Annotated in this window: 60 protein-coding genes, 1 tRNA gene and 1 pseudogene (1 of these 62 only partly in view); 24 read left to right on the forward strand and 38 right to left on the reverse strand. The window is 63.8% G+C overall.

The genetic code is table 11. From position 1 onward, the window contains the following. From KYK29_RS14060 to KYK29_RS14100, 9 genes and pseudogenes are all read left to right on the forward strand, one after another. Positions 1-445: pseudogene (locus KYK29_RS14060) on the forward strand (P-type conjugative transfer protein TrbL); the annotation flags it as partial. After that, positions 442-1131: a conjugal transfer protein TrbF gene (trbF, locus tag KYK29_RS14065; protein WP_176074434.1), complete on the forward strand. Its 690-nt coding sequence runs from the start codon at positions 442-444 to the stop codon at positions 1129-1131. The pseudogene KYK29_RS14060 and the gene trbF, both read left to right, overlap by 4 nt. Then, entirely contained in the window at positions 1128-2129 is a 1002-nt protein-coding gene (gene trbG / locus KYK29_RS14070) for a P-type conjugative transfer protein TrbG (protein ID WP_254691542.1), read from the forward strand. Before trbF ends, trbG begins: the two co-directional genes overlap by 4 nt. Further along, complete coding sequence (locus KYK29_RS14075) at positions 2126-3262, forward strand: TraB/TrbI/VirB10 family type IV secretion system protein (protein ID WP_254691543.1); 1137 nt, start codon at positions 2126-2128, stop codon at positions 3260-3262. The genes trbG and KYK29_RS14075 overlap by 4 nt, the downstream gene beginning before the upstream one ends. A gap of 2 nt (positions 3263-3264) precedes the next feature. Continuing rightward, a complete protein-coding gene (locus tag KYK29_RS14080) occupies positions 3265-3486 on the forward strand; it encodes a DUF2274 domain-containing protein (RefSeq protein ID WP_254691544.1) in 222 nt (73 codons plus the stop codon). Between the two features lie 135 nt (positions 3487-3621). Then, entirely contained in the window at positions 3622-3939 is a 318-nt protein-coding gene (locus KYK29_RS14085) for a hypothetical protein (protein ID WP_157969943.1), read from the forward strand. Continuing rightward, positions 3936-4289: a toxin-antitoxin system TumE family protein gene (locus KYK29_RS14090; RefSeq protein WP_116652206.1), complete on the forward strand. Its 354-nt coding sequence runs from the start codon at positions 3936-3938 to the stop codon at positions 4287-4289. The genes KYK29_RS14085 and KYK29_RS14090 overlap by 4 nt, the downstream gene beginning before the upstream one ends. Continuing rightward, entirely contained in the window at positions 4286-4684 is a 399-nt protein-coding gene (locus KYK29_RS14095; protein WP_116652207.1) for an HVO_A0114 family putative DNA-binding protein, read from the forward strand. Before KYK29_RS14090 ends, KYK29_RS14095 begins: the two co-directional genes overlap by 4 nt. Continuing rightward, complete coding sequence (locus KYK29_RS14100; protein WP_254691545.1) at positions 4681-6339, forward strand: recombinase family protein; 1659 nt, start codon at positions 4681-4683, stop codon at positions 6337-6339. The genes KYK29_RS14095 and KYK29_RS14100 overlap by 4 nt, the downstream gene beginning before the upstream one ends. Here the strand turns inward: KYK29_RS14100 and KYK29_RS14105 are convergent. Beyond that, positions 6310-6386, reverse strand: a tRNA-Arg gene (locus KYK29_RS14105). The genes KYK29_RS14100 and KYK29_RS14105 overlap by 30 nt on opposite strands. Positions 6387-7112: 726 nt before the next feature. Between KYK29_RS14105 and KYK29_RS14110 the strand changes: the two genes are divergently transcribed. The 3 genes from KYK29_RS14110 to KYK29_RS14120 are packed head-to-tail and all read left to right on the forward strand — an operon-like array spanning position 7113 to position 9800. Next, complete coding sequence (locus KYK29_RS14110) at positions 7113-7733, forward strand: TetR/AcrR family transcriptional regulator (RefSeq protein WP_254691546.1); 621 nt, start codon at positions 7113-7115, stop codon at positions 7731-7733. Continuing rightward, complete coding sequence (locus KYK29_RS14115) at positions 7726-8820, forward strand: Gfo/Idh/MocA family protein (RefSeq protein WP_254691547.1); 1095 nt, start codon at positions 7726-7728, stop codon at positions 8818-8820. The genes KYK29_RS14110 and KYK29_RS14115 overlap by 8 nt, the downstream gene beginning before the upstream one ends. Continuing rightward, positions 8817-9800: an LLM class flavin-dependent oxidoreductase gene (locus KYK29_RS14120; protein WP_254691548.1), complete on the forward strand. Its 984-nt coding sequence runs from the start codon at positions 8817-8819 to the stop codon at positions 9798-9800. The genes KYK29_RS14115 and KYK29_RS14120 overlap by 4 nt, the downstream gene beginning before the upstream one ends. Positions 9801-9873: 73 nt before the next feature. On the opposite strand, the gene KYK29_RS14125 is transcribed toward KYK29_RS14120, so the two are convergent. From KYK29_RS14125 to KYK29_RS14155, 7 genes are all read right to left on the reverse strand, one after another. Next, on the reverse strand, positions 9874-10239 hold the full coding sequence (locus KYK29_RS14125; protein ID WP_254691549.1) for a hypothetical protein: 366 nt from the start codon (positions 10237-10239) through the stop codon (positions 9874-9876). 30 nt (positions 10240-10269) lie between these two features. Then, the gene (locus KYK29_RS14130; protein WP_254691550.1) at positions 10270-10425 is read right to left on the reverse strand and encodes a lysozyme inhibitor LprI family protein; all 156 of its coding nucleotides are present in this window, start codon (positions 10423-10425) and stop codon (positions 10270-10272) included. A gap of 2 nt (positions 10426-10427) precedes the next feature. After that, positions 10428-11420 (reverse strand): DUF4424 family protein, encoded by a 993-nt coding sequence (locus tag KYK29_RS14135; protein ID WP_254691551.1) that lies wholly within the window; start codon positions 11418-11420, stop codon positions 10428-10430. Positions 11421-11590: 170 nt separating this feature from the next. Continuing rightward, positions 11591-12403 (reverse strand): hypothetical protein, encoded by an 813-nt coding sequence (locus tag KYK29_RS14140; protein ID WP_254691552.1) that lies wholly within the window; start codon positions 12401-12403, stop codon positions 11591-11593. 278 nt (positions 12404-12681) lie between these two features. Continuing rightward, a complete protein-coding gene (locus tag KYK29_RS14145) occupies positions 12682-13473 on the reverse strand; it encodes a hypothetical protein (RefSeq protein WP_254691553.1) in 792 nt (263 codons plus the stop codon). 86 nt (positions 13474-13559) lie between these two features. Next, positions 13560-13838, reverse strand: a complete 279-nt coding sequence (locus KYK29_RS14150) for an acyl carrier protein (RefSeq protein ID WP_254691554.1) — start codon at positions 13836-13838, stop codon at positions 13560-13562. Next, a complete protein-coding gene (locus KYK29_RS14155) occupies positions 13839-15455 on the reverse strand; it encodes an AMP-binding protein (protein ID WP_254691555.1) in 1617 nt (538 codons plus the stop codon). It lies immediately after the preceding gene. 277 nt (positions 15456-15732) lie between these two features. Here KYK29_RS14155 and KYK29_RS14160 point away from each other — a divergent pair, with 277 nt between their 5' ends. Next, on the forward strand, positions 15733-16086 hold the full coding sequence (locus tag KYK29_RS14160) for a DUF488 domain-containing protein (RefSeq protein WP_254691556.1): 354 nt from the start codon (positions 15733-15735) through the stop codon (positions 16084-16086). A gap of 60 nt (positions 16087-16146) precedes the next feature. On the opposite strand, the gene KYK29_RS14165 is transcribed toward KYK29_RS14160, so the two are convergent. The 8 genes from KYK29_RS14165 to nirK all read right to left on the reverse strand — a co-directional run bounded on the left by KYK29_RS14165 (position 16147) and on the right by nirK (position 23217). Next, entirely contained in the window at positions 16147-16845 is a 699-nt protein-coding gene (locus KYK29_RS14165; RefSeq protein WP_254691557.1) for a cytochrome c3 family protein, read from the reverse strand. After that, complete coding sequence (locus KYK29_RS14170) at positions 16842-17333, reverse strand: nitrate reductase cytochrome c-type subunit (RefSeq protein ID WP_254691558.1); 492 nt, start codon at positions 17331-17333, stop codon at positions 16842-16844. The genes KYK29_RS14165 and KYK29_RS14170 overlap by 4 nt, the downstream gene beginning before the upstream one ends. Then, positions 17303-19807 carry a periplasmic nitrate reductase subunit alpha gene (napA, locus tag KYK29_RS14175; protein WP_254691559.1) on the reverse strand — a complete coding sequence of 835 codons (2505 nt, stop codon included), beginning with the start codon at positions 19805-19807 and terminating at the stop codon, positions 17303-17305. The genes KYK29_RS14170 and napA overlap by 31 nt, the downstream gene beginning before the upstream one ends. Next, positions 19782-20069 (reverse strand): chaperone NapD, encoded by a 288-nt coding sequence (locus KYK29_RS14180; RefSeq protein ID WP_254691560.1) that lies wholly within the window; start codon positions 20067-20069, stop codon positions 19782-19784. The genes napA and KYK29_RS14180 overlap by 26 nt, the downstream gene beginning before the upstream one ends. Beyond that, the gene (gene napF, locus KYK29_RS14185) at positions 20062-20562 is read right to left on the reverse strand and encodes a ferredoxin-type protein NapF (protein ID WP_254691561.1); all 501 of its coding nucleotides are present in this window, start codon (positions 20560-20562) and stop codon (positions 20062-20064) included. Before napF ends, KYK29_RS14180 begins: the two co-directional genes overlap by 8 nt. Before the next feature lie 10 nt (positions 20563-20572). Continuing rightward, positions 20573-20764 (reverse strand): periplasmic nitrate reductase, NapE protein, encoded by a 192-nt coding sequence (gene napE, locus KYK29_RS14190; RefSeq protein ID WP_254691562.1) that lies wholly within the window; start codon positions 20762-20764, stop codon positions 20573-20575. Between the two features lie 262 nt (positions 20765-21026). Beyond that, complete coding sequence (locus tag KYK29_RS14195; protein WP_254691563.1) at positions 21027-21941, reverse strand: SUMF1/EgtB/PvdO family nonheme iron enzyme; 915 nt, start codon at positions 21939-21941, stop codon at positions 21027-21029. A gap of 133 nt (positions 21942-22074) precedes the next feature. Next, complete coding sequence (gene nirK / locus KYK29_RS14200) at positions 22075-23217, reverse strand: copper-containing nitrite reductase (protein WP_254691564.1); 1143 nt, start codon at positions 23215-23217, stop codon at positions 22075-22077. Between the two features lie 213 nt (positions 23218-23430). On the opposite strand from nirK, the gene KYK29_RS14205 reads away from it, so the two are divergent. Together KYK29_RS14205 and hemN are read left to right on the forward strand one after the other, a co-directional pair. After that, complete coding sequence (locus KYK29_RS14205) at positions 23431-24645, forward strand: NnrS family protein (RefSeq protein ID WP_254691565.1); 1215 nt, start codon at positions 23431-23433, stop codon at positions 24643-24645. 145 nt (positions 24646-24790) lie between these two features. Then, the gene (gene hemN / locus KYK29_RS14210; RefSeq protein ID WP_254691566.1) at positions 24791-26143 is read left to right on the forward strand and encodes an oxygen-independent coproporphyrinogen III oxidase; all 1353 of its coding nucleotides are present in this window, start codon (positions 24791-24793) and stop codon (positions 26141-26143) included. Positions 26144-26210: 67 nt separating this feature from the next. On the opposite strand, the gene KYK29_RS14215 is transcribed toward hemN, so the two are convergent. The 6 genes from KYK29_RS14215 to KYK29_RS14240 form a co-directional block, all read right to left on the reverse strand. Continuing rightward, a complete protein-coding gene (locus KYK29_RS14215) occupies positions 26211-28109 on the reverse strand; it encodes a nitric oxide reductase activation protein NorD (protein ID WP_254691567.1) in 1899 nt (632 codons plus the stop codon). Positions 28110-28116: 7 nt separating this feature from the next. Further along, positions 28117-28929, reverse strand: a complete 813-nt coding sequence (locus KYK29_RS14220; RefSeq protein ID WP_254691568.1) for a CbbQ/NirQ/NorQ/GpvN family protein — start codon at positions 28927-28929, stop codon at positions 28117-28119. Positions 28930-28993: 64 nt separating this feature from the next. Next, a complete protein-coding gene (locus tag KYK29_RS14225; RefSeq protein WP_254691569.1) occupies positions 28994-30340 on the reverse strand; it encodes a nitric-oxide reductase large subunit in 1347 nt (448 codons plus the stop codon). Positions 30341-30364: 24 nt separating this feature from the next. Beyond that, complete coding sequence (locus tag KYK29_RS14230) at positions 30365-30817, reverse strand: c-type cytochrome (RefSeq protein WP_254691570.1); 453 nt, start codon at positions 30815-30817, stop codon at positions 30365-30367. Between the two features lie 132 nt (positions 30818-30949). Then, the gene (locus KYK29_RS14235; RefSeq protein WP_254691571.1) at positions 30950-31225 is read right to left on the reverse strand and encodes a cytochrome C oxidase subunit IV family protein; all 276 of its coding nucleotides are present in this window, start codon (positions 31223-31225) and stop codon (positions 30950-30952) included. 7 nt (positions 31226-31232) lie between these two features. Beyond that, entirely contained in the window at positions 31233-31790 is a 558-nt protein-coding gene (locus KYK29_RS14240; protein ID WP_254691572.1) for a cytochrome c oxidase subunit 3, read from the reverse strand. A gap of 101 nt (positions 31791-31891) precedes the next feature. Between KYK29_RS14240 and KYK29_RS14245 the strand changes: the two genes are divergently transcribed. Together KYK29_RS14245 and KYK29_RS14250 are read left to right on the forward strand one after the other, a co-directional pair. Next, positions 31892-32047: a hypothetical protein gene (locus KYK29_RS14245; RefSeq protein ID WP_254691573.1), complete on the forward strand. Its 156-nt coding sequence runs from the start codon at positions 31892-31894 to the stop codon at positions 32045-32047. Positions 32048-32058: 11 nt separating this feature from the next. Further along, the gene (locus tag KYK29_RS14250; RefSeq protein WP_254691574.1) at positions 32059-32520 is read left to right on the forward strand and encodes a hemerythrin domain-containing protein; all 462 of its coding nucleotides are present in this window, start codon (positions 32059-32061) and stop codon (positions 32518-32520) included. Between the two features lie 9 nt (positions 32521-32529). Here KYK29_RS14250 and ubiV read toward each other — a convergent pair whose 3' ends face one another. From ubiV to ubiT, 3 genes are all read right to left on the reverse strand, one after another. After that, a complete protein-coding gene (ubiV, locus tag KYK29_RS14255; protein WP_254691575.1) occupies positions 32530-33465 on the reverse strand; it encodes a ubiquinone anaerobic biosynthesis protein UbiV in 936 nt (311 codons plus the stop codon). A gap of 123 nt (positions 33466-33588) precedes the next feature. Next, complete coding sequence (gene ubiU / locus KYK29_RS14260) at positions 33589-34566, reverse strand: ubiquinone anaerobic biosynthesis protein UbiU (protein WP_254691576.1); 978 nt, start codon at positions 34564-34566, stop codon at positions 33589-33591. Beyond that, positions 34557-35066 carry a ubiquinone anaerobic biosynthesis accessory factor UbiT gene (ubiT, locus tag KYK29_RS14265; RefSeq protein WP_254691577.1) on the reverse strand — a complete coding sequence of 170 codons (510 nt, stop codon included), beginning with the start codon at positions 35064-35066 and terminating at the stop codon, positions 34557-34559. The genes ubiU and ubiT overlap by 10 nt, the downstream gene beginning before the upstream one ends. A gap of 108 nt (positions 35067-35174) precedes the next feature. On the opposite strand from ubiT, the gene KYK29_RS14270 reads away from it, so the two are divergent. Together KYK29_RS14270 and KYK29_RS14275 are read left to right on the forward strand one after the other, a co-directional pair. Beyond that, on the forward strand, positions 35175-36686 hold the full coding sequence (locus KYK29_RS14270) for a UbiD family decarboxylase (RefSeq protein ID WP_254691578.1): 1512 nt from the start codon (positions 35175-35177) through the stop codon (positions 36684-36686). Next, entirely contained in the window at positions 36683-37306 is a 624-nt protein-coding gene (locus tag KYK29_RS14275) for a UbiX family flavin prenyltransferase (protein WP_254691579.1), read from the forward strand. Before KYK29_RS14270 ends, KYK29_RS14275 begins: the two co-directional genes overlap by 4 nt. Here the strand turns inward: KYK29_RS14275 and KYK29_RS14280 are convergent. From KYK29_RS14280 to KYK29_RS14305, 6 genes are all read right to left on the reverse strand, one after another. Next, positions 37287-38684: an NAD(P)(+) transhydrogenase (Re/Si-specific) subunit beta gene (locus KYK29_RS14280; RefSeq protein ID WP_254691580.1), complete on the reverse strand. Its 1398-nt coding sequence runs from the start codon at positions 38682-38684 to the stop codon at positions 37287-37289. The genes KYK29_RS14275 and KYK29_RS14280 overlap by 20 nt on opposite strands. A gap of 9 nt (positions 38685-38693) precedes the next feature. Beyond that, positions 38694-39104: a proton-translocating transhydrogenase family protein gene (locus tag KYK29_RS14285; RefSeq protein WP_254691716.1), complete on the reverse strand. Its 411-nt coding sequence runs from the start codon at positions 39102-39104 to the stop codon at positions 38694-38696. Beyond that, positions 39104-40252 carry a Re/Si-specific NAD(P)(+) transhydrogenase subunit alpha gene (locus KYK29_RS14290; RefSeq protein WP_254691581.1) on the reverse strand — a complete coding sequence of 383 codons (1149 nt, stop codon included), beginning with the start codon at positions 40250-40252 and terminating at the stop codon, positions 39104-39106. Before KYK29_RS14290 ends, KYK29_RS14285 begins: the two co-directional genes overlap by 1 nt. Positions 40253-40334: 82 nt before the next feature. Then, positions 40335-40559 carry an aa3-type cytochrome c oxidase subunit IV gene (locus KYK29_RS14295; protein ID WP_254691582.1) on the reverse strand — a complete coding sequence of 75 codons (225 nt, stop codon included), beginning with the start codon at positions 40557-40559 and terminating at the stop codon, positions 40335-40337. Between the two features lie 229 nt (positions 40560-40788). Next, positions 40789-41541, reverse strand: a complete 753-nt coding sequence (locus KYK29_RS14300; RefSeq protein ID WP_254691583.1) for an N-acyl amino acid synthase FeeM domain-containing protein — start codon at positions 41539-41541, stop codon at positions 40789-40791. A 178-nt stretch (positions 41542-41719) separates the two neighbouring features. Then, the gene (locus KYK29_RS14305) at positions 41720-44029 is read right to left on the reverse strand and encodes a putative bifunctional diguanylate cyclase/phosphodiesterase (protein ID WP_254691584.1); all 2310 of its coding nucleotides are present in this window, start codon (positions 44027-44029) and stop codon (positions 41720-41722) included. A gap of 452 nt (positions 44030-44481) precedes the next feature. Between KYK29_RS14305 and KYK29_RS14310 the strand changes: the two genes are divergently transcribed. After that, the gene (locus tag KYK29_RS14310) at positions 44482-45261 is read left to right on the forward strand and encodes a gamma-glutamyl-gamma-aminobutyrate hydrolase family protein (protein WP_254691585.1); all 780 of its coding nucleotides are present in this window, start codon (positions 44482-44484) and stop codon (positions 45259-45261) included. A gap of 29 nt (positions 45262-45290) precedes the next feature. On the opposite strand, the gene KYK29_RS14315 is transcribed toward KYK29_RS14310, so the two are convergent. The 4 genes from KYK29_RS14315 to KYK29_RS14330 all read right to left on the reverse strand — a co-directional run bounded on the left by KYK29_RS14315 (position 45291) and on the right by KYK29_RS14330 (position 48400). Further along, the gene (locus KYK29_RS14315) at positions 45291-45698 is read right to left on the reverse strand and encodes a hypothetical protein (protein WP_254691586.1); all 408 of its coding nucleotides are present in this window, start codon (positions 45696-45698) and stop codon (positions 45291-45293) included. An 84-nt stretch (positions 45699-45782) separates the two neighbouring features. Continuing rightward, positions 45783-46748 carry a 2-hydroxyacid dehydrogenase gene (locus tag KYK29_RS14320; protein WP_254691587.1) on the reverse strand — a complete coding sequence of 322 codons (966 nt, stop codon included), beginning with the start codon at positions 46746-46748 and terminating at the stop codon, positions 45783-45785. A gap of 25 nt (positions 46749-46773) precedes the next feature. Continuing rightward, a complete protein-coding gene (locus tag KYK29_RS14325) occupies positions 46774-47802 on the reverse strand; it encodes a LacI family DNA-binding transcriptional regulator (RefSeq protein WP_254691588.1) in 1029 nt (342 codons plus the stop codon). Between the two features lie 49 nt (positions 47803-47851). After that, positions 47852-48400, reverse strand: a complete 549-nt coding sequence (locus tag KYK29_RS14330) for a MarR family winged helix-turn-helix transcriptional regulator (RefSeq protein ID WP_254691589.1) — start codon at positions 48398-48400, stop codon at positions 47852-47854. 104 nt (positions 48401-48504) lie between these two features. Between KYK29_RS14330 and KYK29_RS14335 the strand changes: the two genes are divergently transcribed. From KYK29_RS14335 to KYK29_RS14345, 3 genes are all read left to right on the forward strand, one after another. Then, positions 48505-49296, forward strand: coding sequence for a creatininase family protein (locus tag KYK29_RS14335; RefSeq protein ID WP_254691717.1), 792 nt, complete (start codon positions 48505-48507; stop codon positions 49294-49296). Between the two features lie 119 nt (positions 49297-49415). Then, positions 49416-50528, forward strand: a complete 1113-nt coding sequence (locus KYK29_RS14340; RefSeq protein ID WP_254691590.1) for a CobW family GTP-binding protein — start codon at positions 49416-49418, stop codon at positions 50526-50528. Beyond that, positions 50528-51517 (forward strand): WD40 repeat domain-containing protein, encoded by a 990-nt coding sequence (locus KYK29_RS14345; protein WP_254691591.1) that lies wholly within the window; start codon positions 50528-50530, stop codon positions 51515-51517. The genes KYK29_RS14340 and KYK29_RS14345 overlap by 1 nt, the downstream gene beginning before the upstream one ends. A 103-nt stretch (positions 51518-51620) precedes the next feature. Here the strand turns inward: KYK29_RS14345 and KYK29_RS14350 are convergent, their stop codons facing one another. After that, positions 51621-51920, reverse strand: a complete 300-nt coding sequence (locus KYK29_RS14350; RefSeq protein WP_254691592.1) for a hypothetical protein — start codon at positions 51918-51920, stop codon at positions 51621-51623. A 248-nt stretch (positions 51921-52168) separates the two neighbouring features. On the opposite strand from KYK29_RS14350, the gene KYK29_RS14355 reads away from it, so the two are divergent. Then, a complete protein-coding gene (locus tag KYK29_RS14355; protein ID WP_254691593.1) occupies positions 52169-53341 on the forward strand; it encodes a hypothetical protein in 1173 nt (390 codons plus the stop codon). An 82-nt stretch (positions 53342-53423) separates the two neighbouring features. Here the strand turns inward: KYK29_RS14355 and KYK29_RS14360 are convergent, their stop codons facing one another. Beyond that, the gene (locus tag KYK29_RS14360) at positions 53424-54017 is read right to left on the reverse strand and encodes a GNAT family N-acetyltransferase (protein WP_254691594.1); all 594 of its coding nucleotides are present in this window, start codon (positions 54015-54017) and stop codon (positions 53424-53426) included. Positions 54018-54102: 85 nt separating this feature from the next. Continuing rightward, positions 54103-54933, reverse strand: the 3' portion of a protein-coding gene (gene odc2, locus KYK29_RS14365) for an ornithine/lysine decarboxylase (protein ID WP_254691595.1). 303 nt of this gene lie beyond the right edge of the window; 831 of the gene's 1134 nt are visible here — the last part of the coding sequence; its start codon lies beyond the right edge, outside the window; the stop codon is at positions 54103-54105.

A 54933-nucleotide genomic window follows, 5' to 3' on the forward strand; every position in this document is an offset into this window, starting at 1 on the left:
GGCCGCGGCCGTCCGCGGCGGCGCGACCGCCGCGGGCGCGGCAACCGCAGCCTATAGCGTCGGCGCGCTCGGCCAGACCGGCGCGGCCGGTGTTGCTTCCGGCCTTGGTGGTGTTGCCCGCGCCGCAGGCTCGGCCGCCGTCTCTCCCTTGAAGCGTGCCGTCTCGAAAGCCACCGAATCCGTCAAATCCAGCTTTTCCGATGGCGCAAAGGCCGGATTCGGCGTGACGGGCGGCAGTTCCACCATGGGCACGGTCAGCGGCGCAAGCGCCGATCCCGCAGCCGCGCCATCCAGCCCCACCGGCAGCCCGCCCGCATGGGCGCAGCGGATGCGTCGCTCGCAAGCCATGAACCACGGCACGACCATGGCCGCCCATGCGGTGCGCTCCGGCGACAGCCACGGCTCCGGTTCCTCCATCAACCTTTCCGAAAGTGACCGCACATGAGCATCTTCAAACGACCAGCAACCCATTACGGCAAATCGCCGGAACCCGAGACGCCTTATCAGAAGGCCGCGCAGGCATGGGACGAGCGCATCGGCTCGGCCCGCGTGCAAGCAAAAAACTGGCGCTATATGGCGTTCGGTTCGCTGATCCTGTCCGCCGGATTCGCCTCGGCTCTGGTCTGGCAGTCCGCACGCGGGACCGTGGTGCCTTGGGTTGTGCAGGTGGATAATCTCGGACAGGCGCAGACCGTTGCGCCGGCCGCCGCCGACTATCGCCCGACCGACCCGCAGATCGCTTTCCATCTCGGCCGTTTCATCGAGCAGGTGCGTGCGATCCCGGCCGATGCGATCATTGTCCGCCAGAACTGGCTTCGCGCCTATGAGTGGACCACGGATCGCGGCGCGGCGGCGCTCAACGATTACGCCCGCGCCAACGATCCCTTCACCAAGGTCGGCCGCCAGCAAGTCGCCGTTGAGGTGTCGAGCGTCATCCGTGCGTCCCCCAACAGCTTCCGCGTGGCGTGGACGGAAAGGCACTTCGAGAACGGCCAGCTTTCCACCACGGAGCGATGGACGGCCATTCTCACCATCGTCATCCAGCCGCCGCGCGACGCCGAGCGCCTGCGCGCCAATCCGCTGGGAATCTACGTCAATGCAATTTCGTGGTCGCGGGAGATGAGCCAATGAGGACGATCACCCGCATCCCGACAATCGCGCCCATGCTGCTTTCGGCCACCATGCTCGCAGGCTGCGCCACCAACCGGACGCCGCAATTCAGCTACGATGCCAGCGTGCCGCCGCTGCCGACCGTGCAGGCGGCAGCAACCGACAACACGCCCCGGCCGCTGCATGTGCCCCCGGCATGGACCGTGGCGCGCGGCGGCACGGCTGCCGGCACGCCGACCGGCCGCGTCGAGAACGCCAATGCAGCCGCCCGCGTCGAGCCGCGCCGGGAAGGTTACTACAACGCGATCCAGATTTATCCGTGGTCGGAAGGCGCGCTCTATCAGGTCTATGCCGCAGTCGGGCAGATCACGACGATCGCGCTGGAGCCGGGCGAGAGCCTGACCGGCGCGGGGCCGATTGCGGCGGGCGATACCGCCCGCTGGATCATCGGCGACACCGAGAGCGGCAGCGGTGCAAACCGCCGTGTCCATATCCTCGTGAAGCCGACACGCCCGGACATTTCCACCAACCTTGTCGTCACCACCGACCGGCGCACCTACATGATCGAGCTGCGCGCGCGGGAATCGCTCTACATGCCGGCCGTGGCATGGGCCTATCCCGCGCCGCCAGCAGGCCAGCGCCAGACCGTCCCGGCCGCGCCAATCATCCCGGCCGAGGCTGCGCGGAACTATCGCTATGGCTTGCAGGTGCAGGGCGACAGCCCGCCATGGCGGCCCGTCTCCGTCTTCGACGATGGCAGGCGCGCCTATGTCGTCTTCCCGGCCGGGATCGTGCAGGGCGAAATGCCGCCGATTTTCGTGCTCGGCACGAATGGCGAACCGCAGATCGTCAACAGCCGAGTCCACCAGAACGTCCTGATCGTGGACCGTCTGTTTGGCGCGGCCGAGCTGCGCCTTGGCAGCGGCAACCGCCAGCAGGTCGTCAGGATCGTTCGCATCAACCCGACGCAGGCCGCCGCCGCACAGCCCGCCAGCGCGACCGGAGATTCCCCGTCATGACAGACAACACCATCACCGATACCGGCGCGCCCATGCGGCTGCGTGCCGAGCCGCCGCGCGTCACCCGCCTGTCCCGCAAAGTGCTTGCCGGCGTCGGCGCTGTCGCCTTGCTCGGCATCGGCGGCGCGCTAATCTACGCGCTCCAGACCCGCGATGCAGGGCCGGGAGGCGAAGAACTCTATTCGATCAACAACCGGCAAACTGCCGATGGGCTGGCGGGCTTGCCGAGCGACTATAGCGGGCCGGTGCTCGGCCCCGCGCTGCCCGGAGATTTGGGCCGACCCATTCTCGACGCGCAGAACCGGGGACAACCAGTCGTGCCGCCCGTCATGGCGACGCCCGCCGTCGATCCCGAGGAGGAACGCCGACGCGCCGAGGAAGAAGCCGCGCGCTTGAGCAACGTGTTCTTCCAGTCCGGCCCGCGCACGGGAGCGCCGGCAGGAACGGCCATGCCCGGCCTTGCCGGTCTTGGCCTTGGTGGACAGCCCGCGACGCAGGACCGGCACGCGGCTTTCCTCAGTGGCCCCGTGGACCGGCAGACCGTCGCGCCGGATCGTGTCGCGCCGCCGGCATCGCCCTATATCCTTCAGGCCGGGGCCGTGATCCCGGCTGCGCTCATCACCGGCATCCGCTCCGACCTTCCGGGGCAGGTCACGGCGCAAGTAACCGAGAACGTCTATGACAGCCCGACCGGTTCGCTGCTGCTGATCCCGCAGGGAACGCGCATCATCGGCCAATACGATGACGGCGTGACCTTCGGCCAGCGCCGCGTGTTGCTGGTGTGGAATCGCCTGATCCTGCCGGGCGGCCGTTCCATCGTCCTTGAGCGCCTGCCGGGCGCGGACGCCAGCGGCTATGCCGGCCTTGAGGACGGCGTCGATTATCATTGGTGGGATCTGATGAAGGCCGCAGGGCTGTCCACGTTGCTTGGCATGGGCACGGAGCTGGCGACCGACGACGAGGACCGGCTTATCCGGGCAATTCGAGACGGGGCGCAGGATACCGTCAATCAGGCGGGACAGCAGATCGTGCAGCGCCAGTTGCAGGTCGCGCCGACGCTGACCATTCGGCCGGGCTTCCCGGTCAGGATTATCGTCACCCGCGACCTTGTGTTAGAGCCGACAGGAGGTTGACCGTGACCAAGCTGAAACTCGGACCGCTCCCCGACGACAAGCCGGTCAAGGTGACGGTGGAGCTGCCCGCGTCGCTTCACCGCGATCTGGTCGCCTATGCCGAGGTGCTGGCCCGCTATTGCGGCCAGCCCGCCGCCGACCCCATCAGGCTCATCGTGCCGATGCTGGAGCGGTTCATCGCCACGGATCGCGGTTTCGCCAAGGCACGACGCGCTGCAAGCTAAGTCCCAACCCGCAGGGGTGCCGCCAGCGCATAGGCGCAAATGCGGCACGCTACAGCCCGCCGACTGCCCTCCATGGTTCGATTAATTCCGGGGCCTTGAGCGTCCCGGAGTCCACACCGAACCAAGGAGGATTCCATGTGCGCAGAGCGCCGCCGCGCCCGAAAAGGGCGACCGCGACAGTCGATCCCCGAACCACTTCCCGACGATCTTTTCGATTACGCTGACGATCCCACGCCGGACGGCCGAACGCGAGCCAGCGACACGCCACTTCTCGGCCCGGATGGACAGAGGATGCGTGTCACGGACGATTGGCCGGAGGACATTCCCGTCACCGAGGCCGAGATTGACGTGTTCGAGCGTTGGTTCGGCGATGTGTTCGACGAACTCTTGAGCCCGCGAAAGCCGGATGACAGCTTGTATTTCCTATCACAGATTGATAGGAAAAAGGCGTGAGCGGTCATCGTGATCCGGGCCTCGACACGCTTCTGGACCTCGACGGACAGATGCTCTTTGTCGATCCCGAAGGCGGCTATTGGGTGAAGTTTGTCGTCACCCGCGTTCCGGCCTCGCCGGAAAAGCCGCATGGCCTCGATTATTCGCTCACGCTTCACGGGCCTTCGGGCGAACGGCTGGTCGGCCTCGACAATGCCCATCCGGTCGGCCGAGGCAGACGCGGCGAACCGATGGACCATCGGCACCGCCTCCAGACCGTGAAGCCTTACGCCTACGAGGATGCGGCCACGCTGCTGGCCGACTTCTGGCAGGCGGTGGACGCGGTTTTGAAGGAGCGAGGTGCCCTATGACCACATTGAAAGTCGGGATTGCCGACTATGAAGAAATGAAGGCCCGCACCATGCGGATTGCCAAGGGCGAGGAAAAGCCCGCGCCCGGCGACCCGAAGGTGTGGTTCACCTCGACCGAATCCTTCGCCAAGGTGCTGTCGGCCGGGAACCGCGAGTTGCTTCGCGTCATCGCCGAGAAAGCCCCGGCATCGCTGGAAGAACTGGCGGAAATCACCGGCCGGGCCGGCTCCAATCTGTCACGCACCCTCAAAACGATGGAGAGCTACGGCCTTGTGCGGCTTGAGCCGGGCCACGGCCGCAAGCTTGCGCCCAAGGTGGTTCATGACCGCGTGGAGCTGGCGCTGCCCCTGATCGACCGCCCCAAGGCGAAGAAGGCTATGGGAGACCGGCCATGAACATGCACAGCCCAACCGTTACCGCCCGCGCCGCGCTTTACCTGCGCGTCTCAACTGCCCGGCAGGCCGAGCATGACATTTCCATTCCCGACCAGAAGCGGCAGGGCGAAGCCTATTGCGAGCAACGGGGCTACCAGCTCGTTGAAACCTATGTCGAGCCCGGCGCAACCGCCACCAACGACAAGCGCCCCGAGTTCCAGCGCATGATCGAGGCCGGTACGTCCAAGCCCGCGCCGTTCGACGTGGTGGTGGTCCATTCGTTCAGCCGCTTCTTCCGCGATCACTTCGAGATGGAGTTCTACGTTCGCAAGCTGGCGAAGAACGGCGTCAAGCTGGTGTCCATCACGCAGGAGATGGGCGACGACCCCATGCACCAGATGATGCGGCAGATCATGGCGCTGTTCGACGAATACCAGTCCAAGGAGAACGCCAAGCACGTCCTACGCGCCATGAACGAGAACGCCCGCCAAGGCTTCTGGAACGGCGCACGACCTCCTATCGGCTATCGCATCGTCGCGGCCGAGCAGCGGGGATCGAAGATCAAGAAGAAGCTCGAGATCGACCCGCTGCACGCCGACACCGTGCGGCTGATCTATCGGCTCTATCTCGAAGGTGACGGCAAGTCCGGCGCAATGGGCGTCAAGGCTATTGCCACTTATCTCAACGAGCACGGCTTCTTCACCCGTGATGGTGGCAAATGGGGTCTAGCGCAAATCCACGCCATCCTTACCCGCACCACCTATATCGGCGAGCACAGGTTCAATACGCGCTCGCACAAGGACCGGGAGAAGAAGCCGGAGAGCGAAGTCGCCATCATGGCCGTTCCACCTCTGATCGAACGCGAAATATTCGACGCTGTGCAAGCGCGTTTGAGGTCGCGCGATCCTTTGGTGACGCCAGCCCGCGTATCCAGCGGCCCCACGCTGCTTACCGGCATTTGCTTCTGCGCCAAGTGCGGAGGTGCCATGACACTACGCACTGGAAAGGGAAGCGCTGGGCAGACATACCGCTATTACACCTGCTCGACCAAGGCGCGGCAGGGCAAGACCGGCTGCAAGGGCCGCACGATCCCGATGGACAAGCTGGACCGTCTTGTCGCCGATCATATCGGAGATCGGCTGCTCCAGCCCAAGCGACTGGAAACTGTCCTCGCCAGCGTCATCGACCGGCGGCAGGAGCGAGCCGAGCGCCGCCGCGAGCATCTTGCCGAACTTCACAGGCGAATCACGGAAGCCGACCAGCGGCTCGGTCGTCTCTTTGACGCCATCGAAGCCGGTATGGTGGACAAGGACGACGCCATGGCAAAAGAGCGCATGGCGAGCCTAAAGGCGTTACGGGATCAGGCCGCTGCGGACGCCGAGCGTACCCAGCTCGCGCTCGACAGTTCAGGCAATCAAGGCGTCAGCCCGGAAATGCTCAAGGGCTTCGCCCGCAAAGCCCGCGAACGGATACGACTCGACGATGGCGGCTACCGACGCGACCATCTGCGCGCTCTGGCGCAGCGCGTCGAGGTCGCCGACGACGAGGTTCGCATCATGGGATCGAAGTCGGAACTGCTGCGAACGCTGGTCGCCGCTTCAAGCGTAGAAACGGCGGCGTTCGGCGTTCATAGTTCTGTTCTGAAATGGCGCACCCGACAGGATTCGAACCTGTGACCTTTGGAATCGGAATCCAACACTCTATCCAGCTGAGCTACGGGTGCAGCCGAGTGGCCCGTTTGAGCGAGCTCGGGGTTCATAGCGCAGCTTGAAGGCGGGTTCAATGGTTCTCTCGCCTTTAGACGCGGGGAAATCTCAAGGAAACACGAAAATTTTCCGACATGGCCTGGGGCGGCTTTGCCGATGCCTTTTTCGGCGTCTTTCTAGTCAGAAACAGACGAGGTGATGCAGTGCCATGGCCTTGGACGGTACGGACCCATGCCAAGGGTCGGACAGTTTGCCGGCGGAACCGGCGGCCTTCTAACATTCCAGCTGCGCTTTTAATTTGAGGTGTGCTTGTCGTGCCGCGGCTGGATGTGTCCGTCGCCAGAGCGCCCAGGCGATGACATAGGAAGGTTCGATGCGCGCCCGTACGATGCGGGTGGCGATGCGGCGGGTCCCCATCAGGGGGTGCTGACCTCGATTCAGGCCAGCGCAAACTCCACCGGCAAGACCTTTTCGCAGCCACGGGTATTCCTCGGTGTGGCCGGCGCTGGCGCCAATGGCACCTTGGTCGCACGCTTACGGCCCGCAAGACCACGAATGTCTAACCGACACGATCCGACGCTCCTGCGACGATCGATTTCTGCTTCCTTTGCTTTCCGGGCGCGCACGGAAAAGTTGTCGGGCAACATGACGGGGGTGCGTCTGGAATGCCGTGTTGTTCATACCTGCCTTGAAACGGAGGGTGCCTCCGATTATATGCGCTCTTGACGGCTGGCGAGGTATTCATGCGGGCGCAGACGAGCAAAAGGACAGACGCCAGGCGCAATCGCGGCCTGATCCTCGAAGCGGCGAAGGCGGCGTTCGGGCGCGATGGCGTCCATGCTTCGCTTGACGAGATCGCCCGTTCGGCCGGCGTCGGACCCGCTACGCTCTATCGCCACTTCCCGACACGTGAGCATCTGCTGTGCGAGGTGTTGCACGAACGGCAGGCCGTTCTTCTGGCCCTGCGTGACGAAGCTCTGGCGCTGCCGGATGCAAAGAGCGCTCTTTACGGCTGGATGACGGCGCTTGGAGATTATCTCGGCGCTTTCAACGGCCTGCCTCAACCGTTCATCGATGCCTTCGAGGCCCAGGCGTCGCCTTTGGCCGTCACGTGCCGCACACTTGTTGCGATCACCGACGAATTTCTCGCGCGCGCCAAGGCTGACGGTGCTGCCCGGCAATCGGTTTGCGCGCCGGCCCTGTTCCTGAGCGCGCTGGGCGCCGCCTTCGTTCACGACAAGGCCGGCCGATACGGCACCACGCCGGAGCAGGTCGAGGCGATCCAGGCCTTCGGCTACCTCACCGGCCATCCGGCCGTCGATACATCCCATTCAATTCGCAAGACTGGAGCATTTCATGACTGACGAGCCGATCCGCGTCGGGTTCATCGGCCTCAATCCCGGCATTCACTGGGCCGCGACGGCCCATATTCCGGCGCTGAAGGCGCTGCCCGGCGATTATGAAGTGGTCGGCGTAGCAAACACCAGTCTCGCCAGCGCGCAGAAAGCCGCCGACGCCTTCGGCCTGCCACATGCCTTCGAGACTGCGCAGGCGCTGGTCCATTCGCCGGAGATCGATCTTGTCGTGGTCACCGTCAAGGTGCCGCACCACCGCGATTTGGTGAGCGCGGCGCTGAACGCCGGCAAGCATGTCTATTGCGAATGGCCGCTCGGCAACGGGCTGGCCGAGGCGCGCGAACTGGCGGAACTGGCCGAGGCGAAAGGGGTCGTCGCAGCGGTCGGCACACAGATGCGCGTCGCCCCGGAGGTCGAATATTTGCGCCAGCTCATTGCCGACGGCTACGTCGGCGAGGTGCTGTCGACCACGCTTGTCGGCAGTGGCGGCCAATGGGGCGCCGAGACAGATGCCGCCCATGCCTATCTCTTTGACAAGAGGAATGGCGCAACGCTGCTCAGCATTCCGCTCGGGCACACGCTGGCCGGCATGCGCGAGGTGCTGGGCGGCTTTGGCGACCTCACCGCACGCATGATCGCCCGCCGCAAGACCGTGCATGTCACGGATACGGCGGAGACGGTTCCAACGACCTCTCACGATCAGGTTCTGGTTCATGGCGCGCTGGACAGCGGCGCGGCGGTCTCGATCCATTATCGCGGCGGCCTGTCGCGCGGAACCAACCTCTTGTGGGAGATCAACGGCACCGAGGGCGACATCCAGGTGACCGGCGCGACCGGCCATGCCCAGATCGTGCAATTGTCGATCCGGGGCGCCAGGGGCGAGGCAAAAGAGCTTGCGTCGCTAACGCCGCCCCCTTCCGCCTATGAGGGCTGGCCGGACAGTTCCGTCGCCCGCAATGTCGCGCGACTCTATGCCCTGATCGCGCGGGATATCCGTTCGGGGACACGTTCCGCACCCAGTTTCCGCGATGCCGTCGCACTGCATGAGACGGTGGACGCGATTGAACGCTCCGCTGCCGCAAAGGAACCAAAATGACCACGCTTTCCATTCTCGAACTCGTCCGCGTCACACAGGATACGGACGCCGGCACCGCTCTCGACAATGCGCGGGACCTTGCGTCCCATGCGGAGAAGTGGGGATACGGACGCGTGTGGGTGGCCGAGCACCACAACATGGCCGGGATCGCCAGCGCGGCGACCTCGATCGTCATCGCCCATATCGCCGGCGGCACGAAGACGATCCGCGTCGGGGCCGGCGGCATCATGCTGCCGAACCACGCACCCTATATCATCGCCGAACAGTTCGGCACGCTGGAGCGGCTTTATCCCGGCCGCATCGATCTCGGGCTCGGCCGCGCGCCGGGCACCGACCAGATCGCGGTGCGGGCGATGCGGCGCTCGCCCGAGGCCTCGGATCAGTTTCCGCAGGATGTGCTGGAGCTTCAGGCGTTTCTCGCGCCTGCCGGCGAAAACCAGCGTATCGTCGCCGTGCCGGCCGCCGGCACCAATGTGCCGCTGTGGATATTGGGCTCCAGCAATTTCGGGGCGGCGCTGGCAGCCGAACTCGGCCTGCCCTATGCCTTCGCGTCGCATTTTGCGCCCGACATGCTGTTGCCGGCGCTCGACCTCTATCGCAGCCGCTTCAAGCCGTCCGAGCAACTCGACCGGCCCTATGCGATGGCGGGCATCAACGTCATCGCCGCCGATACCGACGCGGAGGCAAGACGGCTGGCGACCACGCAGCAGATGTCCTTCGCCGATCTCTTCAGCGGCCGGCGCGACCTCAGCAAGCCGCCCATCGACGATATCGAAACCTATTGGTCGCCGCATGAAAAGGCGCAGGCCATGCGCATGCTGGCGCGTTCGGTCATCGGTTCGGCCGATACCGTGCGCACAGGCCTGCAAGGCTTCATTGCCGAGACCGGCATCGACGAGGTGATGATCGTCTCCGACGTCTATGACCATCAGGCGCGACTGCGCTCGATTGCACTGATCGCTGAGGCGATGAAACGATAGAACGCGATGCAAGGTCGCCGGGGTATCGCCGGACTCTGGCCGGGGCGGATCTCCAGCCAGGCGCTCGTGGTTTTCATTTGCCTTCCGACGGGGTTGTCAGCACCAATCGTGCGCCGGGCGTGAGCGTTCCTTCGTTCAGCGCGTTGATATCGGCAAGGGTGAGTTTGCCCTCCGCGATCCCGTTGGTCATGCGTGTACACCACGCTTCCGCCGTTTTCTCTACCGGCAGGCTCATGAGCTCGGCCAAGCCGGTCGGATCTGCACCGACGCCCTGGGCGATACAGGTGTTGATCGCGGACCGCCGCTCGACGTCGTCGGCCTTGAGGGCCGCGGCCAGCTGTTGGAACTCCTGTTCGCCGGTCGCTATCTGCGACCATGCCGGGCCGACCGGCAGGCAGCTTGAAAGAATGAGCGCTGCGGCAATCGATTTCATGGACATGGCATTCTCCCTGGTGCGCCATTGGCCGGTTCATTCGCCGTTTGTCATTTCACCGTCGAAGCCGCAGATCGCCTTGTCGATCTGGCGCGTAGCCCCGGCGCAATCGAAGCTCGGGCCTGAAGCGCGCGCCGGGATCGCCGGCAGCAGGCCGGAAACGAGAAGCAAATATCGGATCGCGCGCTTCATGATCATTCCTCACCGCCGGACGGTGCAGTGTTCTCATTCATGAAAAGCAGGATGCCGATGCCGTGTTCGGGGGTGAAATTGGTGGTTGTCCACTCGAATGCCGTCGGCGAGATTTTTGTCGCCGCCAGCGGGCAGAAGGCAACGAGATTGTCGGCAGCCCCCTTGTCGACCACCAGCCGATAGCGACCGATCGGTCCGCGCCATCCATCCGATGGGGCAAAGAGATGCGTGACGGTGTAGATATCGTAGGAAAAGGGCGTGCGGAAGAAGGCACGGCGCAAGGCGTCGTCGATGCAATAGGCGCGCGTCGCCGGACCGCCGGGGGCGATCTCGGGAAAATGATCGACGGTAATATCGCTCCAGTAATCGGCGAGCGCGGCATAGCTGACCTCGATGCGCGTTTCTCCCGGTTCGAAAGACTGATCCCACGCGAAATCGGCCTGATAGGTCCAGGCCGCCGCATCGAGAGAAAGCAGGCCGCTCGCTTCAAGCTTCGCCCGCACCTCCGGCGGTGGATTTCGCCACATCGGCTCGTCATCGGAGCCGGAGAGCAACGGGACGCCGGCGTCGAGCAATGTCCGGGTCACGTCCTTTCCGTCGAGCAGCGCCCGGCCACGGCCGGCGAGCGCCACGGGCCGGTCGTCCACACGCACCGCAAGGCGCAGGTAATTGGCAGGTTCGATGTCGGCGGCGAGCCCTGCGGCGTCCGAGTTCTCATCGAGCGTCGCGATATCTTCTGCGGCATCGACCGGCATCTCGGGCAGGGAGAAGCTGAAATGCACCATCTGGCGGGAGGCGGATTTGAAGACATAGGCAAGGCGGACGGAATAGAACGAGACATGCACCTCCAGTTGCTCCACGCTCATGCCGGACGGCAGGTCGAAAACCGGACCGGTCGCCGCATAGCCGATGCCACGTCCTTCATCCTGTGCGGCGGCCGGGCCTGTCGCAAGGGCGATCGCAAAACAGATTGCCGGAGGCCAGGCATGCATCATCCGCTTCTCTCCCGTTCTGGCAGATAAGCGAGGCAAGAATGCTCCGGCGCGCCCTCTCCTATCCTGCTCTCCGCCTTCGCGGGGGCAGACGAGGCCGTGGCGAAGGCAAGCAGAACACCAAACGCCACGCCCGCGCGCCCGAGATTTGGAAATCCAGTCATGCCGGAAACCTAGCCATGGACAATAAACTCGCTGTTTTCGCACAGGTTCTGCGTGCCTGCCGGCTCGCCCATGCTGCAACATTCCGCGTCGTCCTCTTCGGTAAAAATCACCGCTATATCGAAGGTGCAGATGTTGCGACCACCGGGAATGGTGAACGTCCGGCTCGCTCCCGTTGCCAGCGGCTCATAGCCGAACTCATCGCTGTCGAAGGCGTTTACGCCGGCTTGCGAATAGGACAGACTCTGTAGCGGCCGCGTGGCCCTGTTTGTCACCGTCACGTCGAGATCACTGGACGGTCCGGGGGAATCGCAGGCGGCGATCATGGCCCTCGCGGGCGCGGCTGCGCCCTTCATATCATAATGCTGCATATGTCCGTCGACGACGATCTCCAGCGGGCCTTCACCGCTCAGGATGCGCCGAAGGGTTCCATCGAGAGGCAGGTCGGCATGCAGTTCGACGCCGCCGGAATCGTGGTTGAACGCCGCCTTGTCCGAAAATTCGATGCCCAGCCCGCCCGCCGCAAGGCGAACGCGCAGCAGATCGCCATCCTCCGCGCTGCTTTCCTCGTCCTGTATGCCGATTTTCACGAGGGACGCGCCGGGTTCGCACGAAAAGGACAGCATGATGTAATCGCTGTCCGGCATGCCGTAGGCAAGCACCGTCGTCCCACCGTCAAAACTGCCGCCAAACCAGCGTGGGCCCCCCTCCTCCTGTGCTTCGGCCGGCGCGTGTATCGGCGGCAGGAGCACGCTCATGGCCGCCACAAGAAAAATCCGGTAAATCGCACTTGCGAAACGGGCTGCTTGCCTGGCTTTCTTCATGTCGGCTCCTGTTCCCGCCCCTGAATTGCAGGCCGAAGACCCAACCATAGTGCCGTCTCAACGACCATCCGTCATGGACAGGAAGGAACCGGATGCGGACCAGACGGAACCAGATTGACGATATGCCACGGCCGTTGCCTCTTTGTCAGAGGCGGAAGCTGTGAAAGGCGACCCTCAAGGAGGCGGACACATATTGCCGTCGTCGCTGTTCCTATCGGTGGCAGCGATATAGGCGCAAGACCGTCTTCCCGTCCGGCACAGGGCGTTCGGATGGGGGATTACGCTCGCGGTCGACCGACAACCGCGCCGGGAAGCGGTATGAAGGCCAGTTCCGAGAATGTGTGGTCGATCGCCTCTGTATTCGGCTCGTGCGTGGTCTGGACCGGCTCGGCCCCGGTTCGGAACAGTGCTTCCGGGAAGCCTGATTTCGTGAGCGCCTCGAACTCGAGAAAACGGACGCCGCGTTTCAGCAGATATCGGGCGATCGTTCCCAGGGCCCTCTGAAGGAGTTGCCTGTCGCGCGCCAGAATCACGCGCATGCCGGGAATTCCGCGCCGGCTGCTGGGAACCAGAATCAGCGGATGGCAGATCCCCTCGAGTTCGATCCCGATCGCCATACAGCCCAATCGGGAATGTTCTTGCAGAATATCGAGAAGATCAGCAGCCAACATCCCGGGAGGGACATCGTCCAAGGGAAGAATCCGGGTTCCGCGCGAAAAGCGCAATGCCGCCAGGGCGAGCGGCACCACGACCGCTCCTCGCGACCGATCGGCAAACCCCAGGAGCCGGTTGAGCTTCCGCATGGATTCGGTCGCCGTCAGATCGATATATTCTACCGCCGCGTCTGCCATCAGGCGGCGCATGAAGAGGGTCGCCCTCCATTCATTCCCCGGCCGCAGATAGAATGCCGACAGGTTCACCGCCTCCCGGGGACTGTCAGCGTAAATCGCTCGACACGAGGGGATGGTCAGGCATATGCCGATTTCGCTCCCATTGGCTGTCGCGAACTGGCCGATGGAATCGCGCCCGAATCTCTCGCAATGACCGAAGATATTGGCAAGGCACGCCAACCATATCTCCGGGGAATGCTCGGGAAAGCCCTCCGCCAACAAAGTGACGGCCCTGGCGGTGTCACCTCTGTGGATGGGTTGCAGTTTCACCGGCCGGGGCTTCCAGCGCCGCTGCTTGCCGCCGCGCCGGACGAAACGAGCTTCTCCAGATCATGAAGCGTATCGATCTGAAGGATGTCGAAATTCTCGTCGGCCAGATCGACACCGTAATCCGTCTCAAGAAGAATCAGCACCTCCGTCGCAGCCAATGAGTCGAGACGTCCGCTGGAAAACAGACGCTCGTGCTCTCCGACGGATGATACGCCGCGTGTCGACAGGATCGAGAGGACGAAGTCTCTTATGTCCGTCCTTGCCGGTTTCACCATCTATCTTGCTCCTGCCGGCTCGGCGATCACGGCGGACCCTGCCCGCCTTGGCCCATCACTTTCTTCACCCTCGCGCAGCCTTTCGAGCAGGGCGCGGCGGTCCACCTTTCCATTGATGTTTACGGGCAGCACGTCAAGGACATGAATGGGATCGGGCACCATATAGCGTGGCAGTGTCTTCAGCATCGATGCCGCGATCGTTTCGGCAGGAAGGGTGCTGTTGCAAAAGCCGACCAGTCCCTGCACGGAGGCATCCACGACCGGCCATCCCACCACCGCGACCATGTCGGTTTTGGACGCCCGGCGCAGGTGCACCTCTATTTCCTCCAGCTCGATGCGATTGCCCTTCACCTTGATCTGGTTGTCGGTCCGGCCAAGATGATGGAATACGCCGTCGCCATCCCGCATTCCCAGATCGCCGGTCAGATACCAGCGGCGGCCGTCAATCACCCTGAAGCGATCCGCCGTCAGTTTCGGCTCGTTGAGATAGCCGATGGCGAGTTGCGGGCCTGACAATGCAATCTCGCCCGGTATCCCGTCCGGCACCGGTCGCTGACGTGTATCGAGAATGGCAACATCCATCGTATCATATGGCGTTCCGATCGCGACGATTTCCCGGCCGGGGGTCAACGCACCGGGACCCGTCAGGCTTTGGCGCATGCAGATTACCGTTCCCTCGGTTGGCCCGTAGATATTCTCCACGACACCGTTCGGGGTTGCTTCCGCCCATGCCTGCGCCGCTGCGGCAGGAAGCGGCTCGCCGCAGAATATGGAAAGCCTGAGACTTGGGAAGATATCGGGCTTGAGGGAGCCGTTCCTGCGCATCATCGATATCAGCGTCGGAACCGACATCCAGACGGTGATGCCGCGGCTTCGCACGAAGCGGCCGGGGGCCAGCATTTCCAGCGCGGACATCACATGCAACGAAGCGCCGGCTTCCACGCACAGGAAGAGATTGTGGACGGACAGATCGAAGGTCACGTCGCAGGTTTCAGCCAATCTGTCGGCGGGCGTCAGGCAAGTCCAGCGCTTGCTCTGGTCGAGATAGCTGCGCAGCGATCCCGCCGAGATCATCACGCCCTTCGGCAGGCCCGTGGTGCCCGAAGTGAAGATGACATAGGCGAGATCATCCGCGTCAACCTGCACAGGCTCGCGGATGGGTTCGTTGTCGATGGCGCCGACACGAACGATCCGCTGCCCATCGCGCGCCTGGATATCACCCGCCCCATCCGCGATCACGATCCGATCCGGAGCGGCAACCAATATCGCCGGCGTCAGCAGGTCGGCACCGTCGGCATCGACGACCAGAGCGTCCAGTTCCAGCGACTGCAACAGGGCGACGATGCGCTCTTCCGGCCATTTGAGGTTCAGCGGAACGTAAGCTGCTCCCGCAAGGCCGGCAGCCAATATACCGGCATAGGCTTCAAAACTTCGCGTCGCCAGGATGCCGATTTTGCGTGGGCGATGGCCGCAAGACAGGAAGGAAGCGAGCCTTGCAACCGTTTCGCTCATCTCGCCATAGGTGACGTCCATGTTCCGGTCGGAATAGAAAATCCTCTCGGCATGGATCCGCGCCGAACGAAAGAACCCCGCCGAAAGGTTGTAATTTACAGACATTCCGCCCCTGCTTGCTCCTATTTCGAATGAAATACGCCAGAGGATTACTATTCTGTCAATTATTACGGCCTTTTAACCTTAATCGATGTTCGGGATGCTTAAGGCCATCCGCATGGCAGCCACAGCTGTCAAATCTGCGACTGACAGCAGCCTGCTGAATACACATCGATCAAAATGCCCTCCCCCCTGAGACCCCGGCCGGCGATGAAACGGGGAAGGCATTTGCCTTGGTTTCCGACACGCGTAGAATATCGGTTCGATGGAAAGGACGTGTCCCGTGACGATCCGTGTCAAACGTGTCTATGACGCGCCGGCGAAGGAGGATGGCGAGCGTATCCTCGTCGACCGCCTCTGGCCGCGAGGAATGAACAAGCAATCCGCAGCGCTCACCGATTGGATGAAGGATATCGCTCCGAGCACCGAATTGCGAAAGTGGTTTCACAGCAAGGAGGGCGACTGGGCCGAATTTCAGGAACGGTATCTGAACGAGTTGCACCACAATCCGGACGTCGAAGCGCTCCGCCGCCGCGCGGACGCCGGCACCGTGACGCTCCTCTATGCCGTTCGTGACGAAGAGCACAATCACGCACAAATCCTTGCCCGCTTTCTCGCTGAGAAGCAGAAAGGGTGATCGGCGCTGCCTGCGTTGTGCCGAGCGACGCCTGAAAAAGCGCCTTCAGCCTCGCGCGCATTATAAATGCGCGTTCGCCACGGCGCGGCGCAGGTCTTCGATCGCGTCGTTCGAGGCGGCCGCGGGGCCGTTGTCCTCCATATCCGGCGGCATTTTCCAGCCCGGATCGATCCCCCTCATGTTTGGCAGTTCATGCGCGATGCCCTTGTGGCAGTCGATACAGGTCGCCTTGCCCGGCAAAAGGAATTTCGAATGAATGTCGGCCGCACGCTGCGTCTGCTTGGTGAAGTCCATGGCGACCGAGGAGTGGCAATTGCGGCACTCCAGGCTGTCGTTCGCCTTCAGGCGCGCCCATTCGTGCTGGGCAAGCTCCAGCCGCTTGTCGAGAAATTTTTCCCGCGTGCTGATCGTGCCGAAAATCTTGCCCCACACTTCCTTTGAGGCCTGCATCTTGCGGGCGATCTTGTCGGTCCATTCGTGCGGCACATGGCAATCCGGACAGGAGGCGCGCACACCGGAACGATTGGTGAAATGCACCGTTCGGGTCAGCTCCTCATAAACATTGTCCTTCATCTCGTGGCACGAGATGCAGAAGGCCTCGGTGTTCGTCACTTCGAGAGCCGTGTTGAAAGCGCCCCAGAACATCACGCCGCCAACGAAACCGCCAAGCGTGAGGAAGGCAAGGCTCAGGGTCGCCGCCGGCGTCGTCAGCAGACGCCAGACCCAGAGCAGCATGGTCTTGATTCGCGCCGCCATCATTCGCTTCCCGCCTGGGTGACGCCCATCTCGCTCATATCCTTGAACGTGTTGGATACGAGCGGCTTCGTATCGGCCTGCGGCACATGACAGGCGGTACAGAAGTAGCGGCGCGGCGAGACGTCGGCCAGCATCTGACCCTCACGCGTCATGTAATGGGTGATGCTGATCATCGGTGCGCCCGCATCCTGCGAGAACTCGCGCTTGTGGCAGGAAAGACAGCGATTGGTGTTGACCGACAACTGATAGCCGTCGATCGAATGCGGGATGACCGGCGGCTGTTCGGGATAGGCGCGCATCTTGCGCAGGTCGTCGACGATCCATTTCGGCAGCGGATCGGCCGGCAGGGTCTGCATCCTGTCGCCCTGCGGGCCGGAAAGCTCCGGAACCGTCTGCGCCATGGCGCCGGTGGCGATGATGGCGGCGCCGATCATCGCTGCGATCCATCCTTGCCGGACGATCAGGCGACGGGTTCGATCTTGACTGCGCATTTCTTGAAATCCGTCTGTTTCGAGATGGGATCGGTGGCGTCGAGCGTGACCTTGTTGATGAGCTGGCTGGCATCGAACCAGGGCACGAAAATCACGCCGGGCGGCATGCGGTTGCGGCCGCGCGTCTCGACGCGCGAGCGGATTTCTCCGCGCCGCGAGACGATACGGATTTCCGAACCCTGATTGAGGCCGCGCTTGCGGGCGTCGTCGGCATTCATGAAGCAGCGGGCGCCGGGGAACGCCTTGTAGAGTTCGGGAACCCGCATGGTCATCGAGCCCGAATGCCAATGCTCCAGCACACGGCCGGTCACCAGCCAGACGTCGTATTCGTCATCCGGCGATTCGGCCGGCGGCTCGTAGGGCACGGCGATGATCGCCGCCTTGCCATCCTTGTTGCCGTAGAACTTCACGCCTTCCCCGGGCTTCACATAGGGATCATACCCTTCGCGGTAGCGCCAGAGCGTTTCCTTGCCGTCGACGACCGGCCAGCGCAGGCCGCGCACCTCATGATACGTATCGTATGGCGCCAGATCGTGACCGTGTCCGCGGCCGAAAGCGGCGTATTCCTCGAAGAGCCCTTTCTGAAGATAGAAGCCGAAGTGGCGGGCCTCGTTGTTGGCGTAGTCGGGGTCGACTTCCGTGACCGGAAACTTCGCGACGTCGCTTTCGGCAAACAGCACCTGATAGAGCGTCTTGCCCTTGTAGGCGGGATTGGCGGCCAGTATCTCGGCCGGCCACACTTCGTCCGTGGTGAAGCGCTTGGAGAATTCGACCATCTGCCAGAGATCGGAACGTCCCTCGCCGGGCGCCTGAACGAGCTGGTGCCAGACATGGGTGCGCCGCTCGGCGTTGCCGTAGGCGCCCTCCTTCTCGACCCACATGGCGGCCGGAAGGATCAGGTCCGCGCTCATCGCCGTGATCGTCGGATAGGCGTCGGAGACCACGATGAAGTTCTCCGGATTGCGGTATCCCAGATAGGTCTCGTTGGCGGTATTCGGGCCGGCCTGGACGTTGTTGTTCACCTGCACCCAGTAGAAGTTGAGCTTGCCGTCCTTCAGCATGCGGTCCTGCTCGACGGCATGATAGCCGGGCTTTTCCGGAATGATGCCATGCGGCACCCGCCAGATTTCCTCGGCGTGCTTGCGATGCTCGGGATTGGTGACCGTCATGTCGGCGGGCAGCCGGTGGGCGAAGGTGCCGACCTCGCGCGCCGTGCCACAGGCCGACGGCTGGCCGGTCAACGAGAACGGGCTGTTGCCGGGTTCGGAAATCTTGCCGGTCAGCAGATGGAGATTATAGACCATCTGGTTGGCCCAGACGCCGCGCACATGCTGGTTGAAGCCCATGGTCCACAGCGACATGACCTTGCGGTTCGGATCCGCGTAAAGCTCGGCAAGCTGCTCCAGGAAGCCGGCCTCGACGCCGGTCATCTCGACCGCCTTCTCCAGCGTGTAGTCAGCGACGAACGCCTTGAAGGCTTCGAAGTCGATCGGCTCCGTCTGGCCGGGGTCGGCGGAATTGGCCGCATCGACCTCGGCGGGATCGTCCGGGCGAAGCCCGTAGCCGATATCGGTGACGCCGCGCACGAACTTCGTGTGGTTGCGCACGAAATCCTCATTCACCCGGCCGGTCTGGATGATGTGGTTGGCGATATAGTTGAGGATCACCAGATCGCTGCCCGGCTTGAAGACCATCGGGATATCGGCGAGGTCCATGCTGCGGTGGGTGAAGGTGGAAAGCACCGCCACGCGCACATGCTCGTTGCCAAGCCGCCGGTCGGCGATGCGCGTCCACAGGATCGGGTGCATCTCCGCCATGTTCGAGCCCCAGAGCACGAAGGCGTCGGCATGCTCGAAATCGTCGTAGCAGCCCATCGGCTCATCCATGCCGAAGGTGCGCATGAAGGCATAGGCCGCCGACGCCATGCAATGGCGTGCGTTCGGATCGAGATTGTTCGAGCGGAAGCCGGCGCGCATCAGCTTGGTCGCGGCATAGCCTTCGAAGATCGTCCACTGGCCGGAGCCGAACATGCCGAGCGCCGTCGGTCCCTTTTCCTTCAGCACCTTCTTGGCCTGTTCGGCCATGACGTCGAAGGCTTCTTCCCAGGTGACGGGCTCGAATTCGCCGTCCTTGGCGTAGACGCCGTCGCGCTTGCGCAAGAGCGGACTGGTCAGGCGATCCGCGCCATACATGATCTTCGACAGGAAATAGCCCTTGATGCAGTTGAGGCCGCGATTGACCTCGGCCTGCATGTCGCCGTGGGTGGCGACGACCTTGCCTTCCTTGACGCCCACCATGACGCCGCAGCCCGTGCCGCAGAACCTGCAGGGCGCCTTGCTCCATTTGATCTCCAGCGCGCTGACCCCGCCGGGGATCGGCTGGGCGGCGGCCGGGAGCGCGATGCCGGCCGCCGTGGCCGCCACACCGGCCGCCTGGGCCTTAAGGATGTCACGCCGCGTCAGTTCGCTGCCCATGCACCTTTTCCTCTTCCATTTCGACGTGTTCAAAGACCATGTTTGCGGCGATCACGCCCTCGAGGACGGAGATGCGCATCAGCGTATCCCCGAGAACGCCGGTAGTCGGTCCCTCGATGACGATGACGATCTTGCCCTTGTCCGCGCCGTAAACCTCGACATTGGCGAAGCCGGCAAGCGCCGCGAGCACGCCGTCGAGGCAGCCCGGCTTCGTGGCCACCACGGCGCTTGAGATGTGATGATGTCTTTCTGCGTCAGGCATAGACGACCTCCACAGGACGCGACGCGACCGCAGTCGCGCCGACCGGACAGATCGCGATACAGGCTCCGCACCCCGTACAGGAGGCCGCCGCCAGTTCCGGAACGAAGGGGCCGCCGCGCCTGGGGCGAAAACGGATCGCCCCGGTGGGACAGGCGTCGCGGCAGGCCTGACAGTCGATGCCATGAAAGGGCAGACAGGAGGCCGCGATCGCGATCACATGGTCGAAGCGCCCTGCCCTTTCTTCCGTGAAGACCGGTTCCGGACAGTTTTCGGCGCAGGCGCCGCAGAAGGTGCATTCGCCGGCCGCAAGGTTAACCACCGCCAGGCCGTCTGCGAGGCTGACGATGCCGGCGGGACAGTGCCTGACGCATTCACCACAGCCCGTACAGGCGGAAAGCGCCTGCTCGCGAACGCCCGGCGGCCGGACAGGGGCCGTTTCGGCGCGCCAGCCGGCTCTCAGGAAGTTCCTTCGGGAAAGGCTTTGCTGCTCCATTTCCCGGCCCTCACTGACCGGGCGGGCCGGGAGGCCCATAGAGGATCTGGAACATCCAGACGAGGAAGCCGTACCCGCCGACCACGCCGACGGCGACGATGGGCCAGATGCCGAAAGCCAGAACGAAAAACGTGAGCAGTTCGCGGCGCCGGCGCTTTCCTGACGTTTCCGGAGGTAGGTGGTCTGTCGAAACTTCGGACAAGGCGCGCTTCCTCCGACTGCAAATCATGCCGGCAATAGTAGCATCGCGAACGCAGAAAGAAAGTATAATAAACTATACTTTTATAGTCATAAATTTACTTGCACAAAGTCAATTTCGTTATATATACAAGAATATATCGATTTCACGAGATCTTGCTACCTATATTCCGCGAAACTGAATAAAGCGGCGAAAGCCCGAATATAGACTGCAAGTCACTTGCCTATCGTTGCAAAGACGAAGGAGCCCGCGCGAAACACGGGCTTCACAGTGGAAGCCCGCTCTTGCGCAGGGCGGCGAGGAGCGGCGCATACCAGCGCGTATCCTTGACGAGGCGGAAGCCGACGTTATCCGGCGGGACGCCGACGGCGCAGCCGCCGCCCTTCGGGTTGCGTACGAACGAACTCATCGCCGCCCGGTGCTTGCCGCTCGCGACATAGATCCCGCATGACGAGGTGTCGTTCACCACGTTGCCTGCCCGGTCGAGATTGACACGACGGTTGCAGGTCGATGTCCATTCCCAGACGTTGCCGGCGAAATCGGCAAGTCCGAACTCGTTCTCGCCAAAGCGGCCAAGTGGCTGCGGGACGGGATCGCGCGACGCCTGGCGCGCCGCTTCGCGACGGTAGTCGGCCAGCCACCGGTCGGCGGGATTGGTGCTGTTGATATCGACGCCGAGTGCGTCGTCGGGAAAGCGTGTGCCGGCCGCAAACGCCAGATCGCGATCGTCCGGCAGGGTCCAGATCTGGCCAGTCCGGGCACTGAGCCAGCCGGCATAGGCCATCGCATCGTCATAACTGACGCCCGTTGCCGGCGTGTCGGCGGGATCAGTCGCCACAAAGCCGGGCTCCGCCGGAGCACACGCGCCATCGGCTACGCAACGTCCGTAGTCGGCGGCGCTGACCTGATACTTCATGATCGTCAGCGGGCGCCGCATGGTGACGGCGCGAACCGGACCATCGACGGCAAAACCGTTGCGGAAGAATTCGCCGTTATCGCGATATTCGAAGCGGCGCGGAGCGATTTCCACCGTCGGCGGTTCCGCCAGTACGGAACCGGGGGCCGGACCGCCGATCAGATCGGCCTTCACCGCCACCGCGCCGACGAGAACGGCCAGCAGCAGGACGGGAACGGCAAGCGATGGCCAGGGATTTCCGGGTTTTAAAGCAAGCGCGACCATTATGGCCTCCTCGCGCATCGACCGGATGGCTTCGTCTGCACCCGGACGGTCGCCGGTTGGGAACCGGGCCGCCGGGGCGGCCCGCCGGAGAGGGCACGCCCGCCTTGCGGCCGGCGTGCCGGCATCGTGGGCGTCAGACGCCGCTCGGCATGGTGACCGAGGTCATCAGGTCGTCGTTCCACTCCCCGGTCACCGTGAAGTGAGCGGCAGCCCCCAGTTCGAAAGCCTCGATCAGGTTGTGGTTGACATAGGCGTAAATGCCCGGCTGCTCGAAGGTGTAGAAAGCCGCCCCCGCCGTGCCGCCGGGAATGAACCAGGTCTCCTGATCGAGATCCGGCGGGTTGCGGAACTTGCCGGTCGCCCAGACATAGTCGCCATGCCCGCCGATCAGGTGCGGACGGGTGTCACGGTTGGCCTGCGAATGCACGATCAGCACTTTCTCGCCCACCTCGGCCTGCAACGCGTTGTCGCCGGTCAGCGCGCCGACGGCGCCATTGAAGACCACATGGGTCGGCGTGAGCGTGCGCATGACCTCCAGCATGTCGGGATAGGCGTCTCCGGCGGTTTCGTACTTCTTGAAGTTCCCGTCGGCATCGCGCGGAATGTAGAAGTCCTGCTCGCCCACATAGTAGACGCGGTCATAGACAAGCTCGTTGCCCTGGCCGTCGGTGAGCCCTTCCCGCGGCAACACCATGATGGCGCCGTTCATGCCCGAAGTGACATGCCAGGGGACCATGCCGGGAGGTGCGCAGTGATAGACGAAGACGCCGGCCTTGGTGGCCTTGAAGCGCAATACGGTCTGCTCACCCGGGTTGACGATGGTCAGCGCACCGCCGCCGAGCGCGCCCGTCGCCGAGTGGAAATCGATATTGTGCTGCAACTCGTTGGTCTCGGGGTTGATCAGCGTCAGTTCGACATAGTCGCCCTGGTGCACGACCATCAGCGGGCCGGGAACCGAGCCGTCGAAGGTCATGGCGTGGATCTCCGTTCCCTTGTCGTCGAGGATCATCTTCTTTTCCTCGATCGTCATGGTGAATTCGTAGATCTTCGGACCGCTCTCGGCCTTCTGCGTATGGGCGTGGACGAAAGGCGGCTTCACCAGTTCGACCTTCACGCGTTCCAGCGTCGAGATATCGACGGGCGCGGCGGCCGCGCTCACCTTGACGGGGGTTTCCTCCGCCCGGGCCGCCGACCCTGCAATGATCGGCGTCAGCACGCCGGCAAAGGCGGCGCCGCCCAGAATGGTGCGGCGGGTCATCTGAAACTGCTCAGTCATTGCTTTTCTCCTTCTTGAAGGACGGAGCGCGGATCGCCCCTGTCGTCTCTGTTCTAGGAGCATCCCTGACAACCTCTTTGAGATGGGACAAATATACATGCCGCAGGGGTGCGGCATCTTGGCAGGGAGGCTTTTGTTCTTTGTCACCTCGCAAAGAAGCAAGCCGCCGCCGTCACTATAAAGAGCTGGAAAACCCCGGAAACCGAGGCCGTCATGAATGCAGGACAAACCGGCGCACATACGAACGATGGCGCGCCGCGCGGCGTTTCCCGCATCGGCCCGGTCCTGTTCTCCTACGGCTTTCGCCCGTTCTTCCTAGGAAGCGGCCTCTGGGCTATCCTCGCCATGGCGCTATGGCTCGCCCTGATCACCGACCGCATCCTCTTCATGGAAAGTTATGGCGCATCCAACTGGCATGCGCATGAAATGCTCTTCGGCTTTGCTCCGGCCGTGCTCGCCGGGTTCCTGCTGACGGCGGTTCCGAACTGGACCGGCAGCCTGCCGCTTTCGGGCATGCCGCTTGCAGCGCTCTTCACGCTCTGGTGCGCCGGGCGCATCGCCCTGCTGGCTTCGGACAGCGCCGGCGTCATTGTCGCCGCGGCGATCGACGGTCTTTTCCTGCCGGCGCTATTGGCCGTCTGCACCCAGCCGGTCGTGGCGGCGCGCAAATGGAAGGACCTGAAAGTGCTCGGCGGTCTGCTGGCGCTGGCGCTCGCCAATGGCCTCTTTCATATCGCGGCGATTGGCGGTGGCGATGCCGCCGTGGCGAGCCGGCTTGGCACGGCGGCCTATGTCGTTCTGGTGATGATCGTCGGCGGGCGCGTCCTGCCGGCTTTTACCCGCAACTGGCTCGCCAGATCCGGCCGCACCGACTTCCCCGTGCCTTACAACCGCTTCGACAGCATCGCCCTTCTTGCGGGCGTCGGCGCGTTTTCGGCCTGGACCTTCGCCCCGTTGCATCCGGTGACGGCGGTGTCGGGCCTCATCGCCGCCACCCTGCATGGCATCCGCCTTTATCGCTGGCGCGGCTGGACGGTGCTGCCGGAAAGGCTGCTTGCCGTTCTGCATGTGGCCTATGCCTTCGTTCCGCTCGGCTTTCTCGCTGTCGCCCTTGCGGCCTCCGGCCTCATCGGGGAACGCTCCGCGCTGCACCTGCTTTCCGTCGGCGCGATCGCCTGCATGATGCTGGCGATGATGACCCGGGCAAGCCTCGGCCACACCGGCCGCGCGCTCGCAGCATCGCGTCCGACCGTGATGTCCTACGCGGCGCTGGTCCTTTGCGCGCTGCTGCGTCCCTTCGGAGAAATCCTTCTCGAGGCGGGCGCCGCGATCCACGGCGTCTCCGCGTTGCTATGGATCGCCGCCTTCAGTCTTTTCTGCCTGGAATACGGGCCGATGCTTATACGAAAACGCCGCACGCCTTTCTGAAGGCGCGGTCGTTCTTCCCCTCACTCGCCTCCGACCGGCCTGGAAATCGCCTCGAAATGACCGGCTGCTTGGCCTTTCGCAAAGAAAGTCCTCCCTCCCGCGCCTAGCCTGCCGCCATTCACCGAGCCGGACAAAGGAATATGCGATGCAACAGGCCATGATCGAGAAACACGGCGAGGCACGGCTTCCTCGCTACACGAGTTATCCCACAGCTCCCAGCTTTTCCCCCACCATCGGAACCGGGACCTATGGCGACTGGCTCTCGGCCATCAGACCCCAGGAGGATGCCTCGCTCTATCTGCATATCCCCTTCTGTCGCTCGATGTGCTGGTATTGCGGCTGTCACACCACCATCACCCAGCGCGACGAACCGATCCTCGACTATATCGACGTGCTGCGGAAGGAGATCGCGCTGGTTTCCGACAAGATCGGCAATCAGCCCCGAATACGTCATGTTCATTTCGGTGGCGGCACGCCGACCATCATGCAGCCGGAGGAATTTCGCGACCTGATCGGCCTCCTGCGCGCCCGTTTCTCCTTCGCGGCGGGGGTGCAGATCGCCGTCGAGATCGATCCTCGTACGCTGTCATCCGAAATGGCCGGGGCGCTCGGCGAAGCGGGCGTCACCCGTGCAAGCCTTGGCGTGCAGAGTTTCGACCCCGTCGTGCAGAAGGCGATCAACCGCATCCAGAGCGAGGCGCAGACGGCGGACGCCGTGGCGCGACTGCGCGAGGCCGGCGTGAGGGGCATCAACTTCGACCTCATCTACGGCCTGCCGCATCAGACCGTCGCTTCCTGCGTCGAGACCGCGCGGGTGGCGGCACGGATGCGGCCGGAGCGGTTCGCGGTTTTCGGCTATGCCCATATCCCGTCCTTCAAGAAACACCAGCGGCTGATAGACGAGCGCGCCCTGCCGGATGCGGCGATGCGCATCGAGCAGGCGGAGGCGATTGCCGAGACGCTGGCCGCCGCCGGCTATATCCGCATCGGCCTCGACCATTACGCCCTGCCCGACGACGACCTCGCACGGGCCGCCAGACAGGGCAAGCTGCGGCGCAATTTCCAGGGCTATACGACCGATGCCTGCACCACGCTGATCGGTTTCGGAGCCTCAGCGATCGGCCGGACGGCAGAAGGCTACATCCAGAACGAAGTGCCGCCGGGCCTCTACGCCCAGCGTATCGCATCCGGCCGGCTTGCGACCGCGAAGGGCTACAGGCTGACCGCCGACGACCGGCTGCGCGCCGAGATCATCGAGCGACTGATGTGCGATTTCCGCGTCGACGTCACATCCATCGCCGCCCGTCACGGCTTCGATGCAGCCCCGCTTTTCGAGGGGAACGAACGGCTGGCGGCGCTGAAGGCGGACGGGGCTATCGATATCCGCGGCGGCACGATCACCGTGCGGCAGGAGCATCGCTTCATCATCCGCGCGGTTGCCGCCGCCTTCGACGCCTATCTCGACCGTTCGACCCGCACGCACAGCAAGGCCGCCTGAGAGACGAGACGAAAAAGGCCCGGCATGGGTGCAACATGCCGGGCCTTTCCTCGCGGTCCTGCGCCCTCTATCCCACAAGACCACGATAAATCGCCGGCAGCGCAGCCGGCAGCCGGGCGATATTGCTGACAATGGCATAACCGTTGTGGCCGAAGATCGCCGGCACATAGGCCTGCGCCTCCCGGTCGACGGTCACCCCGAATACGCTGACGTCCGCGCGGCGCGCTTCCGTGACCGCCCGCCGGCTGTCTTCCAGCGCGAAGCGGCCTTCGTAATGATCGACGTCGTTCGGCTTGCCGTCCGTCAGGACCAGCAGCAGTTTCCGCCGGTTCGGCTGTTCCTTGAGCTTTGCCGCCGCATGGCGTATCGCCGGTCCGATCCGGGTGTAGAATCCCGGCTTCAGCGCCGCGATGCGCGCCTCGACGCCCCGGTTCATCGGCTCGCCGAAGTCCTTGACCGTTTCCACCCGCACCCACGAGCGCCGCCGTGACGTGAACGTCAGGATCGAATGGCTGTCGCCGCAGGCGGCAAGGCCATGGGCGAGCACCAGCAGCGCCTCCTTCTCCACGTCGAGCACCCGACGGTCGTCGAACCAGGCGTCGGTCGACAGGGATACGTCGACCAGAATGGTAACGGCGAGATCGTGCACCTGCGGCCGGCTCATCAGATGAATCCGGTCGCTGCCCTGGCCGCCGGCGGCAAGGTCGCTTCGCGCCCGCACGACGGCGTCGAGGTCGAGGTCTGGACCATCGATCTGCGCCCGCAGCATCTCGTGACGGGGGCGCAGCACCTCGAACTGCCGGCGCACCCGGCGGATGAGGCTCTTCGTGTCCGCATCGGCGTCCGGCGCCGCGGCGGCGTCCGGGGCCGGCGAGGCGAACACCCGGCAATGATCCGGCAGGTAGGCGGCGGTGCGGTAATCCCACTCCGGATAGGTGTATTCCCCAGTGAGCCGCGTATGATCCAGCGCTTCCGGCGGCAGATCGAGATCGAAGCGGAAGCGGGCGGCGGGGCGTCCCTTGCGCTCGCCGAGCGTCATGTCATCCAATTCGTCGGCAGCCGATGCGTCATGATCGTCGCTGTCGTCGCCGGGACGATCGACATTGACCATTTCCGCCATGGCGAGGATCTTCTCGAACCGGTTGAGGATGAAAGGGCTACGCTCGGTCGTGCGGTTTTCCGCCTTCTCGCGCTCCGCCATATGCCTGCCGTTCTCCAGGCCCTGCGGGTCGCCGCCGGTGGCCGGCTGATCCTCATCTCCCCGTCCCTCGCCTTCCGCGCGCAGCAACGCGTCCGGCCAGAGCGGCACGGGCAGCATCGGCAGATAGCCCGGTGGCGCACGATGCGGAAAGATCACCGGCAGCGTGTTCTCGGTCTGCCCCGCGCCCTTTTTCAGCAGGCTGAGGATACGGTTTTCGACATGCCGTTCGACGGATGGCAGCGGCCGGCTGCGACGCGCCGCCAGTGTCGCCGCACAAAGCCGGGCGTAGCGGCGAGCCAGTCCCGGAAAGGCGGTGAGGACAAGTTTCGCGGTCACTTCCGCCCGCTGGAGGATGGCCAGGTCGCGCTGGAGCGGGTCATCCCTGACGATCCGGTCGAGCGGCATCGTCGCCATGGCGGCGGCAAGCCAGATATAGAGGTCGCGGTTGAGATTGCGGTCGGCGAAAAGATCGATTTCGCCCGGCAGCATCAATGTCGCATGGTCGCGACCGGGCTGCACCAGCTTCTCCTCGCCGAGTCCCATGCGTTCCCGAAGCCTCAGGCGGTGCGTCGAGCTGCGCCCGCGGGCCGGCGCGATCTGCACCGCGCCCTGCCCGCCGAAGCCGCGAAAGCAGACGGCGAGCATGGACCTTACATCTTCCAGCCGGACCGCATGATCCGGATGGCGCGGCCAGGTTCCGGCCTTGCCGACCAGCCGGTGCCAGGCCCGGCCGACGGTTTCCTCAAGCTCCAGGAAATCCAGCATGGCGGCCTCAGCGGATCATCGCGTCGGCGATTTCCAGGAGCGCCGTCCTGACGTCGGGCTCGTCGGTGAGCGGTTCGATCATCGCCGCGCGCACCGCCTCGCGCATCGTCATGCCGCTGTCGATGAGGCAGGCGCAATAGACCAGAAGGCGCGTCGAGACACCCTCCTCCAGATCATGGCCCTTCAGCGCCCTCAGCCGATGGGCAAGCTCGACGAGCGGCGCGATACGGGCCTCATCCAGTCCGCTTTCCATCGCCACCACGGCGATTTCCGCCGCCTTCGGCAGGAAGTCGAACTCGATCGCCACGAAGCGCTGGCGCGTCGAGGGCTTCAGCGCCTTCAGCAGGTTCTGATAGCCCGGGTTGTAGGAAACCACGAGCATGAAGCTCTCCGGCGCTTCCAACACTTCGCCGGTGCGCTCCAGCGGCAGGATGCGGCGGTCGTCGGTGAGCGGATGCAGCACCACGGCGACGTCCTTTCGCGCCTCGACGATCTCGTCGAGATAGCAGACGCCGCCCTCGCGCACCGCACGGGTCAAAGGACCGTCCACCCAGACCGTATCGCCGCCCTTGAGCAGGTAGCGGCCCGTCAGGTCGGCGGCGGAAAGGTCGTCGTGGCAGGAGACGGGTGCAAGCGGCAGGCCGAGCCTTGCGGCCATATGGCTGACGAAGCGGGTCTTGCCGCAGCCGGTCGGCCCCTTCAGCAACAGCGGAAGCCGACGCTCCCAGGCTTTCTCGAACAGCGCGCATTCGTTGCCCGAGGGGCTGTAGGCCGGGACGGACGGCGTCGCACGCGGGGTATCCTTCAGGATGACATTCATTTCTATCTCCACGAATCTCCAGGAAGAAATACCGGCCCCGCGGGAAGGCGGGGCCGGCCTCGGCTCACTCCGCCGGCTGCACCATGCGGGTGAGGCTGTCCGATCGCTCCCGTCCCGGCACGAGCACGGCCCAGACGAACATCAGCGCCGATATCAGCACCGCAGCACCCGAGCCGAGGCGGACCCAGTAGAACAGGGCGAGCTGATCCTGCACGTCCATGAAACTGTCGCCCAGAACCCGCTGGAGATGAATCTGCACGACGCCTGCGAAGGTGAGTGCGAAAGTCATTACCGACATGGCCGTGCACATGATCCAGAAGCTGGCGATCGAGAGCCACTGGTTGAAGGGCGCGCGACCACGGATCTCCGGAATGGCGTAGGCCATGATGGCGAGGTTCAGCATGACGTAGGCGCCGAAGAAGGCGAGATGGCCATGCGCCGCGGTGACCTGCGTGCCGTGGGTATAGTAGTTGACCGACGACAGGGTGTGCAGGAAGCCCCAGACGCCTGCACCGAAGAAGGCCATGACCGAGCAGCCGATCGACCAGAGCAGCGCCGCCTTGTTGGGATGGTTGCGGCCGGCTTTCCAGGTCATCACGAAGGTGAAGATGACCATGGTGAAGAACGGCGCCACTTCGAGCGTCGAGAACAGGGAACCGATCCACTGCCAGTAGCCCGGCGCGCCGATCCAGTAATAGTGATGCCCCGTTCCGAGAATGCCCGAAAAGAGCGCCAGGCCAACGATGACATAGAGCCATTTTTCCACGACCTCGCGGTCGATGCCGTTGAGCTTGATCATCAGGAAGGCCAGAACCGAGGCCATGATCAGTTCCCAGACGCCCTCGACCCACAGATGGATGACGTACCACCAGTACAGCTTGTCGAGCGCGAGGTTGGTCGGATTGTAGAAAGCGAAGAGGAAGAAGAGCGCGAGCCCCCACAGGCCGAACAGCAGGATGTTGATGACCGTCGTCTTGCGGCCCTTCAGCGCCGTCATGGTGATGTTGAACAGGAACATCAACACGACGATGACGATGCCGACCTTCGCGGCGAAGGTCTGTTCCAGGAATTCGCGCCCCTCATGGATGCGGAAGAGATAGCCGACCACCGTCAGGCCCGCCGCGACGAAGAACAGCCAGAACTGGATCACCGCGAGTTTCGGACTGTAAAGCTCCGTTTCGGTTTCCTCCGGGATCATGTAGTAGGTCGCGCCCATGAAACCCATGAGCAGCCAGACGACGAGCGCATTGGTGTGGATCATGCGCACGATGTTGAAAGGCAGCAGTTCGGAGAGCGTGTTCGGCAGGACATAGATCATGCCGGCCAGAACGCCGAAGAGAACCTGGGCGAGGAAGAGGCCGAGCGCGCCGTAAAAATACAGCATGGCGACCTTCTGCGTTTGATACTTCATGTCTTGTCTCCTGAACGCAATCGGTCAGCCGGCATCGTTCGGTGGCCAGTTCTGGGTGTTGATCCGGCTCGTCCATTCGAGAAAATCGGCCAGATCGTCGAGTTCCTGTTCGGTGAGATTGAATTGCGGCATCTGTCGCCGGCCCTCTATCCCGCTCGGCTGCGCAGCCATCCAGGCCTTCATCGTTTCGCGCGCGCCTTCGGGGTCCTCCACGCCGCCGTAGCGTTTCCAGACATTGCCGAGTTCCGGCGCGAAATAGGCGCCCTCGCCGAGAAGCGTATGGCAATTGATGCAGGCGTTCTTTTCCCAGACGTGCTTTCCACGCGCGACGCTGTCGGTCAGCGTCGACTCGTCGGTGGAGGACGTCCGTATGTGGTAGTGACTGTGTGCCGTAAGCCCCACGAATATCGTGAAGAAGAAGATGGACCCGCCGTAAAAGACGTTGCGGGCCCCTGTCTTGGTTAGGCGCTCTGCCATCCCCAGGTCCTTTCCCTAGCCGTAATCCCGCCGACTGTGTCGTCGGCGATCCCCTCGCCGGCAGTGCGGGACGTCGTCGTTCTAACGGTGCGGAGAAAATCGTCTTTGCGCTCCGGCAAAGAGCGCAATTCATCAGCCCATCAGCGTTACGGTGACGGTGCGCAGAAGAGCGAGCAGGAGCAGCAGCGCCGGCCATGCAAGCAATGCGGAACGCATCAGGCCGCCGCTTTCGCGCAGTTCCATGAAATCGAGGATGACAAAGCGGCCCTTCGCATAGGCCATGATGAGCACGGCGATGATCGGCACCAGAAGGCCGCCGCTCAGCCCCCCGACAAATGCGCCGCCGACGGCGAGCGTCAGCAGCATGGCGAGCGTGGCGATGAACTGTTCACGGGCCTGTCGGGTCATGGGCGCCTCAGGTGAGATAGACGATCGGGAACATCACCAGCCAGACCAGATCGATCGCGTGCCAGAGCGTGGCGATAAGAACGACATTGCCCCGCGACGGCCGCCAGGCGACGAGGCAGAGAATGCCCGAGCCGAAGACGACATGCAGCAGATGGAAGCCGGTAACGAGGAAGTAGAGTTCCGCAAGCGCCCCCGCACCACCGATGCCGGAACGCGCCTCAAGTGAATATTCGAAAAGCTTCACCGCGGCGAAACCGAGGCCGAAAAGCGCCGCAAGCACCAGAGGCCGGCGCACCGGCCCGTCGCCGAGACGCACCGCGAGCGCCGCCTGCCAGCCGCTGAGAAGAAGGAGCACGGTATTGAGCGCCGCAAGCCCCGGATGGAGATGGGAGCGCAGGAGCGCCGCACCCTCCACATCGGCCACCGTCATCACCATGAAGGCGACGAGCAGCGCGCCGAAAGCGATGAGTTCGCTCCATACCAGAATCCAGAGCAGCAGGGAATCCGCATCCCCGCCGCTCTCCGTCTTGCCGACCGACAGGCCGATATCTTCCGTCGTTGCCATGCCGACCGTCTACCGGAGCGGCCCGCCGGGTTCTTTGCGCGGGCGCAAAGAGATGTCTGCCCGCCTGCGGCAGGATGGCTGTGAAAGAAAGGAACTCTTCCATGACGGATGCACAGTTCGGCCTCGTCGTCGCCGCGCCGGTCATTGCCGGTTTTGCGCTGATGCTCTATCGCATGGGCGTATTGCAGGGAGCCGGAACGCTTTCTGCGGTCGCAGCCTCGGCGGCGATCGCCGTCGTGCTTTTCTTCGGCCAGTAGAGGACGGGACGATGAACGGACCGACCTTTGCCGCCGCCGATATCGGTCGGCTGGAGACCCTGCACGGCAATCTGCTCGATCTTTGCCTGCGCCTTGAGCAGGTGGCGGGCGAGCCGGATGTCGCCGTTGAATTGCGGGCGCTTGCCGACGCGATGCCGCCGCTTCTGAAGGCCGTCCACGATCTTGAGGAACGGCTGCTTTTTCCGGACTTCGACCGTCATGCCGGCTCCGCCTTCGCAACGACCGCGATCGCGCAGTGGAAAGCCGAGCACCGCTGCGACCGGATGGCGGCGGAAGAACTGGCCAGCACGCTGAAAGCGGTCGCGGAGGATCGTTGCGCCCTGTCTTCCGAGACGGTCTTTCGAATGATCGTCGGCTTCCAGGAGGCCCTGCGCCGTCATGTCTTTTCGGAAAAGATGATGCTGGAAGCCTTGCTCTCGGCAAGGGCGGAAGATCGCAACGTCTTTGCGTGAGAGGCGCGCTCAGTCGCCTCCCGATGCCGCGTTCCGGCCACGCGAGACCCAGGCCGCGCCCTCCTGATGGTGGAGGAAGCCGTTCGAGAATCGGACGCCGGGATAGACCCTGGCAAGGTCCGCAATCGCTCCCTCGCCGTCGATCCGGCCATCGAGAACGCCGCGATAGAGATCCGCCACCCGCACCATGTCGCAATCCTGCGGCGAGAGGCGCACCCGGTTGAGGCCGGCTTTCACCAGCGGCGCCAGATCGTCGAGAAGCACCGCGCAGCTGTTGGACATGGTCTGCACGCCGTTCAGCACGAGAAAGGATTGCCGGTCGAGCGTACGCAGCGGCAGGCCGTCCGGCTCATCGCCGCAGATGAACTGGCAATTGTCCTTCGTCAGCCCCTTCGAGCGCGCGTGGGCGCAGCGCGCCGAGATGGCGAGCGGCATTCGGCCGAAGGCGAAAATCTCGAAGGAGAAGCCCGGCATGGCCGCCAGAATTCCTTGAATGGAACTGGCCGGGAGTTCAGGCGGCAGACAGATGTTTTCCGCCCCGCGAGCGGCAAGCACGCGCGCCGTCGCGGCATTGTAGACATTCACCAGCGGGCCGATCGAATGCGGCCGTCCCTTGAGAAGGCCGAGCGCGGAAAGGTCGTTCGCCTCGACCGGATGGACGCTGTCGCGAATGAGATCCCTGACATGGCGGCTCTCCCGCTCCAGCGTCACCATGGCGAGCGTCGAGAACGTCACGGTCTTGCCCCCCGCCTCCAGTCTTTCGACGACCTCGGCGATATGCGGCTCGCTGAAATGCTGGCGCTTGGAACAGACCGTCTCGCCGAGCGTGACATGTTCGACCGCCGCCTCATCGGCGATCCGGAAATAGAAGTCCCGCCATTTCGGTCCGTCCCAGAGAAAATAGACCGGCCCGAGGCTGAGTGCGGCTGTTGCTGTCACCGTCATGTCTGCTCCTGGATTTCGTCTAGAGCGGCTCTGATTTCCACAGGTTCGGCAGAACCGCTCTATCTTATTGTTTTAGCCGCATTTCCGGACGCAAAGCCGCTTCGCACCTTTGCTGGAAATGCTCTAGCGCCAGCGCTTTTCATAGGCGCCTGCGGTGGTGCGCTGACCTTCGCTCATCGTGCGCAGCCGTGCGACGAGCGCCGCGCGTTCCTCGGGACTTGCGACAAGCGCCTTCTTCAGCGAGGAAACGACTTCCGCCACATAGGCCTTGCCGCGCTGCCGCCCCTCGATCTTGAGCGCCGAGACGCCGGCCGCCTTCAGCGCGTCGATCTGGTCGACGACATCGAGCGACACGGGATCCTCGAAAGCGTAGCCCTGGACGTCGCCGATCTCGAAACGCCCCTTGCAGAGGGTCGGATAGCCGGAGGCCTCGCCGGGGCCGAAGCGGTTGATCGTATAGGCCCCAAGCTCCGAAACGAGGTCCGTCCCGTCCTGCCGGTAGCGCACATGGCTGGCCGGCGAGCAGACGCCGTTCATGTTGGGCGACTTTCCCGTAGCGTAGGAAGACAGCGAGCAGCGCCCTTCCGCCATGACGCAGAGCCCGCCGAAGGCGAAGACCTCCACCTCGCAATCGATCTGCCGCGTCAGCCGGGCGATATCCTGCACGGTGAGCACGCGCGGCAGCACGACCCGCTTCGCCGCGAAGGCCTCGATAAGGAAACGGATCGCATCGGGGTTGGAGGCTGACGCCTGGACGGAGACGTGCAGGCGCTGGTCGGGATATTTTTCGGCGACATAGGCCATCAGGCCGAAATCGGCGAGGATCAGCGCGTCGGCCCCCATCGCCACGGCATCATCGGCCGCCGAATACCACAGCGCCTCGGCGCCGGCCCGCATGAAGGTATTGAGCGCGACGAAGGTCGAAACGCCCTTGCCGCGGGCAAGCCCGATCGACTGGCGCATCTCCTGGCGGCTGAAGTTCAGGCCCGGAAAATTGCGGGCGTTGGTTTCGTCGCGAAAGCCGCAATAGACCGCATCGGCGCCCGCTTCGACCGCCTCCCGGAAGGCCGCGGGTGTTCCGGCCGGGCAGATCAGTTCCATGTCACGTCCCTTCCTTCCAGTGCCCGGGCGCGGATATAGCGCGCGGTGCCGGCGACCAGCGGCGAAAAGGGGCCGGCCAGAGCGCCGATCTCGCGCGGCAGGTCGATGGTGCTGTCGTCGAGCGCATTGCGCAAAGCCAGCATGGCTTCCATGTCGCCGGTGACCGCCAGATCCCGCGAGAAGAACAGCGCATCCGCATCGCAGCGGCCTTCGAGCAGACCGAGCAGGAGCACCAGCGGCCCTTCGATGCGGGCGTCGACGGGCTGGGACTGTCCGCGCCGGGAGACGATCAGGCTTTGTGTCGCCGGAACGACGGCGAAATGCAGCGGCAGATCGACGGGCGCGAAGCCGTATCGGGTCTGCCGGTAGTCGCCCAGCCGTTCGAAAAGATCGGGATGCGCCCTGAGGACGCCGGAAAAGATCGTCCGCGCCACCCGCTCCACCAGCCACAGCGGCGTGACGTCGATCGATCTTGCAAGAAACGGCGGAAAGGATGGCATGGACCTGGCCTGTGTCGGAAACGAATAAGCGGAGCCTATGGAGCCTTGCCGTCGCCGAGTTTGTGCCAGGTCAAAGACCGAAAGATTTTTCCCCGGCAAGCAGGCCGCATGAAAGCAGACGCCTCCATTCCACGCCGTTTCGACGGCCTCCAGGATTTCGTCGCGCTGCTGGAGCGGCGGGCGCGGCTGAAGCGCATTTCCGAACCCGTATCGCTCGTCCACGACATCACCGAGATTCATCGCCGCGTGCTGGCCGAGGAAGGGCCGGCGCTGCTGTTCGAACGTCCGATGGACGCCGCCGGCCGGATCCAGCCCATTCCGCTTCTCGCCAATCTGTTCGGAACCCGTGAACGGATCGAATGGGGCTTCGGCCTCGAAGCCGGCGGCCTGCCGCAACTTGCCGCCTTCCTTGCCGATCTGCGCGATCCGCAGCCACCCGGCTCGATGCGCGACGCCTGGCGGAAGCTGCCGCATCTCAAGGCGGCATTGTCGATGGCCCCGCGCGAGAGACGTCGCGCGCCCTGTCAGGAAATCCTCTGGAAAGACGACGACGCCAGCCTCGACCGCCTGCCGGTCCAGACCTGCTGGCCGGGAGAACCCGCCCCGCTCGTCACCTGGCCGCTTGTCATCACACGGGCGCCGGACGATCCGGCGGATGTCAATGTCGGTATCTACCGGATGCAGAAGCTAGGGCCAAAACGGCTCGTCATGCGCTGGCTGGCGCATCGCGGCGGCGCGCGTCATCATCGTCTCTGGCAGGCGCTTGGCCTCGATATGCCGGTGGCCGTCGTCATCGGCGCCGATCCCGCGACGATCCTGTCGGCCGTCATGCCGCTGCCGGACGGCATGAGCGAACTCAGTTTCGCCGGCGTGCTCGCCGGCCGGCGGCAGGAGACGACGCGTGGCGTGACCGTCGCGCTACCTGTCCCCGCCAGCGCGGAAATCGTGCTTGAAGGCAGCGTATCGGCAAGCGAGACGGCCGATGAAGGCCCCTATGGCGATCATACCGGCTATTACAACGCCGTCGAACCGTTCCCGGTGATCACGCTTTCGGCAATCACCATGCGGAAAGCCCCGCTTTATCTTTCCACCTATACCGGCCGCCCGCCGGACGAACCGTCACGGCTCGGCGAGGCGATGAACGAGCTTTTCGTACCGCTGGTGAAGCGGCAGTTCCCGGAGATCCGCGACCTCTGGCTGCCGCCGGAGGCCTGCTCCTATCGCGCCATGGTCGTTTCCATCGACAAGCGCTATCCGGGTCAGGCGCGCCGGGTCATGATGGGCCTCTGGTCCATGCTGCCGCAGTTCAACTACACGAAACTGATCATCGCCGTGGACGAGGACATCAACGTGAAAAGCTGGCCGGACGTGATCTGGGCGCTTTCCACCCGCTTCGACGCGAGCCGCGACATGATGGTCGTGGAAAACACGCCGATCGACTATCTCGATTTCGCCTCCCCGAAATCCGGCCTTGGCGGCAAGCTCGGACTGGATGCCACCACGAAGATCGGCGGCGAGACCGACCGCGAATGGGGCCGTGTGCTCGCGATGACGCCGGACGTGATCGCCCGGGTCGACGGTCTGTGGACCTCCCTCGGCCTGCAAGAGACGGCGCGATGAGCGTCGAGCGGGTTATCGTCGGTATTTCCGGAGCCTCGGGGGCTGCCCTCGGCAAGCGGGTCGTCGAGCGGCTTGCCGCCCTGCCGGGCATCGAGACCCATCTCGTCGTTTCCGACGCGGCGCGGCGTACGCTCGATCTGGAATGCGGAGCAGGCGCGCTTGCGGCGCTTCTGCCTCTCGTCCGCCATCATCATCCGATCGGCGATATCGGCGCGTCGATCGCCAGCGGTTCCTTCCCGGTGCGCGGCATGATCGTCGCTCCCTGCTCCATGCAGACGCTTTCAGCGGTCGCCACCGGCCGCACCGATACGCTTTTGACGCGCGCCGCCGACGTGCAACTGAAGGAGCGTCGTCGGCTGGTGCTCATCGCCCGTGAAACGCCGCTGCATCTCGGTCATCTGCGAAACATGTGCGCGGTGACGGAGATGGGGGCCATCGTGATGCCGCCCGTTCCCGCATTCTACCATCGCCCGCAGTCGGTCGCCGAGATCGTCGACCATATCGCCGCACGCGCCATCGACCTCCTGGCCCTTGGCCGCTCCCCTCTGGCAAGGAGCTGGGAAGGCGGGGATTTCCATTCCGATCCGGAGAATGTCCGGATCAGTGATTCATGGCCTTGACGATATCCTCGGTCATCTTCTTCGCGTCGCCCAGCAGCATCATCGTGCCGTCCTTGTAGAACAGCGTGTTGTCGATGCCGGCATAGCCGGAGCCGAGGGAGCGCTTGACGAAGAGGCAGGTCTTGGCCTTGTCCACGTCCAGGATCGGCATGCCGTAGATCGGCGAGGTCTTGTCGTCGCGCGCGGCCGGGTTCGTCACGTCGTTGGCGCCGATGACATAGGCCACGTCGGCCTGCGCGAATTCCGAGTTGATATCCTCCAGCTCGAAAACCTCGTCATAGGGCACATTGGCTTCCGCCAGCAGCACGTTCATATGACCCGGCATGCGGCCTGCGACCGGATGGATCGCATATTTCACCTCGACGCCCTGCTCCTTGAGCTTGTCGGCCAGCTCGCGCAGCGCATGCTGAGCCTGCGCCACCGCCATGCCGTAGCCCGGCACGATGATGACCTTGGAGGCATTCGCCATCAGGAAGGCCGCATCGTCGGCCGAACCCTGCTTTACACTGCGCTGGATGCCGTCGTCGGCCGCCGCCGCCGTCTCGCCGCCGAAGCCCCCGAGAATGACGGAGATGAACGAGCGGTTCATACCCTTGCACATGATGTAGGAGAGGATCGCGCCCGACGATCCGACGAGCGCCCCGGTGATGATCAGCGCGAGATTGCCGAGCGTGAAGCCGATGCCGGCCGCAGCCCAGCCCGAATAGGAGTTCAGCATCGAGACGACGACCGGCATATCCGCGCCGCCGATCGGAACGATGATCAGCACGCCGAGAACGAGCGCGAGGACGACGATCAGCCAGAAGTCGAAATGACTTTCCGACAGCGTCAGCCCGACGATGAAGAAGACGATCGCCGCAAGCAGCACGACATTGATGACATGCCGGAAGGGCAGCATGATCGGCTTGCCGGACATACGCCCGTCGAGCTTGAGGAAGGCGATGATCGAGCCGGTGAAGGTGATCGCGCCGATGGCGGCGCCGAGCGCCATTTCCACCAGCGCCTGACCGTGGATGGAACCGATTTCGCCGATGCCGAAAGAGACCGGCGAATAGAGCGCGGCGGCGGCGACCAGCACTGCGGCAAGGCCGACGAGCGAGTGGAAGCCGGCGACGAGTTGCGGCATGGAGGTCATCGGGATCGAACGGGCGATATAGGCGCCGACCCCGCCGCCGGCGGCAAGGCCGAGCACGATCAGCGCAAGGCCGCCGAAGGACGGCATGGCGAGCAGCAGCGTCGTGCCGATGGCGATGGCCATGCCGGTCATGCCGAGCATGTTGCCGCGGCGGCTGGTCGTGGGATGCGACAGGCCGCGGAGCGCCATGATGAAAAGCACGCCGGAAACGAGATACAGGAAGGCTGCGAGGTTTTCAGACATCGGCCGTCCTCACTTCTCTTTTTTCTTGTACATGGCCAGCATGCGCTGGGTGACGAGGAAGCCGCCGAAGATATTGACGGATGCCAGAACCAGGGCCACGAAGCCGAAGCCCGTGGCCATGCCGGAAAGCGAGATGCCGACGGCAAGCAGCGCGCCCACCACGATCACCGAGGAGATCGCGTTGGTAACGGCCATCAAGGGCGTATGCAGCGCCGGCGTCACCGACCAGACGACATAATAGCCGACGAAGATCGACAGCACGAAGATCGCAAAACGGAAGACGAAGGGATCGATTGCCCCGCCCGATACCCCATGCGCCATCACGCCGGTCGCATCCGGAAGATATTCCGATGCGACGCGTACGGCTTCGACGGCCCGTTCGAGTTCGACGATCGCCTTGTCCAGAAGTTCGTTGGCCATCATGCGATCTCCCTGCTCACCGCGCCAAAATTCGGATGGACGACGGCGCCGGCGTGCGTGAGCAGCGTCGCCTTCACCAGTTCGTCCTCGAGATCGAGCGAAAGGGCCTTCTTTTCCTTGTCGACCATGGTCTCCAGGAAAGTGACGAGGTTCTTGGCGTAGAGCAGCGAGGCGGAGGCGGCGATGCGACCGGCGACGTTGAGATGACCGATCACCCGGACCCCTTCCACCTCGACGATCTCGCCGGCAATCGCCCCCTCGACGTTGCCGCCGCGTTCGACGGCAAGATCGACCGCGATGGAGCCGGCCCGCATCGACGCCAGCATCTGGCGCGTGACAAGACGCGGCGCCGGACGGCCGGGAATGAGCGCCGTGGTGATGACGATATCCTGTTTTGCGATATGGGCGGCGACCAGTTCGGCCTGCCGCGCCTGATATTCCTTCGACATTTCCTTCGCGTAACCGCCGGCGGTCTCCGCCGCCTTGAACTCCTCGTCCTCGACGGCGATGAACTTCGCGCCGAGCGAGGCGACCTGTTCCTTGGCGGCCGGGCGAACGTCCGTCGCCGAGACGACGGCTCCGAGCCGGCGCGCGGTCGCGATGGCCTGAAGGCCGGCGACGCCCGCGCCCATGACGAAGATCCGCGCCGCCGGCACGGTGCCCGCCGCCGTCATCATCATCGGCATGGCGCGGTCGAATTCGTAGGCTGCGTCGATGACGGACTGATAGCCCGCAAGGTTGGCCTGCGAGGAAAGGACGTCCATCGACTGCGCCCGGGTGATGCGCGGCATCAGTTCCATGGCGAAGGCGGACAGCCCGGCCTCGGCCATCGCGGCGACGGCCTCGTCATTGCCGTAGGGATCCATGGTGGCGATGACGGTCGCACCGGACCTGTAACCGGCGATTTCGGATTTCACGGGCCGCCGCACCTTCAGGATGACATCCGCCGCCGCTCCGTCCGCGGCCGAACCGATCCGCGCACCGGCGGCCTCGAAATCGGCATCGAGGATGCGCGAGCGCAGGCCTGCGCCGGCTTCGACGACCACGTCGAGGCCAAGGGCCTTCATTTTTTTCACGCTGTCGGGGGATGCCGCAACACGCCCTTCCGCAAGGTCGAATTCCTTGGGCACGAATACGCAATCAGTCACAAACCGCTCCTCCTCGAGTCTGGTCGTGATGGGTCAGGACCCCGGAACCGGGCGTCCTCGGTCCGCCGCCGGAAAGCCGGTATCAGCGCAGGATGAAATATCCCAGAACGTTGAGGATGATCATCAGCAGCAGCGCCGAGAAGAAGCCCGCGCTGGTGAAGAAGGCGGCCGCCATGGCGATGAGAATGGTGACGCAGAACAACGTGCCGAACTTGGCGGCGTTGATGAAGAAGTTATAGGTCTTCTCATGCTCGGGATAGTCCATCGGCGCGCCGAGTTCGGCCGGTCCGCCATGATGTTCAGCCATATTCGTCTCTCCTAAAAACCTGCCGCGACATGCCCGAAAGCCGACAGGACACGACGATCCTCCGAATCCGACAGGCATGCTCCCTCATATCGCTCAGGCCATACACAATGGCGGCGCAAAGCGCAACGGCAAGCTGCGGAACCGTGCCGATTGGGCGCAGATGAAAACAGGGCGGCCATGAGACCGCCCCGCTGGCACAAAACCGGTTCCCGCTTTCGCCGGAATTGCTTCAGCCGCCCTGCGACAGGCCGGAAATCTGAATGCGATCGCTGCCGCCGAAGTGGGCCCGGCGCGCCGTCGGCCGCACGGTGAGCGGGCTGAAAGGCGCATCCGCGCCCCGGGCGAAAAGCATGCGCCGCTCATAGGGTTCGGACTTGAAGAAGGGAAAGCGCCTGTAGAGCGGCGGCAGGGTTTCCTTCGTGCGCGTCGCCATCAGCGTGAGATCGATATTGTAATCGCCGCAGTTTCCCTGCGGAGAAACGATTGTGTCGGCGTCGAACACCCGCTTGTAGAACGCCGCATGCTGGGGCTTGACGAGTTGCAGGCAACGGTCGACCTCGAAATAATCCGTCGCCATCGTCGCGATGCGCAGCGTCAGATAGGGAATGGCCGGCATCTCGCTCAGCACTTCGGGATCCGCGGCAAGCCGCACCGGATCGATCAGCGACATTCCCGCATCGAGAAACGCGTTGATCTCGTTCGGGAAGATGGAGCCGGACGAGCTGACCCGGTGCTCCGGCGTTACATGGTGCAGCCGCACGGTCGAGATCAGGCGCTCGTCGTAGTAAATCCCGAAAACATAGGCGTGGCTGTCGAAGTCGATGTCGTCGACGAGCGTATTGCCCTTGAGCGGCAGGATATCGGCCATCTTGTAGGCCTTGAAGCGGATGCGCGCCACATCCTCCATGTCCTCGCCGGTCTCAACCCGACGGTATTCAACCCGGTCGAGAAGTTCGAGAAGCTTGTCCGAGAAGCGATTCATCCTCGCTTCCACGCCGATCATTGTCCCCATGAGCCCCACTGCCTCCACGGCGTCATCGCGCCATAAGGCATACAATCTCCCATTCGGGACAATTTGTGTAAATTACTATTTATTAAGGTTAACAGATCGTTAACGCTAAATTAGAATTCCGTTTGTCAGCATCCGGCCATGGAAGGGTTCAGGCGATCTGATGGCGGCGGCGGGCGGGCGGGCGGCCCTTGCAGGCCAGCGTTTCCTGGAGATCCCGGATCGCCTCGACCGGCATTGGCGCGGCGAAGACGTAGCCCTGAACCAGATCGGCACAATCGTATTTATTGAGCAGCGCAAGCTGCTCGCGCGTCTCAACGCCTTCCACCACGATGCGCAGATCGAGTTCCCGCGCCAGGTTGACCGTGCCGCGCAGAAGCTTGAAACGACGCGCGTCCTCACTGATGTTGCAGACGAAAGACCGGTCGATCTTGATGATGTCGAGCGGCAGCTGGTCGAGATAGCTGAGGCTTGAATAGCCCGTGCCGAAGTCGTCGATGGCGATGGTGATGCCCCGCGCCCGCAGTTCCTGGAGGATCATCCGTACCTTGACGGGCTCCTCCATGAGACAACTCTCCGTCACCTCCAGATGCAGCCGGTGTGGCGCAAGTCCCGCCTTCTCCAGCGCCTCGGTCACGAGATCGATCAGCGTGCTGCTGTGCAGGTCCTGCACCGACAGGTTCACGGAGACGCTCATATGCTCGGGCCAGCCGACGCAATCCGCGCAGGCCCGCAGGATCACCGACCGGGTGATCTGGGAGACGATCCCCATTTCCTCGGCAACCTTGATGAAAAGGCCCGGCGGGACCGGCCCGCGTTCCGGATGCGTCCAGCGCGCCAGCGCCTCGCAGCATTCGATACGAAGACCGTCGGGCCTGAACATCGGCTGGTAGGCGACCGAGAGCATGTCGCCGGCCAGCGCCTCGCGCAGATCCTCCTTCAGCTTCTGCCGGTCGACGTAGCGGGCGTCCATCTCCTGCTCGAACAGCGTGAGGCCGCCCTTGGCGCGCGATTTGGTCTCGAACAGCGCAAGGTCCGCCCGGATCTGCATTTCCTCCAGCCGGAAATCGGCGCTCTGCACGGTCACGCAACCGGCACTGAAAGAAACCTGAAGGGTCGCCCCGCCGACCTCATAGGCTCCGCGAAGGTCGGCATGGAATTGCCGCATGCGGTTCTCGAGGTCGCGCCGGTTCGTCTCGTTCGGAAAGAACACGAAGAATTCGTCGCCCATCAGATGGGCGGCGATGATCCTGTCGCCGCAGGCCCGGGCGATGCGATCGGCGATCGCACAGAGCAGCCGGTCGCCGGTGACATGACCCCGCATGTCGTTGACATGCTTGAAATCATCGACATCCAGAACCATGAGGCCGACCGTCCCGGATTTCTTGCGCGTATTGAGCGACGTCTGGACCAGTTCGGCAAACCAGGCGCGGTTCGGCAGACCGGTCAGACTGTCGAAACGCACCATGTGCAGGATCTTGTTTTCCGCGCGTACCCGGGCCGTCACATCTTCGAAGATCAGCACGGCGCCGCCGCTTTCCCGCCGCGATGCGGTGAATTCGAGATGGAACCCCTCGACCACCTCGACAAGCGCCCGCGAGCGCTCCCCGCGCAGCAGTTCGTCGAGCTGACGCAGGACCGCGTTGCTCTGCTCCGCGCTCAGGAATGCGTTGCGCACGCCGTAGCGAAGCACCACGTCGAGATGACAATCCTTGAGGCGATCCTGATTGCCGAGATGCAGCAATTCGCAGGCCCGCCGGTTGGCGACGAGGATGCGATGGTCGGCATCGAGCATGAACAGCCCGTGCGGCATGTTGTTCAGCGCGGTGTCGAAACGATCGGCGATGACGGCGATCTTGCGGGCGGCCAGCACGTTCTCATAGAGGAAGGTGCGCACGCCGTTGGCCATCGCGCGCGTCGTCAGGATGAAGGGGAGGATCAGCACCGCAAGGACGGCGTGATAGAAATCCTGAAGGGCCAGGAACCCCGCGACCATCGGAATGCATGCCGACAGCGTGATATAGTCCACGGTACGCCTGGAGCCGTAATTGCGGCCGACGACCGAAACCATCGTGGCCAACGTCACCGAAATGCAGGCGAGTTCGGCAAAGGCATCGCGGCTGACGAGGAGGCTGTAGGTACAGGCCGATCCCAGGACGAGCGTCGTGGCGACCGCACCACTATTGTACCAGTTCTCCCAGTAGCGAATGCCGCCCATATCGAGCTCGGCGGTATTCACTCTGTCGAAGCGCCGCATGCCGAGCGCCCGCAAGGACCACACAAGCATCACCAGAGCGCTGCAAACCAGAAAAAACGGATCGGAGGTCTTCGTATAGACGAAGGAAAACGTGATGACATGCGAGATCATGCCCACGAACAGGGTCTGGCGATTTCCGTAAAGAGAACTGACGAACGACAGATAAACGTCGGCCGGCAGTACGGTTTGACCCTGGTCTTTCATGGGCTCAGCACCCCCTTTTGATCGTTGAGGGTTACCGGCCAACATTTAATGAATGATTTCGGGAAATTATCCGATGCGAAGGACAATCGTCCTCCTTGCCGGGGCATTTGCAACCAGCCTCCGGTACGCGCAACTTTCTCTTGTAGTATTGCCATTGTCGCGAGCAATACACAACCCATCATAGGCTGTTTATGCAACTTCATGAGCTTTCGACGACAGGAGTTGAATTATTCGTCAGCAGAATTTTTACAGTGCATAAGCGTATTTAAGGCCCTTTGGTTAACCGTTCTTCCATGGCGCATGCCAAGATTCCGGGGTTTCGCGCGTCGCGGGAAACGGACCGCGTTCTTCCGGCGCCGGAAGATGCCGTCTTTTCGCCGGAAATAAGGAATTGACTGTCCCTGGATTTGATATCAAATCTTCATTTCGTATTTCATTTTCCGGAGACCCTCATGTCCAAACCCGTCGTCGCGATCCCGGCCGATATCCGGGAGATCGAAGGCAATGTCTGGCAGGCGACACCCAACCAATATGTCCGCGCCGCCGTCAATGGCGCCGACGTCATGGTGTTTCTCGTGCCCGCGCAGGAAACGGGCAATGACATCGATGGAATTCTCGACCGTGTCGACGGGCTTCTGCTGAGCGGATCGCGCACCAACCTGCACCCCTCCCTTTACGGCGAGGCGGCTTCGGAGGCCGACGGCCCGTTCGATCCGGCCCGTGACGCCACCAGCCTGCCGCTCATTCGCCGTGCACTGGAGCGCGGCATACCGCTTCTGGCGATCTGCCGCGGTTTGCAGGAACTCAATGTCGTCCTCGGCGGAACGCTGGCCAGCGAAATCCAGGAGCAGCCGGGCATCTGGGATCATCGCAAGCCCGATACGCCGGACCTCGACGTGGCCTATGGCATTCGCCAGAAGATTGTCGTCAAGGAAGGCAGCTGTCTCGCCTCGGTGCTGGGCGCCGGCGAGATCAGCGTCAACTCCCTCCACCGTCAGGCGATTGCGAAAACGGCTCCGGGGCTTGCCGTCGAGGCGGTCGCCGAAGACGGGACGATCGAAGCGGTCTCCGTCATTGGCGCGAAGGCGTTCGCGGTCGGCGTGCAATGGCATCCGGAATACTGGGTCGGTTCCGATCAGCCTTCCAACCGTCTGTTTGCGGCTTTCGGCAGGGCCGCACGCGATTATGCGGCGACGAAACGCGATGCTGCGCGGCGCGCGGCCGCGGAATAGCGCCGCCGCGCAAACACGCTGCGGCGGCTTCAGTCCGCCGGAACGAAGGTCAAGAGCGCGTCGAGCGGCTCGACCGCCTCATAGGCAAGCCCGTCGCCATCCGCCACGGTGAGGATCGCCTCGCCGTGCGTATCGGCCACATCCATCGTGCCGTCGCCATTGTTGATCCATGTCCGCGCCCTCGACAGGCCCGGCCATACCGCATCGCAATCCGGGCCGGCGGTGAAAGCCTCGCTGCGACCGGAAAGCTTTTCGCCCCGCTCGGCAAGACAGGCGGTCTTCGCCACGATATTGGAGATCGTGTAGGCGTGCGTATTTGCGTGCGCGGGCACCGAATGGGAGACGATCGGGTCGATGGCCGGCTCCCCGGAACCGGCCATCAGCCAAGTGCCGAAAGAGGCCACACCGGCCACGGCGACGACGGTCAGCGTTTTCATGCGGAAGCCTCCATGGCGATTCGACGGTCTTTCGACCATGCGCCCGGAAACTTGCGGGAAGGTTAACGAAAGCTTGCGCCTGGTTCACCCTCTCGCCGAGACGGGCGTTTCCGGTACGGGCGTCACCGGCCCGCCCCGCTCGAACCAGCCGATCACGTTCTCCGCCACAAGCCCGGCCATGGCGTCGCGCGTCACCACCGATGCGGAGGCCACATGGGGCAGAAGCGAGATATTGGGCAACTTAAGGAAAGCTTCCGGCACATTCGGCTCGTCCTGGAAGACATCGAGGCCGGCCGCGGCGATGACGCCCTTTTCAAGCGCCGAAGCGAGCGCTTCCTCATCCACGGTCCAGCCCCGCCCGACATTGATGAACACGCCGTTCGGCCCGAGCGCCTCCAGGATGTCGGCGTCGACGGTCTTATGGGTGTCCGGCGTCTTCGGCACGATGGCGATCAGGATATCGACCGCCGCCGCCAGTTCCTTGAGCGTCGGGTGATAGGCATAGGGCACGTCGTCCCGTTTGCGCCTGGTATGATAGGCGATCTCGATTCCGAAGCCCTTGAGACGCTCGGCGATGGCGCCGCCGATCCGGCCAAGGCCATAAAGACCCGCCTTGCGGCCGCGCAGGCTGAGCGGCGTCAGCGGAAAGGCGCCTTCGCGAGCCCAGCGACCCGCGCGAAGCCACGCCTCGGCCTGTGGAAGCTGCCGTACGGTATTGATAAGCAGGCCGATCGTGGTGTCGGCAACCTCGTCATCGAGCACGTCGGGCGTATTGGTGACCACGACGTCGTGGGCCGCCGCCGCCTTGACGTCCACGCCATCGTAGCCGACGCCGAAGCTCGCGACGATCTCCAGATTGGGCAGATGGGCGAACATCGGCGCGCCGAACGTACCGGAAACAGCCACGCCCCGGATCGTCCCGGCGACATCCGCCGGCACGAGTGCGGGATCGGCCCGGTCGATCCGGATGATGTCATACCGGTCGTAAAGCGCGTCCAGAACGCGGGCGTTGATTGCGCCCGGCACGAGGATGCGGACTTTTTCCGCCATGAAGCGTCTCCTGTCTTTAGGGGCGTTAGCCGTCGGATTGCGGTTTCAGCGGCTCGGTGGACTGCCGGATGCGCATTTCGGGCTTGATGAGATGGATTCCGTCCGGCTCGTGGCTTCCGGACAGCTTGTCGAGCAGTGCACGCGCCGCGCTGCGCCCGACCTCGGACTGGCCATTCCAGACGGTGGTCAGGGCCGGTGTGGCGATCGACGCCTCTTCCAGATCGTCGTAGCCGGTGACGGAGACGTCACGCCCCGGAACGAGGCCCGCCCGGGCGATGCCGTTCATCAGGCCGATGGCGACGAGATCGTTCCAGCAGACGGCCGCCGTCGGTTTTTGCGGTAGCGAGAGAAAATGGACCGCCGCCTCGAAGCCGCCCTGCTTGGTGCGGGGGCCGGGGATACGCAAATCCGGATCGACCTCGATATTGGCCTTGCGCAGGGCATTGACATACCCCTGGTAGCGGTCGCGGCCGGTGGACGTCTGATCGGTGCCCCCGATCATGGCGATGACCCGGTGTCCCAGCCCGATCAGGTGATTGGTGGCGAGCGAAATCCCGTAGGTATCGTCGCCGCGGAAGATCGGCACGTCCAGGCCGTCGACCGAGCGGGCGATCAGGATCGCCGGCATGCCGTTGTCCTCGGCCAGCCGGATATCCTCCGGCGGCGTGCCGATGGCCGGCGACATGATGACGCCGTCGCCGCCGAGTTGCAGCAGCGTCTCCACGAAATTTCGCTGCTTTTCGACCGAGTCGTAATGGTTCGACAGGATGAAGGTCTGCCGGTCACGGTCGAGTTCGCTTTCGATGGCCTTGAGAATTTCGGCATAGAACGGGTTCATGATGTCGTGCACCACGACGCCGATAATGCCGGAGCGCGACGTGCGCAGACTGGCGGCGCGGCGATTGTAGATATAGCCGAGCGAGCGCGCCTGCTCCTTGATCCGTTCCCGCGTCGCCGCGGCGACCAGCGGACTGTCCCTCAGCGCAAGCGAAACGGTAGCCGTGGAAACGCCGAGCGTTTCCGCGATGGTCGATAGCTTGACCTTCTGTGCCACAATCTCCCCCCAGCGCGTGACGGCCGTTTAAAATCGCTATTTAAATAGTTTAAAACTTCTCCGCAACCGTCTTGCCGCCGGCGCGTGGTGCATCGGGGAGGCTGGCCCGCAGATTTTCGTCCATCGCCCGCAAGAGCTTGATGACGGCACGCACATCCTTGTCGTTGAAACCTTCGGCGGCCTGCCGTTCGCTGAGCCTGGCGGCCTCGGCGATGCGCTCGACGGACGCCTTACCGGCTTTGGTGAGATGAACGACGGTCAGCCGCCCGTCCGCCTCGTCGGGCCGGCGTTCCACGAACCCCTGCGCCTCCAGCCGCCCGATGGTGCGGGTCATCGTCGGCGCCTTGACGCCGAGGCGGCCGGCAAGCGCGCCGGCGGTCAATCCCCCCTCTTCCGCCAAAGCCAGGATAACACCGTCCTGCCCGGCATAAAGACCCGTCGCCAGAAGATTGCGCGACAGCACCGTCCGCAACGAACGGGAGGCGTTGACGACGGCGCTGGCCAGACCCGCGCCGCTGGCCGGCTCGCGCTGCTTGTCCTTGCCCGTCCTGTCCTTGCCCGCTTTGTCCTTCTTGCCGTCCTTGTTCTTCTTGCCCATCGATCCTTGCCTCTTCCGAACGTCGTCGCGCCCTTGCATCGCAAGCAATGCCTTGTATGACAGAGGAAAGAGCGATGCCGCAAGTCAGGAACGGAGCGGGCGCGATGGCGCATCCCCAAAGGCGATGGGAAGACAACGACCCGGCTCTTGCGCCGCAGGAGCGCGCAGGCTGGATCGCCGTATTGCCGCTCGGCGCGCATGAGGGTCACGGACCCCACCTGCCGCTGGAAACGGACACGCTGATTGCCGAGGGTATCGCCGCCCGCCTTGCCGCGGCCTTGCCGCAACGCCTGCCGGTCACCTTTCTGCCCACCGAGCCGGTCGGCTATTCGCCGGAGCATCTCGATGTGCCGGGAACGCGCTCGCTCGGTTATGCCGAAGCCATCGACCGATGGATTGGCATGGCGGGAGACCTTTCCAAGCTCGGCATTCGCAAATTCGTGATGCTCAACGCCCACGGCGGCAATTCGCCGCTGATGACGATCGTCGCCACGGAGGCGCGGATACGTTTTTCCATGCTGGCGGTCGCGACGAGCTGGACTCGCTTCGGCCAGCCGGAGGGCTGGATCAGCCCGCAGGACAAGGCGCTCGACATTCACGGCGGCGATATCGAGACGTCCGTCATGCTGGCGCTTCATCCCGGATTGGTGCGCATGGAACATGCGGAGCGCTTCGGCTCGCGGCAGGCCGAGTTCGCGCGCCGTTTCACGCATTTGCGCGCCTATGGCCCGCATGCCTTCGGCTGGAAGATGTCCGACCTCAACGCCGCCGGCGTCGCCGGCGATGCAAGTGCCGCGACCGCCGCCAAGGGGGAGCAGTTGCTCGCCCATGCGGTGAGCGGTCTCACCGCCCTTTTCGAGGATGTGGCCGCCTTCGACACCGACATGCTTCGCTGAGAAGGCGTCGCTTCCCGCAAGCGAAAAACACGGCCCCTCCTGTTTGCGCTCGCCGGCCCGATCTCCTATATCAATCGCAACCGGACGCCAGAAGCGTCCCGACATCGCGCGAGGCTCCCATGACCGAAACCGCATCCCCCCGGCCCATTCCCGTCACCGTGCTCACCGGCTATCTCGGCGCCGGCAAGACCACGCTTCTCAATCGCATCCTGACGGAAAATCACGGCAAGAAATACGCCGTCATCGTCAATGAATTCGGCGAGATCGGCATCGACAACGACCTCATCGTGGAATCCGACGAGGAAATCTACGAAATGAACAACGGCTGCATCTGCTGCACGGTGCGCGGCGACCTGATCCGTGTCGTCGAGGGACTGATGCGCCGGCCCGGCCGATTCGACGCCATCGTCGTGGAAACCACGGGGCTTGCCGATCCGGTTCCCGTGGCGCAAACGTTCTTCATGGACGACGACGTCCGCGCCAAGACGGAGCTTGACGCGGTGGTCGCCCTTGTCGACGCCAAGCATCTGCCGCTGCGCCTCAAGGATTCGCGCGAGGCCGAAGACCAGATCGCTTTCGCCGACGTCGTGCTCGTCAACAAGACCGATCTCGTGACGCCGGAGGAACTGGCGCAGGTCGAGGCGACGGTACGCGCCATCAATCCCTCCGCCCGCATCCATCGCACCACCCGTTCCGAGATCGACCTGACGAAGGTTCTGGATCAGGGGGCGTTCAACCTGGAACGCGCCCTCGAGAACGATCCGCATTTCCTCGACCACGACCATCCCGATCACGTCTGCGGGCCGGATTGCGATCATGATCATCACGGCCACGATCATCACCACCATGACCATGACCATGACCATGACCATGACCATGACCATGATCACGGCCACCATCACCATCACGACGCATCCCCCATTCATGACGTCACGGTGCAGTCGATCTCGCTGCGCGGCGGCGAGATGAACCCGGAGCGGTTCTTCCCCTGGATCCAGAAGATCACCCAGACGGACGGACCGAACATCCTGCGCCTCAAGGGCATCATGGCCTTTACCGGCGACGACGAACGCTATGTCGTGCAGGGCGTGCATATGATCGTCGAGGGCGACCATCAGCGACCCTGGAACGAAGGCGAGAAGCGTGAAAGCCGGCTCGTCTTCATCGGCCGTGACCTGGATCGCGAGAAGATCGAGCGCACCTTCAAGGCCTGCGAGGCGCAAGCCCGCTGATGCCGACCGTCGCCCCGCTCGATATCGAGGGCCATGTGCTCTCCGCCGCCTTTCTGGGCGACATTCCGTTCTTCGCCGCCGCCAGCGGCGCCATTCACCGGCTGGATCACGGTCATAAGGTGACCGAGGCCCATGAAGGGCTGCTTGCCTGCGCGCGCGACGGGGCGAGCAATACGCTCGTCACCGGCGGCGAGGATGGCCGTGTACTGCGCATTGCCGCCGATGGCTCGGTCGAGGAACTGGCCAGCGTTCCCCGCAAATGGATTTCGGTCGTGGCCGCCGGGCCGCAAGGCGCCGTTGCCTTCGCCGAAGGCCGCACAGGCCGGGTTCGCCTCGCCGATGGCACCGTCAGGGAGTTTCCCGAAGCCCGGACGGTGGAAGGTCTCGCCTTCGCGCCCAAGGGTCTGCGGATCGGCGTGGCACGCTACAATGGCGCGTCATTGCACTGGGTGGCCGCGGCTTCGCCGCCTGTCGACCTCGAATGGAAGGGGGCGCATAACGCCGTCACCTTCTCGCCCGACGGTCGCTTCCTCGTGACCAGCATGCAGGAAAATGCGCTGCACGGCTGGAAACTCGACAGCAAGCCGGATGCCGATACGCGCCACATGCGCATGACCGGTTATCCGGCGAAGGTGAAATCGCTGTCCTGGTCGGCCAGGGGAAAATGGCTGGCCTCGTCCGGCGCACCGGCGGCAATCGTCTGGCCTTTCTCCTCCAAGGACGGGCCGATGGGCAAAGCCCCGCTGGAACTTGGCACCCGTGGCGAGGTGATGGTCACCGCCGTCGCCTGTCATCCGGTCGAGGATGTGGTCGCCATCGGCTATTCGGACGGGATGGTGCTGGCCGCCCGCTTCACCGACAGCCGCGAGGTACTGCTGCGAAGACCCGGCAAGGGCGCTATCACCTCGCTTGCCTGGAGCGGTAACGGCAAGCTGCTCGCCTTCGCCAGCGAGGCGGGCGATTGCGGCGTCGTGGACATCGCCGGATAGAACCGCCGGCCATTCGACGCGATCGTGTCGGGATTTTTCAACGGGAAACCCGGGAGAGCACCTGCTCTCCCGGGTTTCCTCATTCCGGCTGCCGCACGGACGATCAGCGGCGACGCTTCTTGCAGCCGCAGTCACCGCTGTCCTTGCTGCTGCTGTTGAGGATGCCGACCCCGTTCAGGATCCCCGACAGGTTTCCGCTCAGAACCCCGTTCAGGACGTTGGTGTTGTTGCCCTTGTTGTCGCTGAGAATGTTGCCGACACCCACGCCGACATTCGGGGCGACAATGATGCCGCCCGTCTTGTTGCCGAGGATGCCGAGGCCGAGCAGGCCGCCGGCGGAAGCCTGGCCGGCAAAAGCGACAACCGCGACGGTGGCGATGATGAGGGTCCGGGTCTTCTGCATGGTCTCTCTCCTTAGGTTGTGCGATCCATTTCGCACAACCGAGAGTATATGTGATGCAGATTTACTCAACCGCTTTCCCGGATCATAGGAAACAGTTAACCATAACGTAGACAAGTTTAACGATTTACTATGAAATACTCTCATTGCGGGAAATTTATCCATAGAGAACCAATAATGCTACCCATGGTAGTTTATTAACCATCTTCCCGCAGGATTTCCTCCCGGAGACACGGAAGGAAATCGCGGCCATGCGGGTGAACGGCGGTGTGATGGGGATGATGCTGGCCTTCGCGGCAAGCACTTCGGTGCAGGCCGAGCCGGCAGTGAACTACCATTACAGCGTGGGCGGTGGCGGCAGTTCGAACATCTTCCAGGACACGACAGCCTTGTCCGCCGGCTATGGCGAGACCAGGCTTGGATTGCGTGGCACCCTGGAACTGGAAGATTCCGGTTTCGACTATGCTATCTCCGCAAGTGGACGCCGCGTGCCGCGCTATCGCTTTGCCGACCAGCAGACCATCGGGGTCGAAAGCGGTTACCGTCGGGATCTTGCCGGGGACATCTCCCTGACGCTGAAGGGCGGCCTCGAATATCGCCGCAGCGGCGATGTCTTCCTCGCTCTTCCCGGCGCGCTTATCGGCTATCGCAAGACGGATGTCGCTCATGCGGCGAGCGCCGGCCTTTCCGTCGAACGCGGCGGCGGAAAGAGCCATTTCACCGCCGCCTTTTCAGGTCTGGATCGTCATCGCGCACGTTTCACCCTTGCCGCCCTGCGTCCGACGCAACTGGAAGCCGACGAAAACCTGCTGGACATGACCGCTGGCCATATCCGCCCTCTCCTCGGCGGAGAGATCGGAGCGACAGTGCAGTATCGCGCCAGCCTCATCGCAAGCGGCGAACGGGAACGCCACGACCGCTTTCCCGCGCAAGCCCTGCGCGGTTCCCTCGCCTACGGCCGCCAGATCGGCGACAGCCTGACGCTGCTGGGAGAAATCGGCGTCGTGAATGTCGACAGCGATTATCTCGGCAAGAGCGTGCGCCGTATGCGCCCCTTTCTCAAGGCCGAGGCGACCTGGCGGCCGCGCGAGGGACTGGCCCTGACCGCGCGGTTCGGCGAGGATACGCGCTTTTCCGATCTGGACGATGCGCTAGGCGAGCATGTCCGCAGCGCCGGCCTTTCCATCGAGACCGCCCTGACGGATCGCCTGAAGGCGGGCCTCGCCTTCGAACAGGCGGATAGCGACTGGCTCTATTATGCCTATGGCACGCGCACCCGCACGCTGGCTGCGACGCTGACCCTCGGGTTCGACGACAGGCATGCTCTCCTCCTCGAATACAGCCGCCTCATGCGGCGCGAAAGCGACCGGGCGGCGGACTTCAGGAGCGATGCCCTGACCGCGCGGATCGCCGGCGCTTTCTGAATTCCCGGCACGCTCGCCCGGCATTTCCGGATCGAAGGGGTCCGATCGTCCGCCGCCGCTTGCGCCTGCGGGCGGCGAAGGGTCACATCGCCATCCTGTCCTGCCTTCCAAGGGACGACAGGCGCGTCCCGTTCGCAACCAGCATTCCCGCCCCACCTTCCAGCCATCCTTCACGCAATTCCAGCGCAAGAAAACGATGGCGCTCGAAAGGAGCCGGCATGACGAAATGACCGGCGTTCTCGGCGAAAAAGCCAAACCGCTGGTAATAGCCGGGGTCGCCCACGAGGAATACGGCGCCGTGCCCCCTGTCGCGGGCCTCCCGGAGCGCCGCGCGGATCAATGCGCCGCCGATTCCCCTGCCCGCATTCTCCGGGCAAACCGCAAGCGGGCCGAGCAGCAATGCCGGCACGGCCTCGCCATCGCCGCCGACGCCGGCCGCGATATGCCACAACCGGACCGTTCCGATGACACGATGCTCCGGATCGCGCGCGACCAGCGCCAGCCCTTCAGCAGGCAGGCGGCCAAAGCGCAGCTTTTCCGAGGACTTGCCAAACCGGCCTTCGCCCATGGCGCGATCGAGCAGGCGCTCCCGCGCGACCACGTCGCCGGCGTTTTCGGCATCGATCGTGAAGGTCTCCGCGAAGAGCGCGCGAACAGACTCAAGAACAGCGGCCATCCCGGCCTCCTCTGCCCAAAACCGTTTCAGACGGCGTCCGATGAAGGGATGTACGGCGCTTGCCTCGCAGCGGAAGCGCCGTCGTTCAGATGACGTAAGCCTTCAGCGGTTCGAAACCGTTGAAGGCGACGGCCGAATAGGTCGTCGTATAGGCTCCGGCGCCCTCGATCAGCACCTCATCGCCGATCGAAAGGGTGACCGGCAGCGGATACATGTTCTTCTCATAGAGCACGTCGGCCGAATCGCAGGTCGGCCCTGCGAGCACACAGGGTTCCATCCGGTCCTCGTCGCGCGGCGTGCGGATCGGATAGCGGATCGCCTCGTCCATGGTTTCGGCGAGGCCGCCGAACTTGCCAATATCGAGGAAGACCCAGCGATGGCTGTCGTTATCCGACTTCTTCGAGACGAGAACGACCTCCGCCTTGATCACGCCGGCGTTGCCCACCATGCCGCGGCCGGGCTCGATGATGGTTTCGGGGATACGGTTGCCGAAATGCTTCTTCAGCGCCGCGAAGATCGCCTTGCCATAGGCTTCGGCCGTCGGCACGTCGCGGAGATATTTGGTCGGGAACCCGCCGCCCATGTTGACCATCTTCAGTTCGATGCCCTGCTTGGCGAGTGAGACGAAGACACGGCGGGCGTCGGCAAGCGCCGCATCCCAGGCGTCGAGCTTCGTCATCTGCGAACCGACATGGAACGAGACGCCATAGGAAACGAGACCGAGCTGATGAGCATAGACGAGAACGTCGACGGCCATCTGGGGCACGCAACCGAACTTGCGCGACAACGGCCATTCCGCGCCCTCGCCGTCCGTCAGCACGCGGCAGAAGACGCGCGCGCCCGGGGCCGCGCGGGCGATCTTCTCGACCTCTTCGTGGCTGTCGACGGCGAAAAGGCCGACGCCGAGCGCATGCGC

The sequence above is a fragment of the Shinella daejeonensis genome, assembly GCF_024281235.1.
GTDB lineage: Bacteria > Pseudomonadota > Alphaproteobacteria > Rhizobiales > Rhizobiaceae > Shinella > Shinella daejeonensis.

Coding starts and splice junctions, on each gene's coding strand:
- trbF (WP_176074434.1), top strand. CDS start 442: ATGAGCATCTTCAAACGACCAGCAACCCATTACGGCAAATCGCCGGAA.
- trbG (WP_254691542.1), top strand. CDS start 1,128: ATGAGGACGATCACCCGCATCCCGACAATCGCGCCCATGCTGCTTTCG.
- KYK29_RS14075 (WP_254691543.1), top strand. CDS start 2,126: ATGACAGACAACACCATCACCGATACCGGCGCGCCCATGCGGCTGCGT.
- KYK29_RS14085 (WP_157969943.1), top strand. CDS start 3,622: ATGTGCGCAGAGCGCCGCCGCGCCCGAAAAGGGCGACCGCGACAGTCG.
- KYK29_RS14095 (WP_116652207.1), top strand. CDS start 4,286: ATGACCACATTGAAAGTCGGGATTGCCGACTATGAAGAAATGAAGGCC.
- KYK29_RS14100 (WP_254691545.1), top strand. CDS start 4,681: ATGAACATGCACAGCCCAACCGTTACCGCCCGCGCCGCGCTTTACCTG.
- KYK29_RS14110 (WP_254691546.1), top strand. CDS start 7,113: ATGCGGGCGCAGACGAGCAAAAGGACAGACGCCAGGCGCAATCGCGGC.
- KYK29_RS14115 (WP_254691547.1), top strand. CDS start 7,726: ATGACTGACGAGCCGATCCGCGTCGGGTTCATCGGCCTCAATCCCGGC.
- KYK29_RS14120 (WP_254691548.1), top strand. CDS start 8,817: ATGACCACGCTTTCCATTCTCGAACTCGTCCGCGTCACACAGGATACG.
- KYK29_RS14125 (WP_254691549.1), bottom strand. CDS start 10,239: ATGTCCATGAAATCGATTGCCGCAGCGCTCATTCTTTCAAGCTGCCTG.
- KYK29_RS14130 (WP_254691550.1), bottom strand. CDS start 10,425: ATGAAGCGCGCGATCCGATATTTGCTTCTCGTTTCCGGCCTGCTGCCG.
- KYK29_RS14135 (WP_254691551.1), bottom strand. CDS start 11,420: ATGATGCATGCCTGGCCTCCGGCAATCTGTTTTGCGATCGCCCTTGCG.
- KYK29_RS14140 (WP_254691552.1), bottom strand. CDS start 12,403: ATGAAGAAAGCCAGGCAAGCAGCCCGTTTCGCAAGTGCGATTTACCGG.
- KYK29_RS14150 (WP_254691554.1), bottom strand. CDS start 13,838: ATGGTGAAACCGGCAAGGACGGACATAAGAGACTTCGTCCTCTCGATC.
- KYK29_RS14155 (WP_254691555.1), bottom strand. CDS start 15,455: ATGTCTGTAAATTACAACCTTTCGGCGGGGTTCTTTCGTTCGGCGCGG.
- KYK29_RS14165 (WP_254691557.1), bottom strand. CDS start 16,845: ATGATGGCGGCGCGAATCAAGACCATGCTGCTCTGGGTCTGGCGTCTG.
- KYK29_RS14170 (WP_254691558.1), bottom strand. CDS start 17,333: ATGCGCAGTCAAGATCGAACCCGTCGCCTGATCGTCCGGCAAGGATGG.
- napA (WP_254691559.1), bottom strand. CDS start 19,807: ATGGGCAGCGAACTGACGCGGCGTGACATCCTTAAGGCCCAGGCGGCC.
- KYK29_RS14180 (WP_254691560.1), bottom strand. CDS start 20,069: ATGCCTGACGCAGAAAGACATCATCACATCTCAAGCGCCGTGGTGGCC.
- napF (WP_254691561.1), bottom strand. CDS start 20,562: ATGGAGCAGCAAAGCCTTTCCCGAAGGAACTTCCTGAGAGCCGGCTGG.
- KYK29_RS14195 (WP_254691563.1), bottom strand. CDS start 21,941: ATGGTCGCGCTTGCTTTAAAACCCGGAAATCCCTGGCCATCGCTTGCC.
- nirK (WP_254691564.1), bottom strand. CDS start 23,217: ATGACTGAGCAGTTTCAGATGACCCGCCGCACCATTCTGGGCGGCGCC.
- KYK29_RS14205 (WP_254691565.1), top strand. CDS start 23,431: ATGAATGCAGGACAAACCGGCGCACATACGAACGATGGCGCGCCGCGC.
- hemN (WP_254691566.1), top strand. CDS start 24,791: ATGCAACAGGCCATGATCGAGAAACACGGCGAGGCACGGCTTCCTCGC.
- KYK29_RS14215 (WP_254691567.1), bottom strand. CDS start 28,109: ATGCTGGATTTCCTGGAGCTTGAGGAAACCGTCGGCCGGGCCTGGCAC.
- KYK29_RS14220 (WP_254691568.1), bottom strand. CDS start 28,929: ATGAATGTCATCCTGAAGGATACCCCGCGTGCGACGCCGTCCGTCCCG.
- KYK29_RS14225 (WP_254691569.1), bottom strand. CDS start 30,340: ATGAAGTATCAAACGCAGAAGGTCGCCATGCTGTATTTTTACGGCGCG.
- KYK29_RS14230 (WP_254691570.1), bottom strand. CDS start 30,817: ATGGCAGAGCGCCTAACCAAGACAGGGGCCCGCAACGTCTTTTACGGC.
- KYK29_RS14235 (WP_254691571.1), bottom strand. CDS start 31,225: ATGACCCGACAGGCCCGTGAACAGTTCATCGCCACGCTCGCCATGCTG.
- KYK29_RS14240 (WP_254691572.1), bottom strand. CDS start 31,790: ATGGCAACGACGGAAGATATCGGCCTGTCGGTCGGCAAGACGGAGAGC.
- KYK29_RS14245 (WP_254691573.1), top strand. CDS start 31,892: ATGACGGATGCACAGTTCGGCCTCGTCGTCGCCGCGCCGGTCATTGCC.
- KYK29_RS14250 (WP_254691574.1), top strand. CDS start 32,059: ATGAACGGACCGACCTTTGCCGCCGCCGATATCGGTCGGCTGGAGACC.
- ubiV (WP_254691575.1), bottom strand. CDS start 33,465: ATGACGGTGACAGCAACAGCCGCACTCAGCCTCGGGCCGGTCTATTTT.
- ubiU (WP_254691576.1), bottom strand. CDS start 34,566: ATGGAACTGATCTGCCCGGCCGGAACACCCGCGGCCTTCCGGGAGGCG.
- ubiT (WP_254691577.1), bottom strand. CDS start 35,066: ATGCCATCCTTTCCGCCGTTTCTTGCAAGATCGATCGACGTCACGCCG.
- KYK29_RS14270 (WP_254691578.1), top strand. CDS start 35,175: ATGAAAGCAGACGCCTCCATTCCACGCCGTTTCGACGGCCTCCAGGAT.
- KYK29_RS14275 (WP_254691579.1), top strand. CDS start 36,683: ATGAGCGTCGAGCGGGTTATCGTCGGTATTTCCGGAGCCTCGGGGGCT.
- KYK29_RS14280 (WP_254691580.1), bottom strand. CDS start 38,684: ATGTCTGAAAACCTCGCAGCCTTCCTGTATCTCGTTTCCGGCGTGCTT.
- KYK29_RS14285 (WP_254691716.1), bottom strand. CDS start 39,104: ATGGCCAACGAACTTCTGGACAAGGCGATCGTCGAACTCGAACGGGCC.
- KYK29_RS14295 (WP_254691582.1), bottom strand. CDS start 40,559: ATGGCTGAACATCATGGCGGACCGGCCGAACTCGGCGCGCCGATGGAC.
- KYK29_RS14300 (WP_254691583.1), bottom strand. CDS start 41,541: ATGAATCGCTTCTCGGACAAGCTTCTCGAACTTCTCGACCGGGTTGAA.
- KYK29_RS14305 (WP_254691584.1), bottom strand. CDS start 44,029: ATGAAAGACCAGGGTCAAACCGTACTGCCGGCCGACGTTTATCTGTCG.
- KYK29_RS14310 (WP_254691585.1), top strand. CDS start 44,482: ATGTCCAAACCCGTCGTCGCGATCCCGGCCGATATCCGGGAGATCGAA.
- KYK29_RS14315 (WP_254691586.1), bottom strand. CDS start 45,698: ATGAAAACGCTGACCGTCGTCGCCGTGGCCGGTGTGGCCTCTTTCGGC.
- KYK29_RS14320 (WP_254691587.1), bottom strand. CDS start 46,748: ATGGCGGAAAAAGTCCGCATCCTCGTGCCGGGCGCAATCAACGCCCGC.
- KYK29_RS14330 (WP_254691589.1), bottom strand. CDS start 48,400: ATGGGCAAGAAGAACAAGGACGGCAAGAAGGACAAAGCGGGCAAGGAC.
- KYK29_RS14335 (WP_254691717.1), top strand. CDS start 48,505: ATGGCGCATCCCCAAAGGCGATGGGAAGACAACGACCCGGCTCTTGCG.
- KYK29_RS14340 (WP_254691590.1), top strand. CDS start 49,416: ATGACCGAAACCGCATCCCCCCGGCCCATTCCCGTCACCGTGCTCACC.
- KYK29_RS14345 (WP_254691591.1), top strand. CDS start 50,528: ATGCCGACCGTCGCCCCGCTCGATATCGAGGGCCATGTGCTCTCCGCC.
- KYK29_RS14350 (WP_254691592.1), bottom strand. CDS start 51,920: ATGCAGAAGACCCGGACCCTCATCATCGCCACCGTCGCGGTTGTCGCT.
- KYK29_RS14355 (WP_254691593.1), top strand. CDS start 52,169: ATGCGGGTGAACGGCGGTGTGATGGGGATGATGCTGGCCTTCGCGGCA.
- KYK29_RS14360 (WP_254691594.1), bottom strand. CDS start 54,017: ATGGCCGCTGTTCTTGAGTCTGTTCGCGCGCTCTTCGCGGAGACCTTC.